Below are 55,141 nucleotides of genomic sequence, written 5' to 3' on the forward strand. Positions count from 1 at the left end.
GTGGGTCGACCCCGAGCAGCGGCCCCGCCGCCACGAACGCCACCTCGCCCAGCGCCTCACCCGACCCGCGTGAGGCTGTGGCACGTCACGTCGACGACCCGCCACGGCCGGTTCCCGTGCCAGGTCCGGCCCCGGCGCGTCGACCGATCCGCAGTGCGACGAGCAGCAGGGGCGCGGCGAGGAGCCCGTACGCGACCCCACCGGCGACCGTCCCCTCCCACGGCAGGTGCAGGGCGCAGGCGGCGGTGCCGCGCCACTGCACCGTGCAGTCGCCGGTGCGGGCCAGGCCGTAGCCCAGGCCGCTCGCCCCGACCAGTGCGGCGACGACCGGGTGCCGGAGCGCGAGCTCCCGGCCGCGCCAGCGCGCGCACGGAGGTCGCAGCGCGCTGGTGCCTCTGCGACCGGCCACGCGGGCCCATCGGCCGTACGGGCAGCCGGCTGAGCCCAGGGAGCAGCGGCGCCGCCGTCAGTCCCCGTCGCCGAGCCCAGCGAGCCGGTGCTGCGGCGCACCGGGGCTCGGCAGGGTGCCCTCGGCGAGCAGCTGCGCGTGGACCTGCTCGAGCGCCGTGCGCAGCGGCGCGAGGAGCGCGGGGTCGAGCCCGTCGAAGAACAGGGTCCTGACCAGGCGCGCGTGGTCGGGGGTCGCGGCGAGCAGCGCCGACCTCCCGGCGTCGGTGAGGGTGGCGTCCGTGGCCCGGCGGTCCGAGCCGGACGCGGTGCGCGCCACGAGGCCCCGCCCGCTCATCCGCTGCAGGTGGTGGGAGAGCCGGCTGCGCTCCCAGCCGATGCGCGCGGCCAGCGCACCGACCTGCAGCCGCTCGCCCGGGGAGTCCGCGAGGGCGTTGAGCACGTGGTAGTCCGGGAGCGACAGCGGGCTGTCCGCCTGGAGCTGCCGGTTCATCTCGTACGTCATCCGCAGCGCGACCCGCATCCACGCGAACCAGACCTCCTGCTGCTCCGCCGTGAGCGCGTCCCGAGGGGGCTGGTCCATGGGTGACATGTCATGTAGTTTGCGCTCGTCCTCCCGCGGACGTGGGGACGACCCGCCGACGACCACCCGGAGGTGCCCCCATGAGCGAGCCCGTCGAGCCCGTGCTCGAGGCCCCGGCGCAGGCGTTCGCCGACGCGAACAGCACGCCGCCGTTCCTCTTCCAGCTGCCGCCCGAGGAGGGGCGGCGGATCGCCGTCGCCGTGCAGACCGACCCGCCGCCGCCCCTGCTCGACGCCGACGTCACGGACCTGACGGTGCAGGGCGGGCCGACCGGCTCCGTGCGGGTGCGGATCGTCCGGCCGTCGGGCGCGACGGGCGTGCTGCCGGTCGTGCTCTACGTGCACGGCCTGGGATGGGTCTTCGGCGGCCCCGACACCCACGACCGGCTGGTCCGCGAGATCGCCGTCGGGACGGGCGCCGCCGTCGTCTTCCCCGACTACGACCTCGCGCCCGAGGCGAAGTACCCGACGCAGGTCGAGCAGGTCTACGCCGTCCTGGACTGGATCCGGGACCAGGGCGCGGACGAGGGGCTCGACGCCGCGCGGATCGCCGTGGCCGGCGACTCCGTGGGCGGCAACATGGCCACCGTCGCGACGATCCTGGCCAAGCAGCGCGGCGGCCCGGCCCTCGCGGGGCAGCTCCTCTACTACCCCGTCACGGACGCGCGCTTCGACACCGGCTCGTACGAGCAGTTCGCCGAGGGCTACTTCCTCGCCCGCGAGGGCATGCGCTGGTTCTGGGACCAGTACACGACGGACCCGGCGGCACGCGCGGGGATCACCGCGTCCCCGCTGCGGGCGACGACGGAGGACCTCGCCGGGCTGCCCGAGGCGCTCGTCGTCGTCGCCGAGGCGGACGTGCTGCGGGACGAGGGCGAGGCGTACGCGGCCAAGCTGCGCGCCGCCGGCGTCCCCGTGACGGCGGTCCGCTACGGCGGGATCATCCACGACTTCGTCGGCCTGAACCCGCTGCGGCGCACGTACGCCGCCGAGGCGGCCATCGCCCAGGGCGTCGCCTTCCTGTCCCGCGTCCTCGGCACGGACGAGGCAGCCGGGGCCGGGCGTGGCTGACACCGCCGAGCTCCTGCGGGCCAACCTGCTCGACGTCTTCGGCGAGCGGGACCCCGAGCGGCGCCGGGCGGCCATCGAGCGGACGTACGCCCCCGACGTCACCTTCTCCGACCCCGACGAGACCGTCACCGGGCACGACGCGCTGGGCGCCAAGGCGCAGCGGATCCTCGACGAGGCCCCTGGCTTCGTCTTCGCCCCCGCGGGGCCGGTCCTCGTCAACCACGACCTGGGCTACCTCGCCTGGGGCTTCGGGCCCGCCGGGCAACCGCCGGTCGTGCGCGGCGCGGACGTCGCGCTGGTCGCCGACGGCGCCATCAGCAGGATCTGGACCTTCCTCCTGGACTGAGCCGGCGGCCCCGGCCGGGACCGTCCCTGACGGCGGCGCGGGCGTCACGCCCGCGCCGCCTCCAGCAGGACGTGCAGCCGCTCTCGGGAGTGCAGGTCGTCCAGCACCTCGGCAGCCCGCTGCGCGCTCGGAGCCCCACCCGCCGCGAGCCACTGCTCGACCGCGTCCTCGAGCAGGTGGCCCAGCTGGGCGACGAGCATGCCGAACTGCCCGAGCCGGCGCAGCCGCGCGGGCCCGCCGGCGGCCTCGTACGCGGCGACGAGCCCGCGCGCCCGCGACGGGTCGTCCCGCGCGAACTCGAACAGGACGTAGCCCAGCTCCTGCGCCGGGTCCGCGGGGCCGCTCTCGTCCCAGTCGAGGACGCAGAGGCCCCCGCCCCGGGTGCCGCGGAGGTTGTCCGCCCACAGGTCGCGGTGGCAGGTCAGCAGGTCCTCGGGCGGCGACACGAGGGCGTCGAGCGCGACCAGCTCGGCCCGGGCGGCCGCGAGGGACGCGCCGAAGGGGGCGCCGGCGGCGAGCGAGCGGGCCGCGAGGCGGTCCCAGGCGGCGGCGCCGACGGGCGCGCCGTACCAGGGCCCGACCGGGCCCCGCGCGGGCCCGCCCGCCCGGTGCGCCGCGGCCAGGACCCGCCCCACGGCCGCGGGGTCCAGCCGGTCGTCCGGGGGGTCGACGTCCACCCACCCCTGCACCCGGACCGCCCGGCCGTGCAGCACCGCGACCGCGGCCCCCTCCCGCGTACGGCGCACCGCGGGCGCCGGCACCCCGCCCCGTCGCGCCGCCTCCTGCAGCCGCGCCGCAGCCTCCGCCGCGCGGGTCGTCCCGGCCACGGCGGACGCGTCGCCGACGGGCGCGTCCGCGACCTTCACCGCCCAGGTGCCCGTCGTGGTCACCAGGCGCCGCACGGCACCCCGCAGCCCCCGCGCCGCGGGTGCCGCGGGCACGACCACCACGTCCCCGAGCCCGAAGCGGTGCGCGACCTCCGCGGCGTCCACCGAGCCCCGGCCCCCCGGTCCCGGCCCTCAGCCCTCGAGGACCTCGCGCAGCCGCTTCCCGAAGGCCTCGGGCTCGCCGGTCTGGCCGTACTCGCCGCCGAGGAAGCCGCCGTGGTCGCCGGGGAACACCGTCAGCTCGACCCCCAGCCGGCGGGCCATCCCCTCGGCGCCGCGGCGGGCCATCTGGGCGCCGGACGCCTCGCCGGCGGCCACGACGACCCGCGTCGGCGCCACGCGCAGCGCGGCCAGGTCGTGCTCGTGCCCCGTGCTCGCGAGCATGTTCCGGCCGAGCAGGGGGTCGTCGCGGGTGCCGTCGTCGTCCGCGGGCATCCCGAAGGCGGCGGGGTCCGGCGGGTCGGCGAGGAAGCCGTCCGGGAACGGGCCCTCGTGCGCCACGACCGCGATGAAGGCGGCCATGCCCGCGCCGTGGCCCCGCTCCTGGTAGACCTCCGCCACCCGGCGGCACGCGGCCAGCGCCTGCTCCCGGTCCGGCAGCACCGGCGCGGACGCGGGCTCGTGCGCGACGAGGGTCCGCACGTCCCGGGGGTGCCTGACCACGAGCTCGAGGGCGTTGACCGCGCCGCCGCTGCTGCCGAACACGTCCACCGGACCGCCGCCCACCGCCCCGACGACGGCGTGCAGGTCCTCGGCGTGCTCCGCCACCTCGGTCCGCACCCGCCCCGACGTGACCCGGCTGCGCTCCACGCCCCGCGGGTCGTACGTCACCACGGTGCGGTGCGGGAAGTGCCCCGCCAGCGTGGCGAAGCCGGCGGCGCCCATGGGCGACCCGACGAGCAGCAGCGGCGGCTCGTCGCCGGTGCCCTCGCGGACGTCGTACGCCAGGACGGCGCCCGGCACCTCCAGCGTGCGCGTGGTGGGCTCGGTCATCGCGGTCTCCTCGGGCTCGTCCGCCGCCATCATCCGGTACGACCGTCGCCCGGGGCCGGGCTCATCGGCGCGGGGAGCGTCCGCCCCGCGCGGGCCCCCGGTGCGCCCGCGAGGGGGCGCTCAGCAGCAGGACAGGGTGAGCGTGCGGCCCACCGCGCTCACCGAGTCCGGGACGAGCCGGTAGAACACGTTGGCGCCGCGGCGCTCCTTCTCGACCAGGCCGGCCTGGAGCAGCTGCTTGAGGTGGTGGCTCACCGTCGGCTCGCTCAGCCCCACGGCCGGCGCGAGGTCGCACGTGCAGGCCTCGAGCGCGGGCCGGGCCAGCAGGTAGCTGACGAGCTGCACCCGCACCGGGTCCGCGAGCGCCTTCAGCCGCACGGCGAGGGCGACCGCGGTCTCGTACGGCAGCGCCCCGGGGGCGGCGTCGAGCGGTCCGCACCGCAGCGGGGCGGTGTCCTCCAGCACGGGCAGCGTCTTGGGCACGAGGGCGATGGTGCCACGCTCCTTGACGTACGTCGAAGGGCTCCGGCACAGTGACCGCGTTCGACGAACGTCGAAGGACCGCCACGGGAGGGCCACCGGCCATGAGCAGCAGCACCGCGGACCTGCCCGTCGTGGTCGTCGGCGCCGGGCCCGCCGGGCTCGCGGCGGCGGCGCACCTCACGGGGTACGGCGTCCCGCACGTCGTGCTCGAGGCCGGCGACCGCGCCGGGGCGGCGGTGCTCGGCTGGGGCCACGTGCGCACCTTCACCCCCTGGCGCTGGCTCCTGGACCGCCAGGCGGCGGGGGTCCTCGCCCCGACCGGCTGGGTCCGACCGGAGGGCGAGGTGCCGCCGACCGGCCGGGAGCTCGTCGAGCGCTACCTCGAGCCCCTCGCGGCGGCGCTGGGCACCGTGCGCACGGGCGCCCGGGTGGTGGCCGTGGCCCGCGAGGGCATGGACAAGGCCCGCACGACCGGTCCGGACGCCCGCCCCCTCGTCGTGCGCGTGCGCCGCCGCGACGGCTCGCTCGAGGAGCTGCGCGCCCGCGCGGTGCTCGACGCCTCGGGCACCGGGGAGCGGTGCCCGCTCGGGGCGAACGGCCTGCCGGCGCTCGGCGAGGCCGAGGCGCGCGCGGCGGGCCTGGTCGTCGGGGGCCTGCCGGACGTGCTCGGCGCCGACCGGTCCCGCTTCGCGGGCCGCCGCACGCTCGTCGTCGGGATGGGCCACTCCGCGGCCGGCACGCTCCTCGCCCTGGCCCGTCTCGCCGAGGAGGAGCCGGGCACGGAGCTGCTGTGGGCGATCCGCTCGCGCACCCCGCGCCGGCTGTACGGCGGGGGAGCGGCCGACCAGCTCCCGGCGCGGGGCGCGATCGGCAGCCTGCTGCGCGCGCTCGTCGCGTCCGGGCGCGTGGAGCTGGTGCCCGGCTTCCGCACCGCGCGGCTCGACCTCGTGCCCACCGCGGACGGTCCGGCCGTCGACGTCACGGGCAGCGACGGGTGGAGCGAGCGGACGCTGACCGGGGTGGCGACCGTGGTCGCGGCCACCGGCTCCCGCCCCGACCTCGACGTCCTCTCCGAGGTGCGCCTCGACCTCGACCCCGGCCTGGAGGCGCCCCGGGCGCTCGCCCCGCTCATCGACCCCGAGCACCACTCCTGCGGCACCGTCCCGCCGCACGGCCACCACGAGCTCGCCCAGCCCGAGCCCGGGCTGTGGGTCGTGGGGTCCAAGTCGTACGGCCGGGCGCCCACCTTCCTCGTCGCGACCGGCAACGAGCAGGTGCGCTCCGTCGTCGCCGCCCTGGCCGGCGACACCGCCGCGGCCGACGAGGTGCGCCTCGACCTGCCCGCCACCGGCGTCTGCTCGACCGACCTGCGCCCGGACCCCGAGCCCGCCGCCTGCTGCGGCTGACCGGCCCACCACCCCCACCGAGAGGCAGCACGTGAGCGACGTCGTCGCCGAGACCCCGCGCCGCGGCGAGGACGCCCCCGTCCTGGCCCGGCTCTCCACGCTCGACCGGTTCCTGCCGCTCTGGATCGTCGCTGCGATGGCCGCCGGGCTCCTGCTCGGGCGCGCCGTCGACGGCCTGGACGACGCGCTCGACGCGGTCCGGGTCGGCGACGTGAGCCTGCCCATCGCCCTCGGCCTGCTGCTCATGATGTACCCGGTCCTGGCCAAGGTCCGGTACGGCGAGCTGGGCGCGGTCACCGGCGACCGGCGGCTGCTCGGCGCCTCGCTGGTGCTCAACTGGGTCGTCGGGCCCGCGGTGATGTTCGCCCTCGCCTGGGCCTTCCTCGCCGACCACCCCGAGTACCGCACCGGCCTCGTCATCGTCGGGCTGGCCCGCTGCATCGCCATGGTCCTCATCTGGAACGACCTGTCCTGCGGCGACCGCGAGGCCGGCGCCGTCCTCGTCGCGATCAACGCGGTGTTCCAGGTCGTGGCCTTCGGCGCGCTGGGCTGGTTCTACCTGGACCTGCTCCCCGGCTGGCTGGGGCTGGACCAGACCTCGCTGGACGTGTCGGTCTGGGACATCACGCGCTCGGTGCTGGTGTTCCTCGGCATCCCGCTCGTCGCCGGCTACCTCACCCGCACCCTCGGCGAGCGGCGCCTCGGGCGGGAGGCGTACGAGTCCCGGGTCCTGCCGCGGATCGGCCCGTTCGCGCTGTACGGGCTCCTCTTCACCATCGTGGTCCTCTTCGCGCTGCAGGGGGGCACGATCACCAGCCGCCCCGGCGACGTCGCCCTCATCGCGGTGCCGCTGCTGGCGTACTTCGCCCTGCTGTGGGCCGGGTCGATGGTGCTCGGCCGCGCCCTCGGCCTCGGGTACGCCCGCTCCGCCACCCTGGCGTTCACCGCCGCCGGCAACAACTTCGAGCTGGCCATCGCCGTGGCGATCGGGGTCTTCGGCGTCACCTCCGGACAGGCCCTCGCCGGGGTCGTCGGCCCGCTCATCGAGGTGCCCGTCCTCGTCGGCCTGGTGTACGTGAGCCTCTGGGCCCGCCGCTTCTTCCCCGGCACAGGCACCGGGGCGCCCCCTGCCGCCACCCCCCTCGGAGGGCACCGGTGACAGGGCACGACGCGCCGCCCGCCCCCTGACGGACCACGACCCCACCACGGAGGCCCCGATGCCCGACAAGCCCAGCGTCCTCTTCGTCTGCGTCCACAACGCCGGCCGGTCCCAGATGGCCGCCGGCTGGCTCAGCCACCTCGCCGGCGACGCGGTCGAGGTGCGCTCCGCCGGCTCCGAGCCCGAGGACCGGGTCAACCCCTCCGCGGTGCGGGCCATGGCCGAGGTCGGGATCGACATCGCCGGGCAGCAGCCGAAGGTCCTCACCCCCGAGGCCGTGCAGGCCTCGGACGTCGTCATCACCATGGGCTGCGGCGACGCCTGCCCGGTCTTCCCGGGCAAGCGCTACCTCGACTGGAAGCTCGACGACCCCGCCGGCAAGGACGTCGACGCCGTACGGCCCATCCGTGACGAGATCCGCCGCCGCGTCGAGGTCCTCCTGCGCGAGCTCGTCCCGGCCGGCGGCGCCTAGGCTGCCGCCCGTGGTCGACGGCGCGGGGGTGGGGGTGCGGCTCGTCGAGCCGGCGGACGCGGGGACGCTGTCCCGGCTGCTCGTCGCCAGCCGCGAGCACCTCGCCCCCTGGGAGCCCGAGCGCGGGCCCGAGCACCTCACGCCCGCCGGGCAGGAGGCGGAGGTGGACAGCGCCCTGCGGCGGCACGCCGACGGGACCTCCGTACCGCTCGTCATCACGCTCGACGGCGACGTCGTCGGGCGCATCACCGTCGCCGACGTCGTCCGGGGGGCGTTCCAGTCCGCGCACCTCGGCTACTGGGTGGCGCAGCACGTGACGGGTCGGGGGGTGGCGACGGCGGCGGTCGGGCTCGCCGTGCGCCTGGCGTTCGAGGAGCTCGGCCTGCACCGGCTGCAGGCGGACACGCTCGTGCACAACGTCGCGAGCCGCCGCGTCCTGGCCCGCAACGGCTTCGAGCGGATCGGGCTGGCCCCGCGCTACCTGCGCATCGCGGGCACCTGGCAGGACCACGTCCTGCACCAGCGGCTCCACGAGCCCGACCCCGCGTAGCCGCGCTGCAGGGGCTGGACAGGCCGACCGGGACGCTGTTGCCTGCTCCCGAGCCCCCGGGAGGAGACGCCATGGCCCGCGACGTCCAGGTGACCTTCGACTGCGCCGACCCCGCGGCCCTGGCCGCGTTCTGGGCCGAGGCGCTCGGCGCCGCCGTGCAGGCCCCGCCGCCGGGGTACGCCTCGTGGGACGAGGCCCTGGAGGCGTTCGGGGTGCCGCCGGAGCGGCGCAACGACGCCTCGGCCGTCGTGGACCCCGACGGCAGGGCGCCGCGGCTGTTCTTCCAGCGGGTGCCCGAGGGCAAGCAGGTCAAGAACCGGGTCCACCTCGACGTGCGGGCCGCGCCGGGGCTGTCCGGCGAGGAGCGGATGGCCGCGCTCGAGGCCGAGGCCGAGCGGCTCGTGGCGCTGGGCGCGCGCCGGCTGGAGCGGCACGAGCCGTCGCCCCCGCTCGACGCGGGGCACGTCGTCATGGCCGACCCCGAGGGCAACGAGTTCTGCCTCGACTGACCCGCGCCGAGCGGGCCCGCTCAGACCGCGCCGCGGGCCGCCGGCGCGGCCGCGCCGGCGGGCCCCTCCCCGTCGCCCGGTGCCGGCCAGGGGTGCCGCGCGGTGAAGGCGTACGCGGTGGGGCCGTGCTCGCGCAGGTGGCGCAGCCGCTCCGCGGCGTCGGGCATCCGGGGCCGGCGCCCCACGGGGACCCACCAGAGCGCGCTCGTTGGCTCCGGGTGCCGGGCGAACCACTCCCGGCGCCGGCGCAGCGCCTCGCGGTGCAGGCCGTCGTGCACGAAGCGGTCCAGCGCCTCGAGGGACTCCCAGACCGACAGGTTGACCACGAGGCCGGCGCTGTCGCCGAGGTCCCAGGAGAACGGGTGCGTACGGCGTCCCGCCGGCACCGTCACGTGGGTGCGCCAGACGAACCCGGGCGCGGCGGCCCCCTCGGCCTCGACGGGCCCGGAGGCGGTGACGAAGCCCGCCGAGCCCGGCGACGGCAGCGGCGCGAGCAGCCGCGACACGTTGACCTGCGCGAGGTGCACGGGCGTCCTCCCGACCCGGTGGCGCCGACCCGGTGGCGCCGGGCGGCGGCCCGGCGCGGCGGCGTACGGCCCATCGAACCGCACGCCGCCGCGCCGCGGGTCAGCTCCGGCGGACCGCCCGGACGACGGCGTCGTGCAGGCGCCGCTGCCGGCCGTCGGGGGCGGTGACGTCGCGCTCGTGCTCCTCGGCGGTCACGACGTCCCACGCCGCGGGGTCGAGCCGTGCCACCACGTCGGCGACGCCCACCGTCGCCCCCTCCGGGTGCCCGTGCCCTGCGCCGTGCCCCGCGCCGTGCCCTGCGCCGTGCCCCGCGCCGTGCCCCGCGCCGCGCAGGTGCCCGACGACGAGCAGCGTCCCGCCCGGCGCGACCCACCCGGCCAGCCGGCCGTAGAACGCGAGCTGCGGCATCGCCGGGTGGGCGTAGTGCGTCGTCACCAGGTCGAAGCGCCGCCCGGGGTCCCAGGTCGTGAGGTCCGCCCGCACCCACGCGACGGAGCCGGCGCCCGGACGGCCCGCGGCGCGGGCGAGCGCCTCGGCGGAGACGTCCGCGCCGACGACCCGCCAGCCGCGGCCCGCGAGCCACAGCGCGTCCCCGCCCTCGCCGCAGCCGGCGTCGAGGGCGTCGCCGGGCGCGAGGCCCTCGACCTCGCGGACCAGGTGCGGGTTCGGAACCGCCCGGTGTTCGCCCGGGCGGCCCTGAGCCCGCTGCCAGTGCTGCTGCCAGTACGGCGCGTCGAACCCGTGCTCCTGCGGGGCCCGCGCCCCCTCCTGCTCGGCCATCGCCGTCCTCCCCGTGCCTCGTGCGGCCGGCCGGACGCGTCCCGGCCCGTCCCGGCACCGGCCCGTCCCGACCAGCGGCAGGGTGCCCGAGGCCGTGCCGGGAGCGCGAGCCCGCGTGCCGGGACGGCAACGGACTCAGCGCCGGCGCGCGGCCGCGGTGAGCGCGGGCGAGGTGGACATCGCGTCGGCCGGGTCCAGCGTCGTACCGGGCGGCACGACCGCGTCGATGCGGTCGAGGAGGTCCTCCGGCAGCTCGACGTCGGCGGCGGTGAGCTGGGACTCGAGGTGCTCGAGCGTGCGCGGCCCGATGATCGCGGTGCTCACCGCCGGGTGGCGCAGCACGAAGGCGATGGCCATCTCGACGAGCGTCAGGCCCGCCTCCGCGGCGAGGTCCGCGAGCGCGTCGGCGGCCTCGAGCTTGCGTCGGCCGGTCGGGGACGAGAGGTCGTACCGCGCCGGGAACCGCCCGGCCCGCCGCGACGCGGGCGCATCCTGCCCCGTGCGGTAGCGGCCGGTGAGCCAGCCCCCCGCCAGCGGGCTGTAGGTCAGCACGCCCATCCCGTGGCGCAGGCAGGTGGGCAGCACGTCGGTCTCGACGCCGCGGACGAGCAGCGAGTACGGCGGCTGCTCGGTGCGGAACCGCTCGCGCCCGCGCCGCTCGGCGGTCCACTGCGCTTCGACGATCTCCGACGCCGGCACCGTGGAGGCGCCGACCGCCCGCACCTTGCCCTGGGCGACGAGGTCCGACAGCGCGCCCAGCGTCTCGTCGACGTCGGTCGCGGGGTCGAGGCGGTGCACCTGGTAGAGGTCGATCCAGTCGGTGCGCAGCCGCCGCAGCGAGGCCTCGACCGACTGCACGACCCAGCGCCGGGACCCGCCGCGGTGGTTGGGGTCGGCGTCGAACGGCAGCCCCACCTTGGTGGCGAGGACGACGCCGTCGCGCCGCCCGCCGGCCAGGGCCCGGCCGACGATCTCCTCGGACTCCCCGCCGGAGTAGACGTCGGCGGTGTCGATGGTGGTGATCCCCGCGTCCAGGGCGCGGTGCACGAGGCGCACCGCCTCGTCGTGGTCGGGGTTGCCGGCGCCGCCGAGCATCATCGCGCCGAGGGTGAGCTCGCTGACGGCGATGCCGGTGCGCCCGAGCGGTCGGTGGTCCACGGGTCCTCCGGGTGGGTGGGGGGTACGCTCCCGGCATGACCGGAGAGCCTGTCCAGATCGACGGTAGTGGACAGGCTGTCCGCTTGCAACCACCGGCCCGCCGCGCGGACGCCCGGCGCAACCGCGACAAGGTGCTCGCGGCCGCCCGTGCGGCCTTCGCCGAGGGCGGTGAGACCTCGATGGCGGCCGTCGCCCGCCGGGCGGGGGTCGGCATGGCCACGCTCTACCGCAACTTCCCGGGGCGCCGGGAGCTGCTCGAGGCGGTGTACGCCGACGAGGTCGCCACCGCGCTGGAGGCGGCGCGGGCCGCCGCGGCGGCCGACGACCCGGGAGCGGCCCTCGCGGGCTGGGCGCGCTCGTTCTTCGCCTTCGCCCGGGCCAAGCGCGACGTCGTCGCCGAGCTGCTGGCGCAGCCCGGGCACGACGCGGCCGGGATCGGGGAGGGGCGGGAGGCGCTGGTCGCGGCCGTGCGGCCGCTGCTCGCCCGCGCGCAGGCGGCCGGGCGGGCGCGCGCCGACCTCACCATCGAGCAGGTCGTGGACCTCGTGCTCGCCGTCGCCGCCGTGCGCGGGCCCGCCGAGCACGTCGAGCCGCTCCTCGAGACGGTCCTGGACGGGCTGGTGCGCCCCGGGTGAGGACGGGCGGGCTCAGCCCCGCCCCTGCCACGTGCACAGGCAGACCCGGTTGCCCTCGGCGTCGGCGAGCACCCAGGAGCGGGGGGCGTGCGCGTCGCTGACCAGCGTCCCGCCCGCCGCGACCGCGGCGTCGATCCGCGGCTGCACCTGCGCCGGGTCCAGCCAGAGGTCGGGGTGCCACCGCTGGCGCGGCTCCTCGGTGCCGGAGCGCTGGAACCGGACCGGGGGCAGGGCGCCGTACGGGTCGCGGAGCTCGTCGTCGACCCCCGGCGCGGTCCGCCCGTCCATGCCGAGCACCGCCCGCCAGAAGGGCTGCACGGCGGCGCGGTCGGGGGTGTCGAGGGCGAGCTCCAGCCGCGACACCGTGCTGCGGTCGAGCCCGACGCCGAGCCCCTCGGCGATGCTGGTGACCGTCCTGGCTAGGCGGACGTCGCGCCCGGTCACGCCCCAGGCGTCGTGGCTCGTGAGGCGCAGGTCGACGTGCGCGTAGCGCAGGTCCACGTCGGGGTGGTGGTCCGCCTCCTCGGCGGCCGCGCCGACCGCGGCCACGAGGGCCAGCCCGGTCGCGAAGTCCCCCGTGCGGGCACGGGTCTGCAGCCCGCCGAGGAGCAGCGCCCACCCCTCGAGGCCCGCCGCCGCCACCTGCTCCCCGGTCAGCCGGGTGCGCCCGCCCACGGGCACCACTCTGGCCCTGCGCGCGGCGGTGCGGAAGGGGGTGGCGGTCAGGCCGGGGGCGGCGCCCCGCCGAGGTCGCCCCGCGCCATCGCCGCCAGCTGGTCCATCCCGACCCGGTGCACCAGGGCGTCGGCGTGGCGGTGCACGAGCTCCCAGCCGGCGCCGGCCCGGCGCAGGACGAGCGTGACGCGCAGCGACCAGTCCTGCTCGGGGAACGGGCCCACCAGGCCGCGCTGGCGCTCGACGGCCACCAGGACGACCACGTCGCGCGACGTGTGCGCCGCGTGGACCTCCAGGTCCGCCTCGCCGCCCCGGAAGTACTCCGCCGTCGCCCGCACGTGCTCGTCGGAGAGGTCGAACCCCCGGACCGCGCCGCCCCCGTCCGGCGGGAACAGCGAGGAGCCCTCCGCGTGGGGCAGGAGCCGCGCGTACTCCCGCAGGTCGCCCCCCAGGTACGCGACCGCGGCGCGCCGGGCGCGGTCCACCAGCCCCGCCACCTCGTCGTGCGCCGGTCCCTGCTCCATGCCGCCCCCCTCGCCGTCGGGCCCCGTCCCCTGAGGGAGGGGCCGGGAGGTCCCCCTGATGCACCGCGCGGGCGGCCCGCCGCCCCCTAGCCTCCCGGCATGACCAACGGATGGGACGCCTCCCGCCGCGCGTACGCCGACGCCGCGGCCTGGCTCGTGCGCGCCGCCGCCCTCGTCGGCGACCGCTGGGAGCGGCCGGGGCTCGGCGCGTGGGACGTGCGCGCCCTCGTCGGCCACGCGAGCCGCTCGTTCCTCACCGTCGAGGAGTACCTCGCGCGGCCGGCCGCGGCCGTGGAGGTCGCCAGCGCCCCCGACTACTACCGCGCGGTCCGCGCCCTGGCGTCCGGGCCCGGGGTGGTGCAGCGGGGCCGCGACGCCGGTGCCGCGCTGGGCGAGGACCCCGCCGCGGCGGTGGCCGCGCTCGCGGCCCGGGTCGTCCGGCTCGTCGAGGGCTGCGACGGGACCGAGCTCCTCACCACGCTGGCCGGCGGGATGCGGCTCGACGCCTACCTGCCGACGCGCACCGTCGAGCTCGCCGTGCACGGCGCGGACCTCGCCGCCGCCCTCGGCCTGCCCCCGGACGTCCCGGCGACGGCGGCCCGCGAGGCGCTCGCCGTCGTCGTCGACCTCGCGGTCGCGGACGGCACGAGCGGGCCGTTGCTGCTCACCGCCACCGGGCGGCGCACGGGGCTGCCGCCGGGGGCGTCGGTGCTCTGAGGGTGCCCCTCAGTCGGCGCCCAGCCCCGCCTCGCGCGCCCGGACGATCGCCGCGGACCGGTCGGGCAGGGCGAGCTTGGCGAGGACGTTCGCCACGTGGTTGCGCACCGTCTTGGTCGACAGCACGAGCCGGCGGGAGATGGTCGTGTTGTCGTAGCCGCGGGCGACGAGGTCGAGGACCTCGCGCTCGCGGTCGGTCAGCTCCGGGAACGGCACGGCGGACACGGACCGCGCGCCGGAGAGCGCCGCCAGCGCCCGCGCGGCCACCTGCGGGCCGAGGATCACCTCGCCGTTGGTCACCGCGCGCACCGCCCGCTCGACCTCCGCGGGGGAGGCCCCCTTGAGCAGGTAGCCCTGGGCGCCCGCCCGCAGCGAGGCCACGACGGACTCCTCGTCCTCGAGCATCGTCACCACGAGCACGCGCAGGTGCGGGTGCGCGCGGAGCAGGTCGCGGGTCGCCTCGATGCCCGACTCGTCCCCCAGGTGCAGGTCCATGAGCACCACGTCGACGCCGTCGCCGACGACCTCCAGCGCCTCCGCGCGCGAGGCCGCCTGCGCCGCCACCTCGATGCCGTCGAGCGTGCCGAGCAGCGCCGCCATGCCCAGCCGGAAGACGGGGTGGTCGTCGACCACCGCGACGCGCACGCTCACCGCAGCCCCACCGGCAGCTCGGCCCGCACGCGGGTGCCGCGCTGCAGGGGCAGCACGGCGAGGCTGCCGCCCTGCTCCTGCGCCCGCTCGCGCATCGAGCTCGTGCCGACGCCGGGGACCGCGTCGGCGGGCACCCCCGTCCCGTCGTCGTCGACGACCACGAGCACGGCGTCCTCCACGACGACCTCGACGGTGCACCGGGTCGCGCCGCTGTGGCGGGCGACGTTGGTCACCGCCTCGACCACGATCCCGTACGTCGCCGCGGCCAGCCGCGGCTCCAGCCCGTCGGCGCCGTCGCAGCGCACCTCGACCTCCAGCCCGGCCTCGCGGTGCCGGGCCGCCAGCTCGGACAGCGCCGGCCCCAGCCCGAGGGTCTCCAGCGCCGGCGGCAGCAGGCTGCGCGAGAGGGCCCGTACGTCGTCGACCCGCGCGTCGAGCTCGGCCTGCAGCGCCGCCAGCAGCTCCCCGGCCGCGGCCGGGTCGGTGGCGACGAGGTTGCGCGCGCCCTGCAGCGCCAGGCGGATGCCGGCCAGCGACGGGCCGAGCCCGTCGTGCAGCTCGCGCCGGACGACCCGCCGCTCCTCGAGCCGTACGGAGGTGAGCCGGTCGCGCGCCGCCTCCAGGTCGCGCGAGGTGCGGGCCAGGGCCACGCCCGCGGACACCACCGAGGCGAGCTCGTCGAGCGCCCGCCGCTCGCGCGCGCCCAGCGCCTCGCCCGGCGGTGCGGTCACCCGCAGCACCGCCACCTCCTCGGTGCCGTGCACGAGGCGCACGTCGACCGGGGTGCTCGTCGGGGCGCCCCAGGCCGCGGCCGTCGCGCCCTCGACGACGAGCTCGGCCGACTCCAGCCGCAGCGCCGCGCCCACCGTCTCGACGAGGCCGGCGAGCAGCTCGTCCGCGGTCTGGGCGCGGCCCAGGTGACGGCCCAGCCGGCGCACCGTGCGCGTCGGCTCCACCGCGTCGCCGTGCACCAGGCGCGTGACCCGCCGCTGCAGCCAGGTGCGCGCCGGCTGCACCGCCACGGCGACGGCGGCCGCGGCCAGCACCTGGTCCCCACCGGGCAGCAGCCGGGCCGCGACGGTGGCGACGGCGACGTAGAGCACGACGAGCCCGGTCGTCAGCAGCCCGCCGAGCACGGCCCGGCTCACCGGCAGGTCCAGGCCCCACATGCGCTGGCGCAGCACCGCGACGAGCACCGCGCCCGGGAACACCGCCTGCGCCGCGAGGTGCAGCGAGGGCAGGAACCACAGCGGCAGGACCGTCCAGAGCGACGGGACCGCGAGCGGCAGGAAGGACAGGGCCATGACGAGCGTGCCGACGGCCAGCCAGCCCAGCCCGACCCGCTCCGCCACCGGCCCGCGGGCGCGCCGCAGCGCGGCGTCGGCCGCGGCGAGCAGCCCGACGGCGATCGCGGCGAGGTAGAGCGGCGGCTCGTCCCCGTCGCGGTGCAGGACGTTCACCGCCGTGACCGCCACGGTCAGCGCGGAGCCGGCGGCCAGGCCCCAGCGGGCCCGGCCCAGCGGGTGGTCCCGCACGAGCCACGGCACGACGAGGAAGAGCGCGAGCGTGCCGGGGACCCAGGCGATGCCCTGCAGGTCGACGAGCCACGGCAGCGGCGGCACCGCCGGCCGGGCCCGGGACAGCTCGCCCCAGGCGTACCCGAGCGCGGCGAGGCCCCCGCCGACCGCGGCGAGGGCCAGGAGCCACGGCACCACGTGCCGGCGGCGGGACAGCACGACCGCGGCGACGGTGCCGTACACGGCGGCGACCGTCACGTCGACCGCGTAGAACCACAGCCCCTCGGTCGCCGGCGGGCGCGCCGCGGCGAGGAGCACCGCCGAGGCGAGGCCGAGCCCCCACGCCAGCAGGCCGACGGCCGCCGCGGTGCGCGGCAGGCCGCCGGCCGTGGTCGGTCCCCCCGGGGCCGGGCCCCGCCGCACCCCCGTCGCGGCGGGACGGGCGGTCCCTGCGGGAGCGCTCCTCAGATCGGTCACGGCGGGACTGTAGGTCGTCACCGTCGGACTCCTCAGCGCTTCCGGGGGACCGGTGCCCGGGGGACCCGGGGCCTCAGGCCCGGCGGTCGCCGGCCAGGAAGGCCAGCGAGGCCACGAGGACCCACACCGGGCCGAGCATCCCGGCCAGGTACTGCAGCGGCGAGACGCCGAGCAGCACCGTCAGGCCGCCGAGCACGGCGCTGGTCCAGCCGAGCCAGCGCGGCGCGGCCCCGTGGCGCAGCGCCGCGACCGCGACGCACAGGGCGGCGACCCCCGCGCCGACCCAGAGCCACGGCACCGTGCCGGTCCAGTGCCCGAACCACACGGCCACCTCGGGCACGATCACGTCGTCGTCCGAGGCGAGGGCGAACGCCATCTCCGTCGTCAGCGCGGTGCCCATGAGGCCCGCGACGGAGACGAGCAGGAGGCCGTACGAGGCCACCTGCGGCAGCAGCCCGTCGGCCGGCGCCTGCGCCGCCAGCCGGCGCCGCAGGCCCGCCGCGAAGACGAGCAGCAGCAGGGCCGAGACCATCGTCGCCACGTGGAAGACGAGGATCGCGGGGACCTGCTCCCCCAGCCGCTCGGCGATCGCGGCGGCGTCGCCCTGGATCTCCGGGTCGTAGACCGCGTCGACCCCCATGCTGGCGGCGATGCCGGCGCCCCCCAGCGCCCCCGCCGCCAGCCCCGCGACCGCCCAGCCGCGGCCCGTACGGGCCCCCCGGCCCGTCCGGTCCCCCCGTGCCGCCGCGCCCCGCGCCGCCGGCACCGTCGTCGTCGTGCTCACTGCGTCCCCCTGGTCCGGCCCGGTGCTCCCGGGCCCTCGCGTCGGGGCCGCCCCCCGCGGCCCCGTCCCCCTCAGCGGGGGCACCGCAGACTCTGCGGCGCCCGGCGTCCCGGGTCCCAGGGGCGCGCGTCCCGACCTGGCGGGCGGTCGCGCGGGGGACGGGGCTAGTCCCCGACCCACCAGGTGTCGTGGCGGGCGTAGAACTCGGCCATCTCCTCGTCCGACGGGCGCTCCCCGCCGAGCGAGAGGTGCGCCAGGCCCTCGAAGTAGCGCTCCCGCGGGGCGCCCGGGGAGAAGAGGATGAGCATCGAGGCCGGCTCCCCGGACTCGTTGCGGAAGCCGTGGACGCCGCCCTCGGGGACGTGGACGAAGTCGCCGGGGCGCGCGTCCGCCCACCCGGTGCCGTCGTGCAGGCGCACGACGCCGGAGAGCACGAAGAAGGCCTCGGAGATGGTCCGGTGCACGTGCGGGGAGGGCCCGCTCGGCTCCGGGCCCATGTCCCAGCGGTAGAGGCCGTAGTCGCCGCGCGTCGTCGCCCCCGTGGCGAGGTGGTCGCAGGAGCCGGTGCGCGACACCACGTCCGGCGGGCCGCCCGCCCGGCGCCAGCGGGCCGACGCGGCCGGCGGGCCCTCGTGGCGGGCCGGCGGGTAGGGGTGCGGCGGCAGGAAGAACGACACGGGGCCTCCCGGGGGCTGGCGGTCGGCCCAGCCTGGCGCACTCAGCCCCGGACGAGCAGGACCTTGCCGACGTGGGTGCCCGACTCCAGGTGCGCGTGCGCGGCCGCGGCGTCCGCGAGGGGGAAGCGGCGGTCCACGACCGGGCGCAGCGCGCCGGCGGCCACGAGCGGCCAGACGTGCTCGCGCACCGAGGCCACGACGGCGGCCTTCTCGGCCACGGGGCGCGAGCGCAGGCTCGTCGCCAGCAGCGCCGCCCGCTTGGCCATGAGCGCGGACAGGTCGAGCTCGGCGCGCCGCCCGCCCTGCAGCCCGATGACGACGAGGCGCCCGTTGACGGCGAGCGCCTCGACGTTGCGCTGCAGGTACGCCGCGCCGACGACGTCGAGCACGACGTCCGCGCCGCGGCCCCCGGTCGCGCCGCGCACCGCCTCGACGAAGTCCTCGTGCCGGTAGGACACCGCCACGTCCGCGCCGAGCCCGCGGCACCGCGCGAGCTTCTCCGGCGTGCCCGCCGTGACGACCACCTGCGCGCCGAGCGCCTTCGCGAGCTGGATGGCGGTCGTGCCGATCCCCGAGGCGCCGCCGTGCACGAGCAGCGTCTCGCCGGGCTGCAGCGCCGCGAGCACGAAGACGTTGGACCAGACCGTGCAGACGGTCTCGGGCAGCGCCGCGGACTCCTCGAGGGACAGCCCCCCGGGCCGGGGCAGCAGCTGGCCCGCCGGCACGGCGACCCGCTCGGCGTACCCGCCGCCGGCGAGCAGCGCGCACGCCTCGTCGCCCAGGGCCCAGCCGTCCACGCCCTCGCCGAGCGCCGCGACGCGGCCCGACGCCTCCAGCCCGGGGTACGCCGGCGCGCCCGGCGGCGGGGGGTAGTGCCCCTGCCGCTGCAGCAGGTCGGCCCGGTTGACCGCGCTCGCGGCGACGTCGAGCACGACCTCGCCCGGGCCGGCCACCGGGTCGGGGACCTCCGCCCAGGTGAGGACCTCGGGACCGCCGGGCTGGGGGATCGTCACGGCTCGCACGGCCCGGACGCTACCCGCCGGGGCGGGCGCCGCTCACCGCGCCAGGTCGTCCTGCGACGTGGCGTGCGGGCCCCGGGTGTCGAGCACGACGAGGCGGTCGTCCTGGCGCAGCTGCTCGCAGGCCGGGTCGTCGTAGAGCCGGACCTTCCCGTTGCGCACCACGGCCAGCACGATGTCCGGCAGGTCCTTCACCGAGCGCCCCACCTCGCCGGTGCGCAGGACGCGCTCGGTGAGCTGCAGGCCCGAGCCCGGCACCAGCAGGTCCTCGAGCACCTCGCCGAGGCTCGGGTTGGTGCTGGCCACGCCGAGCAGGCGGCCGGCGGCGTCGGAGGAGGTGATGACGGTGCTGGCGCCGCTCTGCTGCAGCAGCGGGGCGTTCTCCGACTCGCGCACCGAGGACACGATGACCGCGTGCGGGTTGAGCGCCCGGGCGGTGAGGGTGACGAGGACGGCGGTGTCGTCGCGCTGGGCGGCGACGATGATCCGGCGGGCGCGCCCCACCTCCGCGCGCGCGAGCACCTCGCTGCGCGTCGCGTCGCCGACCACGCCGGCGATGCCCTCGCGGTTGGCGTCCGCGACGGCCTCGGGCGAGGGGTCGACGACGACGATCGACGTGGGGGGCGCGTCCTGGCCCAGCAGGGTGCGCACCGCGCTGCGGCCCTTGGTGCCGAACCCGACGACCACGGTGTGGTCCTTCAACGCGCTCCTCCAGCGGTCGACGCGCCACTGCTCGCGGCTGCGCTCGGTGAGGGCCTCGAGGGTGGTGCCGACGAGGATGATGAGGAACAGGACCCGCAGCGGGGTCACGACGAGGACGTTGACGAGCCGCGCCTGGTCGGTGACCGGGGTGATGTCGCCGTACCCGGTCGTGGACAGGGTGACGGTCGCGTAGTACGCCGCGTCGAGCAGCGTCAGGCTGCCCACCTCGTCGCCGTCGCGGTAGCCGTCGCGGTCGGCGTACACGATCCCGACCGTCGCGGCCAGGACGGCGGCGGCGACGACCATCCGCTTGAGCACCTGGGCGAGCGGCCCGGTCTCCGGCCGCGGCAGGGACACCGGCCCGGGGCCGGCGGCGGGCCGCCGGCGCCGCGGGAGCAGGGACCGCGGGATGCGCTGCGGCAGGTGGGGGTCCGCGCTCACGCGGGAGACCGTACGGCAGGCCCGGGGGCTCAGGTCGACACGGCCCCGGCCGATGGCGTGGCGTGCCTCGTCGTGATCATGCGCGCTGCGCCGCGTCGCAGGGCGAGCCCGCGCTGTGGGCCGGGCACCTGCGCGCCGGCGCCGCGCTCGCCGCCGGCACCGCCCTGCTGGTGGCGGCGTACGTCGTGCTCGGCGACCGGCCCGCCGCGGCGCTGCTCGTGCCGACGGCCCTCGCCGTCGCGGCCCTCAGCCCGCTCCTCGTGCGGCTCCCGCGCTCGCGGGCCGGCCAGGTCGCGCTGTACGGGTGGTGCAGCGCGCTGTGCGTCGTCCTCGGCGTCGCGGCCGCGCTCGACGGCGGCTCCGCGAGCCCGCTGCTGGCGGTGCTGCCGCTCGTGCTCGCCTTCTCCTCGCTGACCTGCCCGCCGCTCGGGCTCGTCGTGCTCAGCGCCGTCGTCCCGCTCACCGGGCTCGCCGTCCTCGTCGTCGCCGGGCCCGTCACGCCCGCGGCGACGCTGCTCGTCGTGCTGCTCCTCGCGCAGTCGGCCGTCGGGCTGGCCTGCCGCGAGTCCCAGTGGTCCAGCCTGCACCGCCAGCTCGAGCTCACCCGCCGGCTCGAGGGCATGGCCCGCGAGGACCAGCTCACCGGGCTCCTCAACCGCCGCGAGGTCGACGAGCGCCTCGCCGCCGCCCTCGCCGCGGACGCGCCCGCCGGGCGCTGCACCGGGGTCGTCGTCCTCGACCTCGACGGCTTCAAGGACGTCAACGACTCGCTGGGGCACGCCGCGGGCGACGCCGTGCTGCAGGAGGTCGCCGCGCGGCTGCGCGCGGTCGTGCGCGAGGGCGACGTCGTGGCGCGCCTCGGCGGCGACGAGTTCCTCGTCGGCCTGCCCGGGCTGGCCTCGCCCGCCGACGCCGAGCGCGTCGCCGCGGCGCTGCGCGGGGCGCTCGGGGCCCCGTACGCCACGAGCGCGGGCGCCGTCGTCCTCGGCGGCAGCGTCGGCGTGGCCGTCGCCCCGCAGGACGGGTGCGACGAGGTCGACCTGCTCAAGCGGGCGGACCTCGCGATGTACCGCGCCAAGCGCGGGCACGCCGGCTGGGCGCGCTACGACGTCGCGGCCGACGCGGACCCCCGGGGCCGCCTCGAGCTGCTCGCCGACCTGCGCGCGGCGATCGACGGGGGCGGGCTCCGGCTCGCGTACCAGCCCGTGGTGCTGCTCGGCACCGGCGAGGTGTCGAGCGTGGAGGCGCTGCTGCGCTGGGACCACCCCCGCCTCGGGCCGCAGAGCCCGGCCGACTTCGTCGCGCTCGCCGAGTCCGCCGGCCTCGTCGGCGCGCTCACCGACGCCGTCGTGACGATGGCCGCCGCGCAGGCGGCGGCCTGGGACCGCGCCGGACGCGCGCTGCCCGTCGCGGTCAACGTGAGCAGCAGCGACCTCGCCCGCCCCGGCTTCGCCGCCCACCTGCTCGGGCTCGCTACGGCGCAGGGCTGCGACCCGCGGCTCCTGCGCGTAGAGGTCACCGAGACCTCGCTCGTCGAGGAGCGCGCGGTCGCGGTGCTGCGCGAGCTCGCGGCGGCGGGGCTGCGCGTCGGGGTGGACGACTTCGGCACCGGCTACTCCTCGCTGGGGCGGCTCAAGCAGCTGCCGGTGCAGGCGCTGAAGATCGACCGGTCGTTCGTCACCGGGCTGCACGAGGACCGCCGCGACGTGGCGATCGTCCGCGCCGTCGTCGCGCTCGCGGACGAGCTCGGGCTCAACGTCATCGCCGAGGGCGTCGAGACCGCCGACGTCGCCCGGACCCTGCACCGGCTCGGCGTGCCGAAGGCGCAGGGCTACCTCTTCAGCCGCCCGCTGCCCGCGCACGAGCTCGAGGCCGCGCTGGACGCCGGACGGGTCGGCGCCCCCGCGGAGCCGAGCGGGGCCGCGGAGCCGGACGGGGCCGCGGCCCGCGCCGGGGCCGCGGCGGGCTGACGCGCGTCAGCGGGGGAGGTCGAGGACCTCGTACGGCCCCTCGGACGCCCCCTCGCCCGGCGGGACGACCGCGACGCCGTCGGCCGCGGCGAGGCCGCGGAGCATCCCGGGGCCGGTGTGCGCGCAGGGCGCGCCGTCGCGGACCGGGACGAGCCGGGTGGCGCGCCCCGCGGGGAGCGGCGCGGCGAGCGCGCAGCGGCGGCCGGCCCCGGCGCCGAGCAGCGGGGCGACGAGGGTCAGCACCCCGGCCGCGGCCGCGAGCGGGTTGCCCGGCAGGCCGACGACGGGGGTGCCGTCCGGCAGGCGCGCGAGCAGCATCGGGTGCCCCGGGCGCACGTCGACGGACGGTACGAGGAGCCGGGCGCCGAGCCGGCGCAGGACGGGGCGCAGGTGGTCCGCCGGGCCCGCGGCGGTCGCGCCCGTGGTCACGACGACGTCCGCGGGCCGGGCGAGGGCCGCGGCGAGCGCGTCGGGGTCGTCCGGCACGCGCTCGGTGCGCGGCGCGGCGCCGAGGGCGCGGAACCAGGCCGGCAGCGCGGGGCCGAGCGCGTCGCGCACCTTGCCGTCGCGGGGCGGGCCGGCGGCGAGCAGCTCGTCGCCGACCACGAGCAGGGCGAGGCGGGGGACGGCGCGCACGGCGAGGTCGTCGTGCCCGGCGGCCGCGGCCAGCGCGACCACGGCCGGCGTCGCGCGGGCGCCGGCCGGCACCAGCGGGGTGCCGCGCAGCACCTCCTCGCCCCGCGGGCGCACGTCGCGCCCGGCGGCCGGGGCCCCGGGGGCGGCGGCGCGCAGGGTGCCGCCCTCGACGCCGCCGTGCTCGCGGCGCAGCACCGCCTCGGCGCCCGGGGGCAGCCAGGTGCCGGTGGCGACCACCACGGCCGTACCGGGGGGCAGCGGCGCCGGGCGCTGGCCGGCGAGCACCGCCCCGGTGACCTGCCAGGGGCCGGGCCCGGCCACCGCCCAGCCGTCCATGGCGCTCGTCGGGGCCGGGGGCAGGTCCGCGTCGGCCACGAGGTCGGCGGCGAGCGCGCGCCCCGCCGCCGCCGCGAGCGGCACCCGCTCCACGGGCAGCCCCGCGCGCAGCCGCGCGCCCTCCGCCCCGGCGGCGTCGCGCGCCGCGGACCAGGGGAGGGCGTCGGGCACGCCGCGACGCTAGCCGCCGGGGCCCCACCACGCGGGACCCGCCCCTGTCACGCAGGCGCGCCGGCGCGTCCGGGGGACACGGGGTCAAGCCGCGGGGCCGGCGTGCCGAGGGAGGACCGGGGCCGCCGCCGCGGCCGCGGGCGACCAGCGCCCGCCCACCCACCACCGACCCCTCCAGGAGATGCGTCAGATGCCGCGACCGGTGCTCGGGATCAGGGCCACCCTCCTCGCGCTCGTCGCCGTGCCCGTCGCCCTGCTGCTCGTCGTCGCCGGGCTGCTCGTGGCCGACGGCGCGACCCGCGGCGGGGCCGCGGACCGGGTGCAGGAGCTGACCGCGGCCGCCGGGTCCGCCGGCGCGGCGGGCGACGCCGTCGTCCGCGAGCGCGGCGCGACCGTGCGGGCGCTGCACGGGGGCCCCGCCGCGCTCGGCGCCCTCGCCGACGCGCGCGGGCTCACCGACGCCGCCCTCGCCCGCGCCGCCGTCGACGCGGCCCGCCAGGACGACGGGGCCGCCGCCGAGGTCGCCCGCACCGGGCGCGACGTGGCCGCGGCGCGCGCCGCCCTCGACGCCGACCCGCTCGCCCGTCCCGCCACCGTCGACGCGCTCACCGCCGCGGGCGACGCCCTCGACGCGACCGAGTCCTCGCTCCTCGCCGCCCTGGACGCCCAGGCCCGCGAGGACGCGGCCTCCGCGGCGGGGCAGGCCCGTACCGCGGCAGCGCTCGGCGCGCTCGGCCTGGTGGCCGGCGCCGCCCTCGTGCTCGGCGCCGCGCGCCGCCTCGCCGGCCGGCTCGTGCGGCTCGCCGCCGCCGCGGACGCGCTCGGCGCGGCCCTGCCCGCGGTCGTCGCCGGTGGGCCGGACGCCGCCCTGCCCGAGCCGCTCGTCCCCGTCGAGGGCGACGACGAGGTCGCCCGCGTCGCCGCCGCGCTCGGCGCGGTCGGCGCCACGACCGTCGAGCTCGCCCGCGAGCAGGCGGCGCTGCGCGAGGGGCTCGCCGCGACGTACGTGCACGTCGCCCGCCGCAACCAGGGCCTGCTCGGCCGCCAGCTCGCCGTCGTGGACCGGCTCGAGCGCAGCGAGGAGGACCCCGACCGGCTCGAGGAGCTCTACCGCCTCGACCACCTCGCGGCGCGCATGCGCCGCGGCGCCGAGAGCCTGCTCGTGCTCGCCGGCGTCGACGCCAACCGCCGCCTGCGCCGTCCCATGCCGCTCGTCGACGTCGTGCGCACCGCCGCCTCCGAGATCGAGCAGTACGACCGCGTCGACGCCCCCGACGAGCACGGCGACCTGCTCGTCGACGGCCGCGCCGCGCTGCCCGCCGCGCACCTGCTCGCCGAGCTGCTGGAGAACGCCGCCCGCTCGTCCGACCCGGGCACCCGCGTCACCGTCACGGCCGAGCCCGCCGGCGACGGCGTGCGCCTCGTCGTCGCCGACCGCGGCATCGGCATGGCGGACGGGGAGTACGAGGCCGCCACCGCCCGCGTGGCCTCCCCGCCGCCCGTCGGCACCGCCGTCAGGCAGCGCCTCGGCCTGCTCGTCGTCGGCCGCCTCGCCGCGCGCCTCGGCGCCACCGTCGTGCTGCGCGCCCGGGACGGCGGCGGCACCGTCGCCGAGGTGCTCCTGCCCGCCCCCGTCCTCGCGCGGGGCCGGGCGGGGACCGCGGCGCGCGGCGCCGCGCCCGCCGCCGCTCCCGCGCCGTCCACCGCTGCGGCGACCGGGGACGCTGCGGCGGTCCCCGTCGCCGCGCCCGCCGCCGCCGCCGAGGACGAGCCGGCGCTGCTGCCCGGCCTGGACGCGGTGCGCGACGCCGCCGAGTACGTCGAGCCGCGCCGCTCCCTCCTCGGCCGGCTGCGCCGCGGCCCCGCCGCGGGTCCCGCTGCTGCCGCCGCCCCTGCCCCTGCCCCTGCCTCTGTCTCTGCCGCCGGCCCCGATGCGGCGGGCGGGGAGCCCGCGGGCGCCGCGCCGGTGGCGCCCGCCGGGCCGGCGCCGGTGTACGCCGCCGCCGTCGACGTCCTCCCCGTCCGCGGCCGCGGCCGCCGGGGCCGCGGCGCCGCGCCCGCCGTGCCCGCCGTGCCCGCCGTCCCCGCTCTGCCTGCCGTCCCCGCCGCCGGTGCGGGCGGCGCCGTCGCGCCGTCGCCCTCGGCGCCGTCGCGCCCCGCTGCCGGCCCCGCTGCCGGCCCCGCTGCCGGCCCCGCTGCCGGCCCCGCTGCCGGCACCGCCGGCGGCCCCGCTGCCGGCCCCGCCGGCGCCGGGTCGGCGGCCTCGGCCGGGGCGCCGGCCGGTCCCGGGCCGTCGTCGGTGCCCGCCCCGGCGGGCCTGCCGCCGCGGTCGTCCGCCGCCGGCCGCGCCGCTGGCGCCGCACCGGCGCCGCAGGTCGCGCCGCACGCCGCACCGCACGCCGCACCGCAGGCCGCGCCGCAGGTCGCGCCGCTCGTCCGGCGCGCGGCCCCCGCCGGCCCCCCCGCCGGTGCCCCCGCGAGCGCCCCCGTGGTCCCGGGCCTCGCGCCCGGCCTCGCCCCCGGCGTCGCGCCCGCCCCGGCACGGACCGCCGCTGCCCCCGCCCCCGCGGCCGGCGCCACCCCCGTGGCCGGCGCCGCGCCCGCTCCTGCGCGCACTCCTGCGCCCGTGCCCGTGCCCGCCCCGACGGGCGCCTCGGCCGACCCGTGGGCCGCGCCGGGCAGCGCCCCGCTGCCCCCGGGCACCGTCCCGGGTGCACCCGCCGGCGCATCGCCCGGCGCGTCCCCCGGTGCACCCGTCGGTGCACCTGCCGGTGCGCCCCCGGCCCCCGCCGCCACCGGCAGCCCCGCCGTGCGCGGGGGCGCGGGCACCCCGACCGTCCCCTTCGCCCCCGACGCCCCCGCTCCGGCGGGCACCCCGTCCGCGGCGACCGGTGCCCCCGGTGCCCCGGGTGCCCCCGGTGCTCCCGGTACCGCCCTGCCGCAGCGCGGTGCAGCGCCGCAGCGCCCCGCACCCGCTGCGCAGGCCCCCGTGGCCGGGCTCGACGGGCGCGTCGAGGACTTCGCCGCGGCGGCCCGGGCGGCCGTGGCCGCGTCCCTGCCGGACTACCGGCCGGTCGCCGAGCCGGGGCGCCCCGCGCCCGCACCGGTCGTCCCGGCCGGGGGCTGGGACGCGCCGGAGGCCGCGGAGACGGTCTCCGGCGGGGCGCAGCTGGCCTCGGCCGCCCTGGCCGAGCTGACCCGGCTCTCCCAGGGCTACGCGCCGGAGCAGACCCGGGTGGAGGGTCCCGCTGGGCTCGCCCGCCGCGCTCCGCGCACCGGGACCGCCGCCGGCGCGACCGCCGCCTCCGCGGGCGCGCCGGGCGGGGCCGCCGCCGCGGGCTCCCCGGCCGCATCGCCCGCACCGGCCGCACCGCCCGCGCAGCCCGCACCGCGGTCCCGCGACGCCGAGCAGGTCCGCTCGCGCCTGAGCGGCTTCCGCCAGGGCGTCGAGCGCGGCCGCTCGGCCGCCGCCCGCGGGGCCGGGGGGGAGGCGCCGGTCCGCCCCGCCGCCCCCGCCGCCACGCCCGGCAGCACCGGCACCGCCTGACCCGGCCCGTCCCCCGTACCCCTCCGGAAGGACCCCTCGCATGAGCACCACCGCGCCCGACGCGGCCGGGTTCACCTGGCTGCTGCGCTCCTTCGTGCAGTCCGTCCCCGACGTGCGCCACGTCCTCGTCGTGTCGGCCGACGGCCTGCTCATGGCGATGTCGGACGGCCTGGACCGCACGTCCGGCGACCAGGTCGCCGCCATCGTGTCCGGCCTGTCGAGCCTGACCCGCGGCGCCGCGCGCCACCTCGGCGGCGGACGCGTCCTGCAGTGCGTCGTCGAGACCGACGGGCTGTTCCTCTTCACCACGAGCGTGGGCGACGGCTCCGTCGTCGCGGTGGTGGCCGACGCGCAGTGCGACGTGGGGCTCGTCGGCTACGAGATGACGCTGCTCGTCGAGCGGGCCGAGGCCGTGCTCACCCCGCAGCTCGTCGCCGCCGCGCGGGCGCGCCTGCCCCTCGACGCGCCGGTCGGGGCGTGAGCGTGGCGACCGTCCCGCCGGCCGAGGACGACGCGCCCACCGTCCGGCCGTACACCCTCACCGGGGGGCGCACCCGCACCCGCGCGGGGGAGCCGCCGCTCGCGCTCGAGGCCCTCGTCCGCGCGGTCCCGCCCGCGCCGGTCCCGCCCGCGGGTCCGGCGGCCGCGACCGGCACCACGACCCCGGAGGGCCGGGCGATCCTGCGCCGCTGCGCCGAGCGGTACCTCTCCGTCGCGGAGCTGTCCGCGCACCTCGCGCTGCCGCTCGGCGTCGTCCGGGTGCTCGTCGGCGACCTGCGCGACGCCGGCCGCGTCAGCGTGCAGGAGCCGGGTGCCGGGGCTGCCGGCGCCGGCGACCCGACCGACCCGCAGTTCCTCAGGAGCGTGCTCGATGGCCTCTCCACCCTCTGAGCACCGCCCGCCGGTCACCGCCAAGATCGTCGTCGCGGGGGGCTTCGCGGTCGGCAAGACGACGTTCATCGGCTCCATCTCCGACATCGAGCCGCTGCGCACCGAGGCGGCGATGACCGAGCACTCGCTCGGCGTGGACGACGCGGGCGGCGTCACCGACCGCAAGACGAGCACCACCGTCGCGATGGACTTCGGCCGCATCGCCCTGCCCGGGCACCTCTGGCTGTACCTCTTCGGCACCCCGGGCCAGGACCGCTTCGTCTTCATGTGGGACGACCTCGTCCGCGGCGCCATCGGCGCGGTCGTCCTCGTGGACACGACCCGGCTCGAGCAGTGCTTCGCGGCGGTGGACTACTTCGAGGAGCGCGGGCTGCCGTTCGTGGTCGCCGTGAACTGCTTCGACGGGATCGCCCGGCACGCTCTCGACGACGTGCGCGCGGCGCTGGGCGTCGGGGACGGCACGCCGGTGTTCTACGTCGACGCCCGCGACCGGCAGGCGACGAAGCAGGCGCTGCTCAGCGTCGTCTCCCACGCCATGGCGCGCCTGCGCGCCGCCTGAGGCCGGTGCGGCACCACGGGGAGGAGCGCCCCGCGAGGGCCTGCGTGACGATGGCCCGGTGAACGCGCCGGCGCCCCTCGTCCTCACCCTCGCCCTCGACGACGAGGACCAGGAGCGCTTCGACGCGCTGCGGCGCGCCCACTTCCCGCCCGAGCGCAACCACCTCGCCGCGCACGTCACGCTCTTCCACGCCCTGCCCGGGGAGCGGCTGGAGCAGGTGCGGGAGGAGGTCGCGGAGGCGGCCCGGCGCGCGCCGTTCGCCGTGCGCGTGGTCCGGGTGCGCTCGCTCGGGCGCGGGGTCGCGTACGACCTCGACGCGCCCGAGCTCACCGCGCTGCGCCGCGGCCTCGCGGACGCGTGGGCACCGTGGCTCACCCGCCAGGACGCGTCGTGGTCGCGCGCCCACGTCACCGTGCAGAACAAGGTGGAGCCCGAGCGGGCGCGGGCGCTGCTCGAGGAGCTGTCCGCGGGGTTCGGCCCGTGGACGGTACGGGCCGCCGGGCTCGCCCTGTGGCACTACCGCGGCGGGCCGTGGGAGGCGGCGGGGCGCTACCCGTTCGGGTGAGCCCGGCCCTGCTGCCCGGCCCTGCTGCCCCCGCCGGGCGTCAGCAGCCCTCGGGGCCGCAGGCCTCGCCGGCGCCCGGGGCGCCGACGGCGTCGAGCACGGTGATGCGGTGACCCTCGGCCCACGCCTGGCGCAGCGCCTGCAGGAGCAGGTCGGCCGGCTGGGCCCCGGAGACGCCGTACCGCCGATCGACGACGAAGAAGGGCACGCCGGTGATGCCGAGCGCGGCGGCCTCGGCCTCGTCCGCCCGTACGGCCTCGGCGTGGTCCTGGCGCTCGAGCGCGCCGCGCACCTCGTCGGCGTCGAGACCGGCCTCGGCGGCGAGCCGCACCAGCACCTCGCGGTCGCCGACCGCCTCGCCCTCGGTGAAGTACCCGCGCAGCAGCCGCTCCTTCACCGCGTCCTGCAGGCCGCGGTCCGCGGCGAGGTGCAGCACCTGGTGGGCGTCGAACGTGCCGGCGCGCACGGCGCGGTCGAAGCGCAGGTCGAGGCCCTCGGCGGCGGCCTGGTCGACCATCGTCGCGATCATCTGCCCGGCGCGCTCCCGGGTGCCGCCGTACTTGCGGGCCAGCCGGTCGGCGTAGTCGTGGGGCCCGGGCTCGTGGCCGGCCGGGTCGGACACCGCGCCGGGGTCGAGCTCGAACGAGCGCCACACGACCTCGACCTCGTCGCGGTGCTCGAAGCGCGCCAGCGCCGCCTCGAACCGGCGCTTGCCGACGTAGCACCAGGGGCAGACGACGTCGGACCAGACCTCGACCTTCACGGCACGGCTCCTCGCTCGGGGGTACGCGCCGTGCAACGCCCCCGGCGCCCCGGATCGTCCGGGACGCCCGTCACAGCCGCTGGCGCACCTGCTCGACCTGGTCCCAGGTGTCGCAGTCGAGGCTCGCGCCGTTGTCGTCGGTCACCTTGACGAGGTCGAGACCGGTGACGGCCCGGCGCAGCGACGCGCTCGCCGGCAGCGGCGCCACGTTCGCGGCGAGGCGGTCGTGGTCGTACACCGCGAGGAGGAACTGCTCGTGCCGGCCGTCGCAGAGCACCGCGCCGTCGTGGCCCTCGGCGGCGGCGACGAGCCGCTCCACCGTCCCGCGGTCCACGAGCGGCACGTCCGCGGCGAGCACGACGACGCGGTCCGCGGTCGCGTACGCCAGGCCGTGGCGCAGCGCCGCGACGGGGCCGGCCCCCGGCGGGTTCTCCCGGACCCAGGTGACGCAGCGGTCCGTCGTGCGCGCGGGCCCGACGACGACGGTGTGCTCGGCCCCCTCGACCGCGTCGAGCACGCGGTCCAGCGCCGTGCGTCCGCCGAAGTCCAGGCCGGGCTTGTCCGCGCCGCCGAGGCGCTTGGCCGCGCCCCCGGCGAGGACGACGGCGTCGTACTCGACCATCTCGAGCTCCTCCTCGTCGTGCACCATCGAGCGTAGCTCCGCGGAGGGCTCAGCGGACGAGCGTCGCGAGGATCCGCTGCAGCTCGGCGGCAGGGTCGTGCGTCACACCCGTGTGCACCGGCGAGGGCTGCACCACGGCGCTGCGCGGCGCGGTCAGCCAGCGGAAGCGCTCGCCCATCGGCCGCCGGCCGTTGTCGCCGGCCGCGTCCGCGCCGGCGCACAGCGCCACGGCGGCATCGAGGTGCCGCCGGGCCAGCGCCAGGTCGAGCTGTGGGCCGAGCGCCGCGGCCCGCCCCTCGTCGAGGTGGGTCGCCGCGGCGAGGTAGTCGAGCGAGCGGCAGTAGACGACGGCCCCGGCGTTGACGAACTCCCCGCGCTCCACGCGCGGGACGAGCCGCAGCAGCGCCCACTCGTACATGTGGCGGGCGCTCCCCTCACCGGCGGGCGGCACGGGCGGCCTCCATCGCGGGGAGCCACGCCGCCGGCGCCGCGGCCCGGGCGCCGAGGACCTCGAGGTACGCCGCGCGCACGTCGTCCGGGCCGTCGAACCCCGGCTCGTCGGCCAGCCAGCCGTCCGGGACCTCGGAGAGCACGGCTGGCAGCACCTCGGGGACGCGCGGCGCGAGCGCGTCGTGCGCCTCCTGCAGCGGTCCGGCGCGGCCGAGGAGGACGTGCTCGGCGGCGGCGGGGTACGGGCGCCCCGCCGCCCGCTCGCGGGAGCGCCAGTCGTGGTGGAAGTAGAGGGACGCGCCGTGGTCGATGAGCCACAGGTCGCCGTGCCAGCGCAGGAGGTTGGGGTTGCGCCACGAGCGGTCGACGTTCTGCACGAGCCCGTCGAACCAGGCGACGCGGGCCGCCTCGTCGGCCGGCACCCGGTCGGCGACGGGGTCGAAGCCGAACGAGCCCGGCAGGTAGTCCATGCCGAGGTTGTGGCCGGGGCTCGCCCGCAGGAGGTCCTGCACCTCCTCGTCGGGCTCGCCGGGCGCGAAGGCCGGGTCGAGGTCGACGACGACGAGCTCGGGCACCCGCAGGCCGAGGGCGCGGGCGAGCTCGCCCGCGACGACCTCGGCCACGAGCGCCTTGCGGCCCTGCCCGGCGCCGCGGAACTTCACGACGTACGTCCCCAGGTCGTCGGCCTCGACGAGGCCGGGCAGCGAGCCGCCCTCGCGCAGCGGGGCGAGGTATCGGGTGGCGACGACGGTCCTCACGGGCGGCCGCCGGGCCGGTCGGGCGCGGCGAGGGGCGGGAAGTCCGGCGCGCGGCGCTCGCGGAGGGCGGCGAGGCCCTCCTGCAGGTCAGGCCAGGTGAGGGAGGTGCGCATGAGGGCGGCGGCGTCGCGCTGGGCGTCCTCGCGGCTGCGGGCGAGGTCGCCCCACACCTGGCGCTTCACGGCCTCCATGGAGCGCGGGGAGCTGCTGCGGGCGAGCCCCTGCGCGTACCCGACCGCCGTCGCGCGCGCGTCGTCGGCGAGCCGCTCGACGAGGCCGATGCGCTCGGCCTCCTCCGCGCCGACGGTGCGGGCGGACAGCAGCAGGTCGAGCGCCCGGGACGGGCCGACGAGGCGCGGCAGGAGCCAGCTCGTGCCGTACTCGGCGACGAGGCCCAGCCGGGCGAACGAGCTGGTGAAGGTCGCCGCCGGGCCGGCCACGCGCACGTCCGCGCCGAGGGCGATGACGAGGCCGAGGCCCGCGCAGGGGCCGTTCACCGCGGCGACGACGGGCTTGCGCAGCCGCGGCGGGAACACCGCGCCGTCCGGCGGGAAGTCGGCGTCGGACGTGCCGTCGGCGATGGCGGCGAGCAGCTGCAGGTCCGCACCGGCGCAGAACCCGCGGCCCGCTCCGGTGACCACGACGGCGCGGACCGCGGGGTCGGCGTCCGCGTCGCGCATGACCGCGAGGTAGGCCTCGCCCATCTCCTGCGTGACCGCGTTGAGCCGGTCCGGCCGGTTCAGCGTCACGACGGCGACGCCGGCGTCGACCTCGCTGAGGACCTGCGCGGTGCCGGGCACGCGCCGGAGGCTACCGGGCGGCTCCGCCGACGGCCCTCCCGCGGCGGCCCGCGCCCCTACGATGTGGCCCTGCTCGTCGCTGCCGTCCCGCACCCGAAGGGGCTCCCCGTGAGGCTCACCGTCGACTCGAACGACCCGCTCGCCGACGTCCTCGCCGTCGTCGGGGCGATGTACGGCGTCCGCCTCCAGGTCGCCGTCGACGACGCGGCCGACGGGACCGGCGCCGCTCCCGGCGGCGACGCCGGTGCGGGCGCCGGTGGCGTCGCGGGTGCCGAGGGCGGCGACGCCACGGCCGCGGTCGCCGAGCCCGCCGACGGTGACGGGGTCGTGGACGCGGGCCTCGACAGCGGCGCCGTCGCCGGTGACGGTGCTGCTGCCGGTGCTGCTGCCGGTGCTGCTGCCGGTGCGGAGGTGGAGGCCGCCGCTGCGACGGCCGGCGTCGAGCCGCTCGAGGAGGCGCCGTCGCGCCGCCGTCGGAGTGCCGGTGGCGGGCGTCGCCGCGCCGCCGCCGCGGACGCCCCGCGACGGGGTGGGCGCTCCACCACGCGGACCCGCCGCGCCCCCGCCCCCGTCGACACCCGCGTCGTCCGGGCCTGGGCGCGCGAGAACGGCCACGAGGTCAGCGCCAGGGGCCGCCTGTCGGCCGGCGTCATCGAGGCGTACCGGGCCGCGCAGGCCTGACGGCCGCGATGCCCGCGGGCTGAGTCGGCAACCGGTTTCCTGCCAGCCCTCGCCCGGCGAGCCTGCCTCGCCGCTCGGAACGGCGGCTCGTCGTCGAGGCCGGGCCACGAGCCGTGGGAGCGCTGGGGGCGGGTGGTGCCCAGCTCATCCTGCTCGCCGTCAGTCCTGCCGTGATCATGCTCCGATGGCGCGGGTGTGCCGCTGCCCTCGTCCTCGCCATCCCTGCATGATCGCGGCGGGGACGGGGGGCGGGCTGCTGCTGCTCGTGCTCCCGTGCCACCGTCCGGCCGGGTCCTGCTCGTTCGTCGCCTCGTCCACGGGCGGCCGGCGCCCCTCCCTCGACGCGATCGGCCAGCCGGCCCTGCGCCGGTCTACCGGCCGCTGCCTCGCTCGGCGTCCCGTTCCTCGTCGGTCAGCCCGCCGGCCCGTCAGCCCGCCGGCCCGCCGGCCCGCCGGCCTGTCAGCGCGCCAGCCCCGCCCGGCCCGGCCGGCCCGGCCAGCCCGGCCGGCCAGCCCGCCCCGCCCGGCCCGTCAGCCGGCGAGCACCGGCGGGCGCAGGGTGCGCCGGAGGCGGCCGAAGGTCCGGGGGAGGCCGACGGCGAGGGCGGCGACGGGGGCGCCGTCGGCGCGCCAGACGGCGGCGAAGGGGCGCTCGGCCAGGGAGCCCTCGACGACCTCGGGGGCGGCGCCGGGCGGGACGCGGCCGGCGAGCTGGAGGCGGGTGCCGTACTGGTCGCTCCACACGTACGGCGGGGCGGTGACGGCGGCGGGGGCGTCGCGTCCCAGGAGCGTGGCGGCGGCGACCTGCGCCTGCTCGACGGCGCTGGTCCAGTGCTCGAGGCGCAGGTGCGTGCCGGTCCAGCCGTGCACGGCGCGGGCGACGTCGCCGACCGCGAGCACCCCGGGGACGGCGGTGCGGCAGCGGGCGTCGCAGACGACGCCGTCGCGCAGCTCGACCCCGGAGCCGTGCAGCCAGTCCGTCGCCGGCACCACGCCGACGCCGACGACCACCACGTCCGCCGGCAGCTCCCTCCCGTCGGCGAGGACGACCGCGCAGACCCGCCCGCCGTCCGCCCGCAGGCCGGCCACGCCGTCGCCCGTGAGCAGCCGCGTGCCGTGGTCCTCGTGCAGGCGCGCGACGGCCGCGCCGACCTGCGGCCCCAGGCTGCCGGCGAGCGGCACCGCGAGCGCCTCGACGACCGTGACGTCCAGCCCGAGGCCCCGCGCGGTCGACGCGACCTCCGAGCCGATGAAGCCGGCGCCGACGACGACCACCCGGGGCGAGCCGGCGACGAGGTCGGCGCGCAGCGCCCGGGCGTCGTCGAGGGTGCGCAGCAGGTGCACGCCCGCCAGGCCCTCGCCGGCGGCGAGCCTGCGCGCGTGCGCACCGGTGGCGACGACGACCGCGTCGGACACGACCCGCTCGCCCGTCCCGAGGACCACCGCGCGGTCCGCGGGGTCCAGCCGCACCGCGCGCACGCCCCGCCGGACGTCGAGCGCGAGGTCCTCGCCGTCCTCGAGGAGGGCGAGGTCGTCCTCCTGCGCCTCCCCGGCGAGCAGCGCCTTGGACAGCGGCGGGCGGTCGTACGGGGCGTGGTCCTCCTCGCCGACGAGGAGGAGGCGCCCGTCGTACCCGCCCGCGCGCAGGGCCCGCGCGGTGGACAGGCCGGCGAGGCTGGACCCGACGACGGTGACGCTGCTCAGCACCCGGTCAGGGTGCCACCGGGTCCGCGCCGCGGCGCCGGGCCCCGTCCTCGGCCGCGGTGAGGTCGAGGGTGCGGGCGGCGGGGCGGCCGGGCCCGTCCGGGGGCTCGGGCCGGTGCCGGCGGCGCAGCTCCAGCACGAGCGAGACGCAGGTGCCGACCATGACGAGCATGAAGGGGAAGGCGGCGACGATGCACATGGTCTGCACGGCGCCGAGCCCTCCGGCGAGCAGCAGCACCCCCGCCACGAGCCCGGTGAGCACGCCCCAGAGGGCGACCACGGGGCGGGCCGGCTCGACGGAGCCGCGGCTGGACATCATGGCCAGCACGACCGCCGCCGCGTCGGCGCCGCTGACGAAGAACAGCGCGACGAGCACGACGACGAGCACCGAGGTGGCGGTGAACCAGGGCAGCTGCTGCAGGGTGGCGAAGAGGCCGGCCTCGGGGCTCTCGCCGACCGCGTCGCCGATGGCGGTGACGCCGTCGAGGGACAGGTCCAGGGCGGTGCCGCCGAGGACCGAGAACCAGACGAAGCTCACCAGGCTCGGCGCGAGGATCACGCCCAGCACGAACTCCCGCACCGTGCGGCCGCGGGAGATGCGCGCGATGAAGGCGCCCACGAAGGGCGTCCACGAGATCCACCACGCCCAGTAGAAGATCGTCCAGGAGCCCAGCCAGGCCGGGTCCGCGTTGGCGCCGGTCGTGGTGGCCATGCCGGGCAGCGCGGTGAGGTAGCCGCCGACGGACGAGGTGAACGTGTCGAGGATCGCGACGGTCGGGCCGACGGCGAGGACGAAGACCACGAGCAGCAGCGCGAGCACCATGTTGGTGCTGCTCAGCCACTGGATGCCCCGGTGCACGCCGGACAGCGCGGAGGCGAGGAAGGCGAGCGTCAGCACGCCGATGACCGCGACGGCGAGCGCGTCGGACGGGTCGACGCCCCACACGTAGTCGAGGCCGCTCGTGATCTGCAGGGCCCCCAGGCCGAGGGACGTGGCGCTGCCGAAGAGCGTCGCCACGATCGCGAGGACCTCGATCGCCCGCCCGGCGGTGCCGTCCACGCGGTCGCCGATCAGGGGGCGGAAGGTCTCGCTGATGAGCGGCTTGCCGCCGCGCCGGTAGCCGAAGTAGGCGAGGGCGAGGCCGACCACGGCGTACATCGCCCAGGGGTGGGCGGCCCAGTGGAAGTAGGACCACTCCATCGCGTCGAGGGCGGTCTCGCGGGTGCCGGGCTCGCCGCCGCCCGGCGGCGGCGCGAGGAGGTGCGAGACCGGCTCGCTGACCCCCCAGAACATGAGGCCGATGCCCATGCCGGCGCTGAACATCATGGCGATCCAGCTCGCGGTGCGGAACTCGGGCCGGGCGTCGGGCCCGCCGAGGCGCACGTGGCCGTACCGGGACGCGGCGAGCCAGACGGCCAGGACGAGGAAGCCCCCGCTGGCCAGGACGAAGGCCCAGTCGAGCGCGCCGGTGACGCGGGCCAGGGCGTCGCCCGACAGCTCCGAGAGGCTCTCCGGGGAGAGCACCCCCCAGAGCACGAAGAGCGTGACCACCCCCGCTGACACGAGGAGCACGGGGCGGTCCACGGAGGGTGCGTGTCGCTCACGCTGGGTGGACATGCGCAGCACATGACCCGTGCCGCGTGGTCCAAACGGACCGGTACGGCGCCGGCGCACGGCACGATGGGCCGCCGGACGACGAGGGGACGCGCATGACCAGCCGCACGGACGACGGGCTCGAGGGGTTCGGGTACCGCCAGCAGCTCGACCGGAGCATCGGCGGGTTCGCCAGCTTCGCCGCCGGGATCAGCTACATCTCGATCCTCACCGGCACCTTCCAGCTCTTCTACTTCGGCTGGGGCAGCGGCGGCCCCGCGTACGTCTGGTCGTGGCCGCTGGTCTTCCTCGGCCAGCTCATGGTCGCGCTCTGCTTCGCCGAGCTCGCCGGGCGCTACCCGGTGGCCGGGTCGGTCTACAACTGGGCCAAGCGGCTGGGCAGCGCGACGGTCTCGTGGATGGCCGGCTGGACGATGCTCACGGCCTCGGTCGTGACGATCGCGGCGGTGGCGCTGGCGTACCAGATCACGCTGCCGCAGATCTGGAGCGGCTTCCAGGTCTACGGCGACGGCACGGGGACGTACGACTCCGCGGCGAACGCCGTCGTCCTCGGCGGCGTCCTCATCCTCTTCACCACCGTCGTCAACGCCTTCGGCGTGCGCCTCATGACCCGCATCAACTCCGCCGGCGTGGTCATCGAGCTGGTCGCCGCGGTGCTGCTCGTGGTGCTGCTCGCGGTGAACCTCACGAACCCGCCGGACCTGCTGCTCGACACGCAGGGCACGGGGCAGGGCGTCCCGGGCGGCTACCTCGGCGCGTTCCTCGTGGCGGCGCTGGCGTCGGGCTACGTGATGTACGGCTTCGACACGGCCAGCTCCCTCGGGGAGGAGACGCGCGACCCGCGCCGCACGGCCCCGCGCGCGATCCTGCGGGCCATCACCGCCTCGTTCGTCCTCGGCGGCGGCATCCTCGTCCTCGGCATCCTCGCCGCGCCGGACCCGTCCGACCCGGCCCTGGGCAGCGGCACGGGCGGCCTGCAGGCGATCGTCCTGCAGTCGCTGGGCAGCGGGGTCGGCAAGGCCTTCCTCGTGTCGATCGTCGTCGCGATCACCGTCTGCTGCCTCGCGGTGCACACCGCCGCGATCCGCGTCGCCTTCGCCATGGCGCGCGACAACAACCTGCCCGCGAGCCGGGCGCTGGCCCGGGTGCACCCGCGCTTCCGCGCCCCGGTCGTGCCGGCCGTCGTCATCGGCGTCCTCGCGCTCGCGATCCTGCTCGTCAACGTGCGCCAGCCGCAGATCTTCACCGTCGTCACGAGCATCGCGGTGGCGATGATCTACATCGCGTACCTGCTCGTCACGGTGCCGATGCTGCGCGCCCGGCTGCGCGGGGACTGGCCCCCGCCGGGCGCCGGCTGGTTCTCCCTGGGGCGGTGGGGACTGCCGGTCAACGTCGTGGCGGTGCTGTGGGGCGCGGCGATGGCGACGAACCTGCTGTGGCCGCGGGCCGCGGTCTACAACGCGACGGCGCCGTACCACTGGTACCTGCGCTGGGGCGGGGTCATCGCGGTGGCGGCGATCCTCGGCGGCGGGCTGCTGCTCTACCGCGGCTACCAGCGCAAGCGCACCGGGGTCCTCGAGGCGCACCGCCTCGCCCCCGAGCCGGACGGGCTGGCGGGGGCCTAGCGGGGCAGCGCGCTCACAGGTCGCGCTGCACCTCGACGCTGCGGTGGGTGGGGACGTACCCGAGGCCCGCGTTGACCCGGCGCATCGCCTCGTTGGCGTCGGCGGTGTCGGCGAGGAGGCCGGCGAGCCCCGGGTGCTGCTCGCGCGCCGCGAGGGCGGCAGCGGCCTTCATCCACCGCGCCAGCCCGCGCCCGCGGTGCGCCGGCAGGACGGCGGTGCCGTAGTGCAGCGCGTCGCCGCGCCCGCCCGGCGGCGCGACGAGCTCGGTGAAGCCCACGACGTCGCCGCTCGCCTCCTCGACCGCGGCGACGGTGTGCAGGTGCTCGCCGCGGTCGGCGACGGCCTGCGCCACGGCGCGCACCCGGTCGACGTCCCACACCAGCCGGCCGAGGTCCGCGCCGTCGGTGGGCATGTCGTCCATGGCGCGCCGGGAGGCCGCGTACGTCCCCGCCAGGCCGTCGGGGACGGTGCCGCGCCAGTCGACGAGGCGGTAGCCGGGGTGCGCCCGTCCCGCCTCGGCGCGCAGGGCGCCCAGGTCGGCGGCGGCGAGGTCCAGGCGGACGTACGTCAGCGCGAGGACCTGCCGGAAGCCGTGCGCGGCGGCGAAGGCCTCGCCGCCGCTGCCGCCGACGACCTGCGCGAGCACCGAGCGCCGGCCGGCCCCGCGCGCGGTGCCGAGGGCGGCGTCGAGCAGGCGGGTGCCCGCGCCGCAGCGCCGCTCCGCGGGGTGCACGTGCAGGTCCAGCTCGGCCAGGTGCCCCTGCCCCGGCCCGTCCGGCAGCCGCAGCCGGGCGACGCCGACGGGCCGCCCGTCGGGGGCGGTGGCGAGCCAGACGGCGCGCCGCCCGCCCGCGGCCGCGGGGTCCAGGAGCTCGGTCAGCCGGAGGTCCATGCCGCGGACGCTAGACGCAAACGGGTGGCCGCGCGTGCGCCCCGCAGGTGAACGTGGACCGGTGACGGACGGTGCGACGGTCCTCGTGGACTTCTTCTACGCCCAGCCGGTGGGGCACGCGGTGGAGGCGCTGCACCACGCCCTGGCGGTGCAGCGGGCCGACCCGTCGCGGCGGGTGTCGGTGCTGCTCAACGCCGCCACGCCGGTCGAGCTGGCCTCCTGCTGCCCGTGGCTCGACCGGGCGTACGCGGTCCGCTCGCCGTTCCTCGAGCCGGCGCCGGACGCGCTCGCGGCGCTGGCCCACGTGCCGCGCGACTGGGACTGGGTGCTCGACGACCCGCGCCGGCACCAGCCCGTGCAACGGGAGTCGTTCGCCGGGATGGTCGACCACTACGCCGCCTCCGACGCGTGGCTCCGCCCGCGCGAGGGCCGCCGCCCCCTCGGCTACCCGCCGCCCAGCCGCTCCCGCCACGAGCCGCTGCGCCTCGAGCTGCCCGCGGCGGCGCGCGCCGCCGCGGCGGGCCGGCTGCCCGGGCGCGGGGGACCCCTGGTCGCGCTGCTGCCCGCCGGCTCGGGGCCGGCGGCGCAGTACCCGTCGGCGCGGTCCTGGGGCCTCGTCCTCGACGCGCTGCGCGAGGCCCTGCCCGGGCTGGGCGTCGTCCTCGTGGGACGGCGGGTCCGCGACGAGCGCACGTCGACCGGGATGCCCGCGGCGGACCTCGCGCGGCTGGCGGCGCACCCCGCCGTCGTCGCCGACGTCCTCGACGTGCCGCTGCTCGAGCAGCTCGCCGCCGTGCAGCGCTGCGGGCTGCTGCTCTCGCCGCACTCGGGGTTCGGCATGGCCGCCATGGCCGTCGGGACGCCCTGGCTGACCCTGTCCGGCGGGCGCTGGTTCGAGTGGTGGTTCGACCACGTGCCCTTCCGCAGCGTCGTGCCGGACGTGCGGCGGTTCCCCGCGTACTCGCAGTTCGGCGCCGAGGCTACGGTGCCGGACGGCGACGGGGGCGAGCGGGTGCCGAGCATGGTGCGCGAGCGCGTGCAGGCCGACCTGCACCGGGTCGTCGCCGCCGCCGACGAGCTGCTGCGGGGCGCGGTGCCGTACGAGCGCTGCCTCGACGACTACGTCCGCGACCTCGTCGCCGCGCACGGCGGCGACGCGTCGGCGCTGTGGAGCTTCGACGACGTGCACCGCGAGCACCTGCCGGGCAGGCTCGGCGGGTGACCCCGACCCGCACCGGCGCCCCGACGGCCGAGCAGCTCGCCGGCCTGCTGCGGGCCCGGGTGCGCGGGGCGGTCGACACCTCGGCGCGCCGGCGGGCCGAGTACTCCTCCGACGCCTCGAACTACCGCGTGGTCCCCGAGGTCGTCGTCCTCCCGGAGCACGTCGACGAGGTCCTGGAGGTCCTCGACGTCTGCCGCGCCACCGGGGTGCCGCTGACCGCCCGCGGCGGCGGCACCTCCGTCGCGGGCAACGCCGTCGGGCCGGGCGTCGTCGTCGACCTCGGGCGCCACCTGACCCGCGTCCTCGCCGTCGACCCCGCGGCCCGTACGGCCGTCGTGGAGCCGGGGGCCGTCCTCGACGACCTGCAGCGGGCCGCCGCCCCGTACGGGCTGCGCTTCGGGCCCGACCCGTCGACGCACGCGCGCTGCACCCTCGGCGGGATGCTCGGCAACGACGCCTGCGGCCCGCACGGGCTCACGAGCGGGCGCACCTCGGACAACGTCGAGGCGCTCGACGTCGTCACCGGCGCCGGGCAGCGGCTGCGGGCCGGGCGCGGGGGGCCGCTGCCGGTCGCGGGGCTCGAGGGGCTCGTCGGGCGCCACCGGGCGACGCTGCGCACCGAGCTCGGGCGGTTCGGCCGGCAGGTGTCGGGCTACCCGCTGCACCGGCTGCTGCCGGAGAACGGCCGCGACCTCGCGAAGGCGCTCGTCGGGACCGAGGGGACCTGCGCGCTCGTGCTCGCGGCGACGGTCCGGCTGGTGCCGCTGGCCCCGGCGACGGCGCTGGTCGTCCTGGGCTACGAGGACCTCGCGGCGGCGGCGGAGGGCGTGCCCGCGGTGCTGCCGCACGCCCCCCTCGCGGTGGAGGGGATCGACGCGCGGCTCGTCGACGTCGTGCGCGCCCGCGGGCAGCGGGGCGCGGTGCCCGACCTGCCGCCGGGCGGGGCGTGGAGCTTCGTCGAGGTCGGTGGCGCGACGGCGCGGGAGGCGCGGGCCGCCGCCGGGCGGGTGGCGCCGTCCGCGGGCGCGCTCGGCGCCCTCGTCGTCCACGAGCCCGCGCAGGCCAGGGCGCTGTGGCGGGTCCGCGAGGACGGGGTCGGGCTCGCCGGCCGGACCCCGGCGGGGCGCCCGGCCTGGCCGGGCCTGGAGGACGCGGCCGTGCCGCCGGAGGTCCTCGGGCCGTACCTGCGCGACGCGGAGCGCCTGCTGCGCTCCCACGGCCTCGACGGGCTCGCGTACGGGCACCTCGGCGAGGGCTGCGTCCACGTGCGGGTCGACTTCCCGCTCGCCGAGGACCCCGGCCGCTTCCGGGCCTACCTCGAGGACGCGGCGCGGCTCGTGGCGTCGTACGGCGGCTCGGTGTCCGGCGAGCACGGCGACGGCCGGGCGCGCGGCGAGCTGCTGCGGCACCTGTACTCGCCGGACGCGCTCGCCGCCTTCGAGGGGTTCAAGGGGCTGCTCGACCCGGACGACGTGCTGAACCCGGGAGTGCTCGTGCGCCCCCGCCCGCTCGACGCGGACCTGCGCCTGCCGGCGGCGCGCCCGCTCGACCGGGGGCTGGCCTTCGCGCTGGCCGAGGACGGGGGCGACCTCACGACCGCGGTGCACCGCTGCACCGGCGTCGGGAAGTGCCGCGCGGACCTCACCCCGGCGGGCGGGGCGATGTGCCCGTCGTACCTCGCCACCCGCGACGAGCGGGACTCGACGCGGGGGCGGGCCCGGGTGCTGCAGGAGATGGCCAACGGCTCGCTCGTGCAGGGCGGGTGGCGCTCCCCCGAGGTGCACGACGTCCTCGACCTGTGCCTGCAGTGCAAGGCGTGCGCGTCGGACTGCCCCGCGGGGGTGGACATGGCGACCTACAAGGCGGAGGTGCTGCACCAGGCGTACCGGGGGCGACCGCGCCCGCGCTCGCACTACGCCCTGGGGCGGCTGCCGGTGTGGCTCCGGCTCGCCGGGCGGGCGCCGCGGGCGGCGGACCGGGTGCTGCGCAGCGCGCCCGTCGCGGCGCTGGCGAAGCGGGCCGCGGGCATGGACCCGCGCCGCCCGCTCCCGGCGCTCGCGCCGGAGACGTTCCGCGCGTGGTGGTCCCGCCGGCCGGTCACGCGGCAGGGGGACCCCGTCGTGCTCTGGGTCGACACCTTCACCGACGCGCTGGCGCCGGAGGTGGGCCGCGCCGCGGTCGCGGTGCTGGAGGCGGCCGGGCTGCGCGCCGTGGTGCCGGACGAGCCCGCGTGCTGCGGGCTGACGTACGTGACGACCGGGCAGCTCGACGGGGCCCGCCGGCGGATGCGGGCCACCCTCGACGCGCTGGCGCCGCACGTCGCCGCGGGCCTGCCGGTGGTCGGGCTCGAGCCCTCCTGCACCGCCACCCTGCGCTCGGACCTCGTCGGGCTGCTGCCGGGCGACCCGCGCGCCGAGGCGGTGCGCGACGCCACGACGACCCTCGCCGAGCTGCTCGCCCGGCACCGGCCGGGCTGGGAGCCGCCGTCGCTCGCCGGGACGCGCGTCGTCGCCCAGCCGCACTGCCACCACCGCGCGGTGATGGGCTGGGACGCGGACCGCGCGCTGCTCGAGCGCGCCGGCGCCGAGGTCGAGCAGGTCGGCGGGTGCTGCGGGCTGGCCGGGAGCTTCGGCGTCGAGCGGGGCCACTACGAGGTGTCCGTGGCGGTCGCGGAGCACGCGCTGCTGCCCGCCGTGCGCGCGGAGCCGTCGGCGGTCGTCCTCGCGGACGGCTACTCCTGCCGGCTGCAGCTCGACGACCTGGCCCAGCGGCGCGGCGTGCACCTCGCGCAGCTGCTCGCCGACCGGCTGCCGTAGCGCGGCTGCCGTGGCGCGGCCCGGCCGGCGGACCTACCCTGCCGCCGTGCCGCGCGAGGGCCCCCGCCACGACGGCGACGCGCACCTGCTGCTCGCCGCGCACGTCCACGCGCTCGCCCAGCTGCCGTACGGCGCCCTGCTCGCCCGGTCAGGCAGCGCCGTCCGCGAGCTGGTCGACGGGCTCGACGGGACGGCGTACGTGCGGTGCACCCGCGTCGTGCGCGAGCGGCGCGGCGGTGAGGAGCAGGTCCGGCTCGTCGTGGACGTGGCGCCGCCCGGCGGGGCGGCCGTCGCGGAGGAGGTGCTCGTCGCGACCCCGGACGGGCGGGTGCGCAGCGCCTGGTCCCGGCCCGGCGCGGCCTCCCGGCGGTCCCCCGACGCGGCGCCGGTGGGCCTGCTCGCCGCGGGAGCCGTGCTCGCGGTCCTGCTGGCCGTCACGCTCCTCGTGGCGCTGGGGTAGGGCCGCCGGAGACCTCGCGGGCGAGGGCGACGAGCTCGTCGAGGACCCGCCGCACGACGAGCCGCTCGGCGCGGTCGGGCCGCAGCAGGGCCTCGACCCGCCGCCCGGCCGCGACGTCGGCGAGGGGGACGAGCCGCACGCCCGGGTGCGGGCCGGCGCTGAAGCGGGGCAGCAGCGACACCCCGTGGCCGGCGGCGACGAGCGCCGCGACGACGTGGAAGTCGTTGATCCGCTGCACGATCCGCGGCGGGCGCCCGGCGCGGGCGGCGACCGCGTCGAGCACGCCGGCGACCGGGAAGCCCTCGCGGACGGTGATCCAGTCCTCCCCGGCCAGGTCGCCGGGCCGCACCCGCTCCTCGGCGGCGAGCGGGTGGTCGAGCGGCACGGCGACGTCGAGCGGCTCGCGCAGCAGCGGCACGACCCGCAGCGGCACCCCGCTCCACGGGCCCGCCCCGTCGGGGCGGTGCGCGACGACGACGTCGATGCGGTCGGTGAGGGCGGCGAAGTCGCCCTGGGCCACGTCCTCGTCGGAGCACTCCAGCGCGATCCCGCCGAGGGCCCCCACCCGGGCCAGCAGCCCCGGGAGCAGCAGCTGGGCCCCGCTCTGGAACGCCGACACGCTCACCGTCCCCTCGGGCCGGTCGAGGAACGCCGCGCACGCCGCGCGGGCCCGCTCGACGGCGACCGCCACGTCGACGGCGGCGTCGGCGAGCGCCTCCCCGGCGGGGGTCAGGCGCAGCCCGCGCCCCACCCGCCGGGTGAGGGGCACCCCCGCGTCGCGCTGGAGCGCGGCGAGCTGCTGCGACACCGCGGACGGGGTGAGGTGCAGGACCGCCGCCGCGGCGGTGACCCCGCCGTGCGCCCGTACGGCCCGCAGGGCCTCCAGCTGGTGCACCTCCATGCAGCCAGGCTAAAGGGACCGTGCAGCGGTCTTCGCTGGTGCTGCACGGTCGGTGCCCGGCAGCATCGGGGCGTGCCCGTCCGCGACCGCCTCCTTGCCCTGACCGTCGCCGTGGTCTGGGGCCTGAACTTCCCGGCGATCCACCTGTCGCTGGAGCAGTTCCCGCCGTTCTTCCTCGTGGCGCTGCGCTTCGCGCTCGTCGCCGTGCCCACGCTGCTGCTCGTCCCGCGCCCGGCGGTGCCCGTGCGGTGGCTCGTCGGGTACGGCCTCGGCTTCGGGGTGCTGCAGTTCCTCTTCCTCTACCTGGCGATGGACACCGGGATGCCGACCGGCCTCGCCTCGCTCGTGCTGCAGTCGTCGGCGCCGTTCACGGTGCTGCTCGCCGGGCTGCTGCTGCGCGAGCGGCTCACCGCGCGGCAGGTCGCCGGGGTGGCGCTCGCCGTCGGGGGCCTGGGCGGCATCGCGGTGCACCGCGCGGGCCTGGACGGCGGCGCCACGCTGGTGCCCGTGCTGCTGACGCTGTGCGCCGGGCTGGGCTGGGCGCTCGGCAACCTCAGCAACCGGCAGGCCCGCGCCGCCGAGCCGTTCCGCCTCATGCTCTGGATGACCGTCGTGCCGCCGGTGCCGATGCTCGCCGTGTCGCTGGCGCTGGAGGGGCCCGCGGCGGTGGGCGCGTCGTTCGGCGGGCTGGGGGAGCGGCAGGGGCTGCTCGCCCTCGCCGGCCTCGCCTTCACCGTGCTCGTCGCGACCCTGCTCGGCTCCGGCATCTGGACCGCGCTCATGGCGCGGCACCCGTCGAGCACGGTGGCGCCGTTCTCGATGCTCGTCCCTGTCGTCGGGATCGGCGCGTCGTGGCTGCTGCTGGACGACCCGACCACCCTGCCGGAGGTCGCGCTCGGCGGGGTCGTCGTCGCGGGGGTGCTGCTGGGCAGCGGCGGTCAGAGCCCGGCGAGGCGGTCGCAGGCGGCGAGCAGCGCGTCCTGCAGCGCGGCGTCGGCGAGGTGGCCCGGCACGGCGGTCTCGCCCCGCCCCTTGCGGTAGGTCCCGCTCCGCACCGACGGGTCCTGCGCGCAGCGCGCGAGCGCCTCGGCGGAGTCCTCGACCCGGCCGGGCGCGCCGGCGGACGCGAGCTTGGTCGGGACCCAGCCGGGGTCCAGCGCCAGGCTGGCCACCCCGTCCGGCTCCAGCCGGCGGGCCCAGCCCAGCGCGAGGGCGACGTCGGCGGCCTTGCTGTCGGCGTACGCCCGCCCGGCGTCCCGCGCCGGCTCCTGCAGCCGGTCGGGGTCGACCCGCCCGGAGCGCGCCATGCCGGAGCCGAGCCAGACCACCCGCCCGCCGGCGGCGGCGAGGCGCGGGCGCAGCAGCGCCGTGAGCAGGTGGTGGGCGAGCACGTTGACCGCGAACGTCGCGGGCAGCCCGTCCGCGCTGCGGTCGGGGGCGTCGCCGCGCAGCCACACGCCGGCGTTGAGCAGCAGCGCGTCCAGCGGGCCGGCGCCCGCGACCTGCGCGGCGAGGCCGCGGACCTGCCCCAGGTCCGCGAGGTCGCCGGTGACGACCCGCACCTCCCCGGGGCCCTCGCCGGCCAGCTCGTCGCGCACGGGGGCGCCCCGCTCCGCGGTGCGCGCGTGCAGCAGGAGCACGTCGCCCGGCTGCGCCCGCCGCGCGAGCAGCCGCGCCGTCGCCCGGCCGATCCCGTCGGTGGCCCCGGTGAGGCAGGTCGTCGTCACGCGCCCCAGCCTGCCCCCGCTGGTGCCGGCCCGCAGCCGGTGGTGGCATGGGGCGGTGAGCGTCCCCAGCGCCGGCCCCTTCCCGCCGGGCTTCTTCGACCGGGCCGACCCCGGGCCGGACACCTCGTTCTACGCGGTGCCGCGGCTCGTCACGCACATCGACGAGGGCGCGGTCGCCGCGGTGGGTGCCCTGTACGAGGAGCTCGCCCTCGGTCCGAGGGTCCTCGACGTCTGCTCGTCGTGGGTGTCGCACTTCCGCCGCCCGCCGGAGCACCTCACCGTCCTCGGGCTCAACGCGGCCGAGCTCGACGCGAACGCCGCCGCCGAGCACCGGGTCGTCGCCGACCTCAACGAGGACCCGCGCCTGCCGTTCGCCGACGCGGCGTTCGACGACGCGGTGTGCTGCGTGTCGGTCGACTACCTCGTGCGGCCCGTCGAGGTCTTCGCCGAGGTGGCCCGGGTGCTGCGCCCCGGCGGCCGGTTCGTCTGCACCTGGAGCGACCGCTGCTTCCCGACGAAGGCGGTGCGGGGGTGGCTCGAGGCCGACGACCGGGGGCGCCTGGCGACGGTGGCGGCGTACCTGCGCCTCGGCGGGTTCGCCGACGTCCAGCGGGCGGTGCGGGTGCCGCCGGGCGGTCCCGGCGACCCGCTGTGGGCGTGCTGGGGGACGGTGCCGCCCGCGGGCGGGTGAGCGGGGTGCGACGTACCGTGGAGGGCGTGGGAGCCGCGGAGCGCGCGCCTGGGCGCGCGGAGCGCCTGCGCACGGTCGTGGAGCGCGACGGCGGGCGGTGCGTCTGGTGCGGGCGACCCCTCGGCGGCCTCGTGCCGGCGACGACGGAGCACGTCGTCCCGCGGGTCAAGGGCGGACCGTCGTGGCTGGAGAACGAGGTCGCCGCCTGCCGCCGCTGCAACGGCGAGCGCGGGCACCGCACCGTCGTCGAGTGGCTCGAGGAGTGCGAGCGCCGCGGCTGGGAGCCGTCCCGCGAGGTCCTCGTCCGGGTCCTCGAGCAGCTGCAGGGCGCCATCGCCGAGCGGGGCGGGCAGCGGCGGGCGCGGCCGTACCTCGACGGGCAGCTGCGCCGGCTGCGCAAGCGCGCCGCGTGACGGGCGCCCCGCGCGTGCGGTCGCGCCTCCGGCGCGGGGGTGCCCCTCAGGCGAACCTGGACGGGTCGCCGGCGCCCTCGCGCACGACCTCCGGGTAGCCCTCGGACCAGTCGACCACCGTCGTCGGCACGGTGCCGACCTCGCCGGCGTCCACGACCGCGTCGACGACGTGGTCGAGCTCCTCCTTGACCGCCCACCCGTCGGTGGGCGGGTCCTCGTGCCCGGGCAGCAGCAGCGTCGAGGACAGCATCGGCTCGCCGAGCTCGCGCAGCAGGGCCCGCACCACGGGGTGGTCGGGGATGCGCACCCCGACGGTGCGCCTCTTCTGGTGCGCCAGCCGGCGCGGCACGTCCTTCGTCGCGGTGAGGATGAAGGTGTACGGGCCCGGCGTCGCGGCCTTGATGGCGCGGAACGCCGCGTTGTCGAGGTGGACGTACTGCCCGAGCTGCGCGAACTCCGCGCACACGAGCGTGAAGTGGTGCCGGTCGCCGAGGTGCCGGATCCGGCGGATGCGCTCCGCCCCGGTCGGGCTGTCCAGCCGCGCGCCGAGCGCGTAGCAGGAGTCCGTCGGGTACGCGACGAGCGCGTCGTCGCGCAGCAGCTGGACCACCTGCCCGATGGTCCGGGGCTGCGGGTCGCGGGGGTGCACGTCGAAGTACCGGGCCACCGGCCCAGCCTAGGCGCGGCCCGTCAGGGCGCCCCCGCCTCGTCGACCCAGGCGAGCTGCACGACCTCGGGCGGGCGCTGCCGGGCGACGTGCTGCGCCCGGCCCGGCGGCAGGTCGCGCAGCCGGGCGCCGTGCAGGACCTGCCCCTCCTCGCGCGACCCCGACAGCAGCAGCCCCGGGGTCCCGAGCTCGCGCAGGCGGCGCAGCACCGGCTGCATCGCCGCGGCGGCGAACCCGCCGGAGGAGCGCGCGACGACGACGTGCAGGCCCACGTCACGGCCGAGCGGCAGCAGCTCCAGCAGGGCGGCGAGCGGGTCGCCGCTGGGCGCCGCGACGAGGTCGTGGTCGTCGACGACGACGAGGGCGTGCGGCCCGCTCCACCAGTCGCGGGCGCGCAGCTGCGCGGGGGTGACGTCGGGCCCGGGCAGCCGTGCGGCGAGCTTGGTCGCGAGCGCCTGCAGGGTGCCCGCGGCGGCCGGGGCCGACGCGCAGTACTGCGACAGGTGCGCCTCGTCGACGGCCTCGAGCAGGGTGCGCCGGTAGTCGACGACCACCACGAGCAGCTCGTCGGGGGAGTGGCGACGGGTGGCGCCGTCGAGCAGCGTGCGCAGCGCCGCGGTCTTGCCCGAGCCGGCGTCGCCGACGACGAGCAGGTGCGGGTCGCGCCCGCCGACGAGGTCGAGCGCGAGCGGGCGCAGGTCGCGCTCGCGCAGCCCCACGGGGACGCCGGGCTCGTCGGCGGCGGGCAGGTCGCGGGCGCGCAGCAGCGTCGGGAGCAGGACCACCGGCGGCGCGACGGGGCCGGTCCAGGCCGCGCGCAGCCGGGCCGCGGTCTCCTCCGGTGCCTCCGCCAGCGGTGCGCCGGAGGCGTCGCGCGGCCCGTCCGGCGGGGCCAGGCGGGGCAGCGCGACCTGGACGAGCCGTGCGCCGGGGGCGAGGGCCCGCCCGGGCACGTCGGCCGGGAGGGTGCGGGCGGTCCGGCGCTCGTACGTCGAGTCGGCCGGGTCGCCGAGGCGCAGCTCGAGCCGGGTGCCGAGCGCGTCGCGCAGCGGCGGGCGCAGGTCGAGCCAGCGCGCCGCGGCGACGACCACGTGGATGCCGTGCGCGAGCCCGCGCTGGGCGAGGGTCGTGACGGGCTGCTCGAGGTCCTCCAGGTCGGCCCGCAGGGCGGCCCAGCCGTCGACGACGAGCAGCACCTCGCCGTACGCGTCGCCCTGCCCGGCCCGCCGCACGGCCGGCGGGGCGGCCCCCTGCTCGGCGCTGCGCCGCTCGCGCTCCTCGAGCAGGGCGGTGAGCTGGGCGACGGTGCGCCGGGCCAGGGCCGGCTCGTGCCGGCCGGCCACGCCGCCCACGTGCGGGAGCCCCGCCAGCCCGGCGAGCGCCCCGCCGCCGAGGTCGAGGACGTAGGCCTGGACCTCCGCCGGCGTGCGGGTGACGGCGAGCGAGGTGACGAGCGTGGCGAGGGCCGTGCTCTTGCCGGTGCGCGGCGCCCCGACGACGCCGACGTTGCCGCCGGCGCCCGCGAGGTCGAGGGCGAGCACGTCGCGGCGCTGCTCCTCGGGCAGGTCGACGACGCCGACCGGCACGCGCAGGCCGGGCTCCCCGCCGGTGCCCAGCCCCCGCCCGGGGTCCACGCGCAGCGGGGGCAGCAGCGCGCCGAGCGCGACCCGCGGGGGCAGCGGCGGCAGCCACACCTGGTGCACCCGCTCCGCGGCGCCGGCCAGCCGCTCGACGACGACGTCGAGCGTCGAGCGGCGCGACGGGTCGGACAGCTGCACGCCGAGCGCGGCCGGGGCGGGCGCCGGGCCGGTCCGGTCGAACGACGGGACGGGGGCGGGCCGCAGGGTGCGGTCGACCGCGGGGTGCGAGGCGGGGTCGGCGTACGGCGTGGAGACCGTCGCGACCCGCAGCCGGCGGAAGACGCTGGTGTCGACCTTGAGGTAGGCCGAGCCGGGGACCGGCGGCAGCTCGAACGCGTCGGGGCCCCCGATCACCGCGCGGCTCTCGGCGGCGCTGAAGGTGCGCAGCGCCAGGCGGTAGGACAGGTGGCTGTCCAGGCCCCGCAGCCGGCCCTCCTCGAGGCGCTGCGTCGCGAGCAGCAGGTGCACGCCGAGGCTGCGCCCGAGCCGGCCGACCGCGACGAAGAGGTCGATGAGGTCGGGCTGCTGCACGAGCAGCTCGGTGAACTCGTCGACGACGACGAGCAGGTGCGGCATCGGGGCGAGCGGGGCGCCGGCGAGGCGCCGGGCGCGGTGCTCGCGGATGCTCACGAGGTCGCCGCTGTCGCGCAGCAGCCGCTCGCGCCGGCGCAGCTCGCCGCGCAGCGCCGCGGCGAAGCGGTCGACCGTGGCGGCGTCGTCCTCGAGGTCGGTGAGCGACCCGGCGACGTGGGGCAGCGCGGCCAGCCCGGCGAACGTGGCGCCGCCCTTGTAGTCGACCAGGACGAGGGCGAGGTCGTCGGGGGAGTGCGTCGCCGCGAGGCCGGTGACGAGGGTGCGCAGCAGCTCGGACTTCCCGGAGCCGGTGGCGCCCACGGCGAGCCCGTGCGGCCCCATGCCGCCGAGCGCCGACTCCTTGAGGTCGAGCTCGACGGGGCGCCCGTCGGCGTCGACGCCCAGGGGCACGCGCAGCAGGTCGCGCTCGCCGCGCGGCGCCCACGCGGCGGCCGGGTCGAGCGCGCGGACGTCGCCGAGCCCGAGCAGCTCGGGCAGCCCGCTCACGTCGGACAGGGCCGCCTCGCCGGCGGTGCGGGAGAGCTGCAGCGGGGCGAGCCGACGGGCCAGGGCGTCCGCCTCCGGCGCGGTGAGCGCGTCGGGGCGCACCGGTCCCGCCCCGGTGAGGACGGACCGCGCCGGGTCGGGCGTGCGGACCACGGGCTCGAGGGTGCCGGCACCGAGCCGCAGGGTGAGGTCGACGTGCAGCGGCTGCTCGTCCTCCGAGCGCACCAGGCGCAGCTGCGCGACCCCTAGCTCCTCGGCGCCGAGCAGCGGGTCGGGGGTCGAGGCGGGTCCGTCCACGACGAGCAGCAGGGCGGGCCCCCCGGGGCGGCCGGTGGCCGAGCGGCGCCGGTCGAGCTCGGCGCCGACGAGGCGGGCCAGCGCGCGGTCGTCCGTCGCCAGCAGGGGCTCGCCCGTGGCTGGGTGGTGGGCGTGGGGCAGCCACTTGACCCAGTCCCAGGCCTGGTGGGCACCGTCGGCCGAGGCGCAGACGGCCACGCGCACGTCGTCGGGCGCGTGCAGCGCGGCCACCTGGGCCACCAGCGCCCGGGCCAGCGCGCGCGAGGGGCCGGCGGCGCCGACCAGTGCGGTGGTGCCGCCGCCCAGGGGGACGGCGACCGGGACGTCCTCGACCCGGGCGTGGGTCGCGACGAGCCGCCGGGCCGCGTCGTCCGCCGCGGGGTCGAGCTGGCGGGCGGGGTCGGGCTCGCCGAGGTCGGGGACCGCGACCGCGGGCACCGCGCCCGTGCCGATGCGCACGTGCAGGAAGTCGGGGTCGGACGGTCGGCGCTCCCACAGCCGGGGCGAGCCCACGACGCCAGGCAGCGCCGACGGCTCGGGGTGCGCGGCGCGGGCGACCTCGCGCTGGGCGTCGGCGGCCGCCCGCAGCCGCCGGCGGGCCTCGGCGAGGTGGGCGAAGTAGCGGCTGCGCTCGTCGGCGCGCGCCGAGCGGGTGCGGCCCTGCAGCGACGCGTACATCGCCACGCCCATGCCGATCGAGCCGAGGACGAAGACGCCCCCGGCGATGAGGTAGAGCGGGTTGCCGTTGACCAGCGCGATGACGAGGAGCCCGGCGCTGCCGAGGACCGGGAACAGCGCGTAGGTCCAGCTCGCCCCGGACGCGGCGTCCGGCAGGCCGGGCGGCGGGGCCACCGCCACCCGCGGCGGCGGGCCGGGAGGCAGTGGGCGGCGCGCGGACCGGTGCATCAGGATGTCCGTCATGTCGGCGACCTCGAACCTCGCTTCCCCGGGTGGGCGGGACGACCTGCGGGAGTCTGGCACGGCGGTCCGGCAGGGCCCGGACGAGCCGCAGGCCGAGGGGCCGGGCGACGGCGCGTGGCGCAGGGTGCGGGTCGTGGGCCCGACCGGCGCGCTCGACGTCAGCCTCCCGACGGGGCGCCCCGTCGCCGAGCTCGTCGACGAGCTGCGCACCGCCCTGCTGCCGGGCGCCCCGTTGGGCGACGCGGACCGCCCGTGGCACCTGCACCGGGTCGGCGGCGCGCCCCTGCCGCCGGGCGCGCCCCTCGTCGACGCGCGGCTGCGCGACGGCGACGTGCTGCACCTGACGCCGGGCGCCGCGCCGGCGCCGGCCCACCGGGTCGACGACGCCCTGGAGGTGCTCGCGCAGGGCGCGTCCGCCGCGGGCCGCTGGACGCTCGCCGGGCTGCGCGCGGCGGCCGCCGTCGCCGCGGTCGTGCTGGGGGCGGGCGCCGCCGTCCTCGCGCTCGGCCTGCCTGGGGGCGGCCCCGCCGCCCCGCTGGTGGTGGCCGCGCTGCTGCTCCTCGCCGCGACCCGGCTGCGCGCCACCCGCGACGGCGACCTGGGCAGCGACGTCGCGGCCCTCGCGGCCCTGCCCGCCTGGGCGGCCGCCGGGTGGTCGGTGGGCGGCACCGCGGGAGGGGGCTGGGCGCGCGCCGCGCTGGTCGGTCTCGGCGTGGCCGCCGGGGCGCTCGCGGCCGCCGCCTGCACGCCCCGCCGCCGCGCGTGGTGGTCGCTCGGCGCGCTCGGCGGAGCGGCGGTCGCCGTCGGCGCCGGGCTCGTCGCCCGCGACGTCCTGGCGCCCGCCGAGGCCGCGGGGGCGGTCGGCGCGGTGGCGCTGGCCGGGCTCGCGGCGCTGCCGTGGCTGGTGACCCGTACGGCCCTGTGGTCCGAGCCCGCCCCCGCCGGCCGCGACGAGGCGTCCCTGCTCCGCGCCGCGGCGGGCACCCGGGCGCTGCTCACCGGCGCCACGGCGGCCTGCGCCGGGGCGGTCGGCGCGTGCGCGACGGCGCTGGCGCTCGGCGAGGGGTCGTACGAGCGGTGGCTCGGCGCCGCCCTCGCCGTCGTGCTGCTCCTGCGGGCACGGCGCAGCCGGGTCGTCGCCGACTCCGCGGCGGCGCTGGTGTCGGCCGCGGTGCCCCTCGCCGTGGCGCTGGCCCGGCTCGCGCTCGACGGGGGCACGACGGCGCGCGCCGTCGTCCTCGGGGTGCTCGCCGTCCTCACCGCGGCCTCGCTGCTGCTGCACGCGCTCGGCGCGGTCGCCGCCACCGGGCGGCGCACCGCGCTGGAGCGCATGGCCCGTCCCCGGGTCCGCCGGAGCCTCGACGTGCTCGAGGGCCTCGCCGCGGTCACCGTGCTGCCGCTGCTGGCGGGGGTGCTCGGGGTGTACGGCGCCGCGGCGGACGCGGGCTCGCAGCTCTAGCCGGCGCTCAGGGCTCCCAGGGCGTCGAGCATCGGCTGCAGCCGAGGGTCCTCCCCGCGCCGACCGTCCTCGACGGCGAGGTCGATGCCGCGGACGTACGCGTCGACCACCGGGTCGTGCTGCGGCTCCGCCACTGCTCAGCGCTCACGGCGCAGGAACGGCTCCCACGCGCCGAACGACGGGACCGGCTCGGTCTGCAGCTGGTCCACCGGCAGGTGGGAGGACAGCCGCTCGACGGGGCCGCCGGGCGGACCTCCCACGATGCTGACCCGGCCGTCCGGCTGGAAGCGGAAGGTCTGCACGGACGAGGGTCGCGCCGTCCGGTCGTCCGGGTAGGTGAGGGCCTCGCTCTGCTCGAGGAGCAGCTGGTCCTCGGGCCAGCCGGGGGTGGTCCCGGTGCCGAAGAGGTAGGTGAGCTCGGGTCGGCCCTGCCCGTCGAGGAAGTACGAGCTCAACGACCGCCCGCTCGCGCGCACGTGGAGGACGACGAGCTCCTCGTCCGGTCCTCGCTGCACGACCCACAGGTCCTCGCCCGTGGCGAAACGGCGTCGCGCCTCGACGGCGGCGTAGGGCTCGCCGCGCGGTCCGCGCAGGCCGGGGTTCCAGTCCTGGTAGGTCCACTGCTGCCCGGCAGCGGTCACAGCGCGGCGTCCTGCGGCTCGACGAGGCAGTTCTCGAGGTGGAACCCGCGCAGGACGTCCATCGCGGCGTCCGAGCAGAGCAGGCGCCCGGTGCCGTCGAGGGCGACGTCGTCGCGCCCGGCCTCGCCCACGGGCTGGAGCCAGCGGAGCGGCGGCAGCCGCTGGTGGGGGGCGAGGTCGGCGGCGACGTCGGAGGTGGTCACCTCTGCGGCGCCCCACGCCACGCCGGTCAACCCGGCCTCGTCGACGGCCCTCGCGAGGGCCTCCGTGGCCAGGAAGCACGGGTGGCTCTCGAGCAGGTCGTCACCCAGCCACTGGTCGACCTCGTAGTGCAGCGCCGTCACGCGCGGGACCGGCCCCGTCCGGTCCCAGACGGTCCGCTCGCCGAGACCACCGGCCACCTCGGGCTCCAGCACGTAGCTCAACGGCGCCACTCCTCCTCGGCGGGTACGCCCCCCACGTCCGCCGCCCGACCTCGCTGCCACGGCGAGAGCAGGCCCCCGTCCCGCAGAGCGCGGTGGGTCTCGAGGACGTCGTCGGGGGAGGCGGTCAGCGGGGAGGCGGTGCGCGACCTGCTCCGGCGAGCTGCTCCTGGCCGGCCACGCGGCCTGCAGGGACGGGCGCTCCGAGCCACCGGGCACCGGACTCGACCTCGTCAGCGCTCGCGGCGCAGGAACGGCTCCCACTCGCCGAAGGCGGGGACCCGCTCGGTCTGCAGCTGCTCGACCGGCATGGTCGTCCGCATCTCCTCGCGGTCGCCGGTCACCGGGCCGCGCGAACCGAACACGGTGCCGTCCGGGTGGAAGTAGTAGGACTCGATCGCGCTGTGGTCGGCCTCCGGACCCGGCTCGTCGTACGCGCGGAGGTGGCTCTGCTCGAGGAGCAGCACGTCGGACGGCCAGCCGGGTGCGTCCGAGGGCACCGCGAAGGTGTACGAGAGCTCAGGACGCCGGTACTCGTCCAGCCAGTACGTGGAGATGTTGCGTCCGCTGCGAGCGATCTGGACCACGAGGTCGGGCCCCTCGGGGTCGCCGGCCAGGACGTGGAGCACCTCCCCGGCGTCGAACCGGCGCCGGGCCTCCTCCTCGCCGTACTGGTCGAGGAGCTCGTTGAAGGGGAGGTTCCAGTGGCCGTACTGAAGGGTCACCCTGCTCCTAAGGCGCGATCCTGATGCGAATGCCGTACTGACGAGCGTAAGCGACGAGCTCCGGTGGGACCGGGGCGCGCTGAGCCGGCACGAGCAGCTCCATGCGACCCTCCAGCTGCCGTCCCACCAGGCCGGGCGGCGTGGTCGGGGTCGGTGCGATCTGCGTGCCCGGCGCGTACTTGTGGCGCAGTTCGTCGATGTACCTCCGCGCGGTGGCGGGTGAGACCTCTGCCAGCTGGGTGTGCTTCATCGACGTGATGGTCTGCGTCACCGGGTCGTAGGCGTCGACCCGGTTGTTCTGGCCAGTGACCGGCGCGCCCTCG

The 55,141-nt window shown here is 78.6% G+C and carries 58 protein-coding genes (1 of these 58 cut by a window edge); 24 read left to right on the forward strand and 34 right to left on the reverse strand.

The annotated features are described in order from the left end of the window. Window positions 1-85: 85 nt before the first annotated feature. Entirely contained in the window at window positions 86-409 is a 324-nt protein-coding gene (locus D5H78_RS00005) for a hypothetical protein (RefSeq protein WP_119948378.1), read from the reverse strand. A 57-nt stretch (window positions 410-466) separates the two neighbouring features. Next, window positions 467-991, reverse strand: a complete 525-nt coding sequence (locus D5H78_RS00010; protein ID WP_218566055.1) for a MarR family winged helix-turn-helix transcriptional regulator — start codon at window positions 989-991, stop codon at window positions 467-469. 80 nt (window positions 992-1,071) lie between these two features. Between D5H78_RS00010 and D5H78_RS00015 the strand changes: the two genes are divergently transcribed. Continuing rightward, complete coding sequence (locus tag D5H78_RS00015) at window positions 1,072-2,061, forward strand: alpha/beta hydrolase (RefSeq protein ID WP_119948380.1); 990 nt, start codon at window positions 1,072-1,074, stop codon at window positions 2,059-2,061. Further along, a complete protein-coding gene (locus D5H78_RS00020; RefSeq protein ID WP_119948381.1) occupies window positions 2,054-2,407 on the forward strand; it encodes a nuclear transport factor 2 family protein in 354 nt (117 codons plus the stop codon). The genes D5H78_RS00015 and D5H78_RS00020 overlap by 8 nt, the downstream gene beginning before the upstream one ends. Before the next feature lie 44 nt (window positions 2,408-2,451). Here D5H78_RS00020 and D5H78_RS00025 read toward each other — a convergent pair whose 3' ends face one another. The 3 genes from D5H78_RS00025 to D5H78_RS00035 all read right to left on the reverse strand — a co-directional run bounded on the left by D5H78_RS00025 (window position 2,452) and on the right by D5H78_RS00035 (window position 4,770). Continuing rightward, window positions 2,452-3,399 (reverse strand): phosphotransferase enzyme family protein, encoded by a 948-nt coding sequence (locus tag D5H78_RS00025; RefSeq protein WP_119948382.1) that lies wholly within the window; start codon window positions 3,397-3,399, stop codon window positions 2,452-2,454. A 27-nt stretch (window positions 3,400-3,426) separates the two neighbouring features. Then, window positions 3,427-4,287 (reverse strand): alpha/beta fold hydrolase, encoded by an 861-nt coding sequence (locus tag D5H78_RS00030; protein ID WP_119949213.1) that lies wholly within the window; start codon window positions 4,285-4,287, stop codon window positions 3,427-3,429. 120 nt (window positions 4,288-4,407) lie between these two features. After that, window positions 4,408-4,770, reverse strand: coding sequence for an ArsR/SmtB family transcription factor (locus D5H78_RS00035; RefSeq protein WP_119948383.1), 363 nt, complete (start codon window positions 4,768-4,770; stop codon window positions 4,408-4,410). Window positions 4,771-4,871: 101 nt separating this feature from the next. On the opposite strand from D5H78_RS00035, the gene D5H78_RS00040 reads away from it, so the two are divergent. The 5 genes from D5H78_RS00040 to D5H78_RS00060 all read left to right on the forward strand — a co-directional run bounded on the left by D5H78_RS00040 (window position 4,872) and on the right by D5H78_RS00060 (window position 8,866). After that, window positions 4,872-6,176, forward strand: coding sequence for an NAD(P)-binding protein (locus D5H78_RS00040; RefSeq protein ID WP_119948384.1), 1,305 nt, complete (start codon window positions 4,872-4,874; stop codon window positions 6,174-6,176). Window positions 6,177-6,207: 31 nt separating this feature from the next. Next, window positions 6,208-7,335: an ACR3 family arsenite efflux transporter gene (arsB, locus tag D5H78_RS00045; protein ID WP_119948385.1), complete on the forward strand. Its 1,128-nt coding sequence runs from the start codon at window positions 6,208-6,210 to the stop codon at window positions 7,333-7,335. A gap of 58 nt (window positions 7,336-7,393) precedes the next feature. Continuing rightward, a complete protein-coding gene (locus tag D5H78_RS00050) occupies window positions 7,394-7,807 on the forward strand; it encodes an arsenate reductase ArsC (RefSeq protein ID WP_119948386.1) in 414 nt (137 codons plus the stop codon). Between the two features lie 10 nt (window positions 7,808-7,817). Beyond that, window positions 7,818-8,357 (forward strand): GNAT family N-acetyltransferase, encoded by a 540-nt coding sequence (locus D5H78_RS00055; RefSeq protein ID WP_218566056.1) that lies wholly within the window; start codon window positions 7,818-7,820, stop codon window positions 8,355-8,357. A 71-nt stretch (window positions 8,358-8,428) separates the two neighbouring features. Continuing rightward, entirely contained in the window at window positions 8,429-8,866 is a 438-nt protein-coding gene (locus D5H78_RS00060) for a VOC family protein (RefSeq protein ID WP_119948387.1), read from the forward strand. 20 nt (window positions 8,867-8,886) lie between these two features. On the opposite strand, the gene D5H78_RS00065 is transcribed toward D5H78_RS00060, so the two are convergent. The 3 genes from D5H78_RS00065 to D5H78_RS00075 form a co-directional block, all read right to left on the reverse strand. Further along, on the reverse strand, window positions 8,887-9,393 hold the full coding sequence (locus D5H78_RS00065; RefSeq protein WP_119948388.1) for a DUF3291 domain-containing protein: 507 nt from the start codon (window positions 9,391-9,393) through the stop codon (window positions 8,887-8,889). Between the two features lie 100 nt (window positions 9,394-9,493). Next, complete coding sequence (locus D5H78_RS00070) at window positions 9,494-10,174, reverse strand: class I SAM-dependent methyltransferase (RefSeq protein ID WP_119948389.1); 681 nt, start codon at window positions 10,172-10,174, stop codon at window positions 9,494-9,496. A gap of 135 nt (window positions 10,175-10,309) precedes the next feature. Continuing rightward, on the reverse strand, window positions 10,310-11,332 hold the full coding sequence (locus tag D5H78_RS00075; protein ID WP_119948390.1) for an aldo/keto reductase: 1,023 nt from the start codon (window positions 11,330-11,332) through the stop codon (window positions 10,310-10,312). 35 nt (window positions 11,333-11,367) lie between these two features. On the opposite strand from D5H78_RS00075, the gene D5H78_RS00080 reads away from it, so the two are divergent. Beyond that, window positions 11,368-11,967: a TetR/AcrR family transcriptional regulator gene (locus D5H78_RS00080; RefSeq protein ID WP_119948391.1), complete on the forward strand. Its 600-nt coding sequence runs from the start codon at window positions 11,368-11,370 to the stop codon at window positions 11,965-11,967. A 12-nt stretch (window positions 11,968-11,979) separates the two neighbouring features. Here D5H78_RS00080 and D5H78_RS00085 read toward each other — a convergent pair whose 3' ends face one another. Both D5H78_RS00085 and D5H78_RS00090 read right to left on the reverse strand, forming a co-directional pair. Continuing rightward, window positions 11,980-12,642, reverse strand: a complete 663-nt coding sequence (locus D5H78_RS00085) for a 4a-hydroxytetrahydrobiopterin dehydratase (RefSeq protein ID WP_218566057.1) — start codon at window positions 12,640-12,642, stop codon at window positions 11,980-11,982. Window positions 12,643-12,689: 47 nt separating this feature from the next. After that, a complete protein-coding gene (locus D5H78_RS00090) occupies window positions 12,690-13,166 on the reverse strand; it encodes a nuclear transport factor 2 family protein (RefSeq protein WP_119948392.1) in 477 nt (158 codons plus the stop codon). Between the two features lie 99 nt (window positions 13,167-13,265). On the opposite strand from D5H78_RS00090, the gene D5H78_RS00095 reads away from it, so the two are divergent. Then, window positions 13,266-13,883: a maleylpyruvate isomerase N-terminal domain-containing protein gene (locus D5H78_RS00095; RefSeq protein WP_119948393.1), complete on the forward strand. Its 618-nt coding sequence runs from the start codon at window positions 13,266-13,268 to the stop codon at window positions 13,881-13,883. Between the two features lie 9 nt (window positions 13,884-13,892). Here the strand turns inward: D5H78_RS00095 and D5H78_RS00100 are convergent, their stop codons facing one another. The 6 genes from D5H78_RS00100 to D5H78_RS00125 all read right to left on the reverse strand — a co-directional run bounded on the left by D5H78_RS00100 (window position 13,893) and on the right by D5H78_RS00125 (window position 20,016). Further along, on the reverse strand, window positions 13,893-14,534 hold the full coding sequence (locus tag D5H78_RS00100) for a response regulator (RefSeq protein WP_218566058.1): 642 nt from the start codon (window positions 14,532-14,534) through the stop codon (window positions 13,893-13,895). Then, on the reverse strand, window positions 14,531-16,474 hold the full coding sequence (locus tag D5H78_RS00105) for a sensor histidine kinase (protein WP_119948394.1): 1,944 nt from the start codon (window positions 16,472-16,474) through the stop codon (window positions 14,531-14,533). Before D5H78_RS00105 ends, D5H78_RS00100 begins: the two co-directional genes overlap by 4 nt. Before the next feature lie 127 nt (window positions 16,475-16,601). Further along, window positions 16,602-17,312: a hypothetical protein gene (locus D5H78_RS00110; protein WP_218566060.1), complete on the reverse strand. Its 711-nt coding sequence runs from the start codon at window positions 17,310-17,312 to the stop codon at window positions 16,602-16,604. Window positions 17,313-17,476: 164 nt separating this feature from the next. Continuing rightward, a complete protein-coding gene (locus D5H78_RS00115) occupies window positions 17,477-17,989 on the reverse strand; it encodes a cupin domain-containing protein (protein WP_119948395.1) in 513 nt (170 codons plus the stop codon). A 41-nt stretch (window positions 17,990-18,030) separates the two neighbouring features. Beyond that, the gene (locus D5H78_RS00120; protein ID WP_119948396.1) at window positions 18,031-19,011 is read right to left on the reverse strand and encodes an NAD(P)H-quinone oxidoreductase; all 981 of its coding nucleotides are present in this window, start codon (window positions 19,009-19,011) and stop codon (window positions 18,031-18,033) included. Window positions 19,012-19,044: 33 nt separating this feature from the next. After that, window positions 19,045-20,016 carry a potassium channel family protein gene (locus D5H78_RS00125; RefSeq protein ID WP_119949218.1) on the reverse strand — a complete coding sequence of 324 codons (972 nt, stop codon included), beginning with the start codon at window positions 20,014-20,016 and terminating at the stop codon, window positions 19,045-19,047. A 197-nt stretch (window positions 20,017-20,213) separates the two neighbouring features. Here D5H78_RS00125 and D5H78_RS00130 point away from each other — a divergent pair, with 197 nt between their 5' ends. Continuing rightward, window positions 20,214-22,121, forward strand: coding sequence for a putative bifunctional diguanylate cyclase/phosphodiesterase (locus D5H78_RS00130; protein ID WP_119948397.1), 1,908 nt, complete (start codon window positions 20,214-20,216; stop codon window positions 22,119-22,121). 6 nt (window positions 22,122-22,127) lie between these two features. On the opposite strand, the gene D5H78_RS00135 is transcribed toward D5H78_RS00130, so the two are convergent. After that, complete coding sequence (locus D5H78_RS00135) at window positions 22,128-23,264, reverse strand: molybdopterin-binding protein (RefSeq protein ID WP_119948398.1); 1,137 nt, start codon at window positions 23,262-23,264, stop codon at window positions 22,128-22,130. 190 nt (window positions 23,265-23,454) lie between these two features. On the opposite strand from D5H78_RS00135, the gene D5H78_RS00140 reads away from it, so the two are divergent. Genes D5H78_RS00140 through D5H78_RS00160 form a run of 5 tightly spaced genes read left to right on the forward strand, consistent with a single transcriptional unit; the run spans window position 23,455 to window position 28,826 of the window. Further along, window positions 23,455-26,811 carry a sensor histidine kinase gene (locus tag D5H78_RS00140; protein ID WP_119948399.1) on the forward strand — a complete coding sequence of 1,119 codons (3,357 nt, stop codon included), beginning with the start codon at window positions 23,455-23,457 and terminating at the stop codon, window positions 26,809-26,811. A 40-nt stretch (window positions 26,812-26,851) separates the two neighbouring features. Continuing rightward, window positions 26,852-27,292 (forward strand): roadblock/LC7 domain-containing protein, encoded by a 441-nt coding sequence (locus D5H78_RS00145; protein WP_119948400.1) that lies wholly within the window; start codon window positions 26,852-26,854, stop codon window positions 27,290-27,292. Beyond that, window positions 27,289-27,702, forward strand: coding sequence for a DUF742 domain-containing protein (locus tag D5H78_RS00150; protein ID WP_165865531.1), 414 nt, complete (start codon window positions 27,289-27,291; stop codon window positions 27,700-27,702). Before D5H78_RS00145 ends, D5H78_RS00150 begins: the two co-directional genes overlap by 4 nt. Beyond that, entirely contained in the window at window positions 27,683-28,261 is a 579-nt protein-coding gene (locus D5H78_RS00155) for a GTP-binding protein (protein ID WP_119948401.1), read from the forward strand. Before D5H78_RS00150 ends, D5H78_RS00155 begins: the two co-directional genes overlap by 20 nt. A 58-nt stretch (window positions 28,262-28,319) precedes the next feature. Next, window positions 28,320-28,826: a 2'-5' RNA ligase family protein gene (locus D5H78_RS00160; RefSeq protein WP_119948402.1), complete on the forward strand. Its 507-nt coding sequence runs from the start codon at window positions 28,320-28,322 to the stop codon at window positions 28,824-28,826. 40 nt (window positions 28,827-28,866) lie between these two features. On the opposite strand, the gene D5H78_RS00165 is transcribed toward D5H78_RS00160, so the two are convergent. The 5 genes from D5H78_RS00165 to D5H78_RS00185 all read right to left on the reverse strand — a co-directional run bounded on the left by D5H78_RS00165 (window position 28,867) and on the right by D5H78_RS00185 (window position 32,219). After that, window positions 28,867-29,589 carry a DsbA family oxidoreductase gene (locus D5H78_RS00165; protein WP_119948403.1) on the reverse strand — a complete coding sequence of 241 codons (723 nt, stop codon included), beginning with the start codon at window positions 29,587-29,589 and terminating at the stop codon, window positions 28,867-28,869. Between the two features lie 70 nt (window positions 29,590-29,659). Beyond that, window positions 29,660-30,238 (reverse strand): molybdenum cofactor guanylyltransferase, encoded by a 579-nt coding sequence (mobA, locus tag D5H78_RS00170; protein WP_218566062.1) that lies wholly within the window; start codon window positions 30,236-30,238, stop codon window positions 29,660-29,662. 22 nt (window positions 30,239-30,260) lie between these two features. Next, window positions 30,261-30,629, reverse strand: a complete 369-nt coding sequence (locus D5H78_RS00175) for a DUF3037 domain-containing protein (protein WP_119949221.1) — start codon at window positions 30,627-30,629, stop codon at window positions 30,261-30,263. Between the two features lie 16 nt (window positions 30,630-30,645). Then, complete coding sequence (locus D5H78_RS00180; RefSeq protein WP_119948404.1) at window positions 30,646-31,419, reverse strand: HipA family kinase; 774 nt, start codon at window positions 31,417-31,419, stop codon at window positions 30,646-30,648. Beyond that, the gene (locus D5H78_RS00185) at window positions 31,416-32,219 is read right to left on the reverse strand and encodes an enoyl-CoA hydratase-related protein (RefSeq protein ID WP_119948405.1); all 804 of its coding nucleotides are present in this window, start codon (window positions 32,217-32,219) and stop codon (window positions 31,416-31,418) included. Before D5H78_RS00185 ends, D5H78_RS00180 begins: the two co-directional genes overlap by 4 nt. Before the next feature lie 108 nt (window positions 32,220-32,327). On the opposite strand from D5H78_RS00185, the gene D5H78_RS00190 reads away from it, so the two are divergent. Next, window positions 32,328-32,900, forward strand: a complete 573-nt coding sequence (locus D5H78_RS00190) for an Lsr2 family DNA-binding protein (RefSeq protein ID WP_133411966.1) — start codon at window positions 32,328-32,330, stop codon at window positions 32,898-32,900. A gap of 531 nt (window positions 32,901-33,431) precedes the next feature. Here the strand turns inward: D5H78_RS00190 and D5H78_RS00195 are convergent. Both D5H78_RS00195 and D5H78_RS00200 read right to left on the reverse strand, forming a co-directional pair. Continuing rightward, the gene (locus tag D5H78_RS00195) at window positions 33,432-34,607 is read right to left on the reverse strand and encodes an NAD(P)/FAD-dependent oxidoreductase (protein ID WP_218566064.1); all 1,176 of its coding nucleotides are present in this window, start codon (window positions 34,605-34,607) and stop codon (window positions 33,432-33,434) included. Window positions 34,608-34,611: 4 nt separating this feature from the next. Further along, on the reverse strand, window positions 34,612-36,222 hold the full coding sequence (locus tag D5H78_RS00200; protein WP_119949223.1) for a BCCT family transporter: 1,611 nt from the start codon (window positions 36,220-36,222) through the stop codon (window positions 34,612-34,614). A 92-nt stretch (window positions 36,223-36,314) separates the two neighbouring features. Between D5H78_RS00200 and D5H78_RS00205 the strand changes: the two genes are divergently transcribed. After that, entirely contained in the window at window positions 36,315-37,844 is a 1,530-nt protein-coding gene (locus tag D5H78_RS00205) for an APC family permease (protein ID WP_119948407.1), read from the forward strand. 13 nt (window positions 37,845-37,857) lie between these two features. Here the strand turns inward: D5H78_RS00205 and D5H78_RS00210 are convergent, their stop codons facing one another. Continuing rightward, on the reverse strand, window positions 37,858-38,736 hold the full coding sequence (locus D5H78_RS00210) for a GNAT family N-acetyltransferase (protein ID WP_119948408.1): 879 nt from the start codon (window positions 38,734-38,736) through the stop codon (window positions 37,858-37,860). A gap of 61 nt (window positions 38,737-38,797) precedes the next feature. Between D5H78_RS00210 and D5H78_RS00215 the strand changes: the two genes are divergently transcribed. Genes D5H78_RS00215 through D5H78_RS00225 form a run of 3 tightly spaced genes read left to right on the forward strand, consistent with a single transcriptional unit; the run spans window position 38,798 to window position 43,234 of the window. Then, window positions 38,798-39,958 (forward strand): hypothetical protein, encoded by a 1,161-nt coding sequence (locus D5H78_RS00215; RefSeq protein ID WP_119948409.1) that lies wholly within the window; start codon window positions 38,798-38,800, stop codon window positions 39,956-39,958. Continuing rightward, window positions 39,955-42,774 carry an FAD-binding and (Fe-S)-binding domain-containing protein gene (locus D5H78_RS00220; RefSeq protein ID WP_218566066.1) on the forward strand — a complete coding sequence of 940 codons (2,820 nt, stop codon included), beginning with the start codon at window positions 39,955-39,957 and terminating at the stop codon, window positions 42,772-42,774. Before D5H78_RS00215 ends, D5H78_RS00220 begins: the two co-directional genes overlap by 4 nt. 46 nt (window positions 42,775-42,820) lie before the next feature. Beyond that, window positions 42,821-43,234 carry a hypothetical protein gene (locus D5H78_RS00225; RefSeq protein WP_133411967.1) on the forward strand — a complete coding sequence of 138 codons (414 nt, stop codon included), beginning with the start codon at window positions 42,821-42,823 and terminating at the stop codon, window positions 43,232-43,234. Here the strand turns inward: D5H78_RS00225 and D5H78_RS00230 are convergent. Beyond that, entirely contained in the window at window positions 43,209-44,135 is a 927-nt protein-coding gene (locus D5H78_RS00230) for a LysR family transcriptional regulator (protein WP_119948412.1), read from the reverse strand. The genes D5H78_RS00225 and D5H78_RS00230 overlap by 26 nt on opposite strands. 72 nt (window positions 44,136-44,207) lie before the next feature. On the opposite strand from D5H78_RS00230, the gene D5H78_RS00235 reads away from it, so the two are divergent. After that, window positions 44,208-45,176: an EamA family transporter gene (locus D5H78_RS00235; RefSeq protein ID WP_119948413.1), complete on the forward strand. Its 969-nt coding sequence runs from the start codon at window positions 44,208-44,210 to the stop codon at window positions 45,174-45,176. On the opposite strand, the gene D5H78_RS00240 is transcribed toward D5H78_RS00235, so the two are convergent. Then, window positions 45,074-45,862, reverse strand: coding sequence for an SDR family NAD(P)-dependent oxidoreductase (locus D5H78_RS00240; RefSeq protein ID WP_165865532.1), 789 nt, complete (start codon window positions 45,860-45,862; stop codon window positions 45,074-45,076). The two genes, D5H78_RS00235 and D5H78_RS00240, sit on opposite strands and share 103 nt — an antisense overlap. Before the next feature lie 55 nt (window positions 45,863-45,917). Here D5H78_RS00240 and D5H78_RS00245 point away from each other — a divergent pair, with 55 nt between their 5' ends. Next, entirely contained in the window at window positions 45,918-46,553 is a 636-nt protein-coding gene (locus tag D5H78_RS00245) for a class I SAM-dependent methyltransferase (protein ID WP_119948415.1), read from the forward strand. A gap of 26 nt (window positions 46,554-46,579) precedes the next feature. Further along, the gene (locus tag D5H78_RS00250) at window positions 46,580-46,966 is read left to right on the forward strand and encodes an HNH endonuclease (RefSeq protein ID WP_177891072.1); all 387 of its coding nucleotides are present in this window, start codon (window positions 46,580-46,582) and stop codon (window positions 46,964-46,966) included. 46 nt (window positions 46,967-47,012) lie between these two features. Here the strand turns inward: D5H78_RS00250 and D5H78_RS00255 are convergent, their stop codons facing one another. Continuing rightward, a complete protein-coding gene (locus D5H78_RS00255; RefSeq protein ID WP_119948416.1) occupies window positions 47,013-47,633 on the reverse strand; it encodes an L-threonylcarbamoyladenylate synthase in 621 nt (206 codons plus the stop codon). Between the two features lie 23 nt (window positions 47,634-47,656). Beyond that, window positions 47,657-51,571: a type VII secretion protein EccCa gene (eccCa, locus tag D5H78_RS00260; protein WP_119948417.1), complete on the reverse strand. Its 3,915-nt coding sequence runs from the start codon at window positions 51,569-51,571 to the stop codon at window positions 47,657-47,659. Here eccCa and D5H78_RS00265 point away from each other — a divergent pair. Further along, window positions 51,570-53,030, forward strand: coding sequence for an EsaB/YukD family protein (locus D5H78_RS00265; RefSeq protein WP_165865533.1), 1,461 nt, complete (start codon window positions 51,570-51,572; stop codon window positions 53,028-53,030). The two genes, eccCa and D5H78_RS00265, sit on opposite strands and share 2 nt — an antisense overlap. Here the strand turns inward: D5H78_RS00265 and D5H78_RS19120 are convergent. The 5 genes from D5H78_RS19120 to D5H78_RS00285 all read right to left on the reverse strand — a co-directional run. After that, window positions 53,027-53,164, reverse strand: coding sequence for a hypothetical protein (locus D5H78_RS19120; RefSeq protein WP_165865534.1), 138 nt, complete (start codon window positions 53,162-53,164; stop codon window positions 53,027-53,029). The genes D5H78_RS00265 and D5H78_RS19120 overlap by 4 nt on opposite strands. 3 nt (window positions 53,165-53,167) lie before the next feature. Then, window positions 53,168-53,671, reverse strand: a complete 504-nt coding sequence (locus tag D5H78_RS00270) for a hypothetical protein (RefSeq protein ID WP_119948419.1) — start codon at window positions 53,669-53,671, stop codon at window positions 53,168-53,170. Further along, entirely contained in the window at window positions 53,668-54,096 is a 429-nt protein-coding gene (locus tag D5H78_RS00275) for a hypothetical protein (protein ID WP_119948420.1), read from the reverse strand. Before D5H78_RS00275 ends, D5H78_RS00270 begins: the two co-directional genes overlap by 4 nt. Before the next feature lie 230 nt (window positions 54,097-54,326). Continuing rightward, the gene (locus D5H78_RS00280; protein WP_119948421.1) at window positions 54,327-54,818 is read right to left on the reverse strand and encodes a hypothetical protein; all 492 of its coding nucleotides are present in this window, start codon (window positions 54,816-54,818) and stop codon (window positions 54,327-54,329) included. Between the two features lie 7 nt (window positions 54,819-54,825). Further along, on the reverse strand, window positions 54,826-55,141 hold the 3' portion of the coding sequence (locus D5H78_RS00285) for a hypothetical protein (RefSeq protein ID WP_119948422.1). 965 nt of this gene lie beyond the right edge of the window; 316 of the gene's 1,281 nt are visible here — the last part of the coding sequence; its start codon lies off the right edge, out of view — the gene reads right to left on this strand; it ends in the stop codon at window positions 54,826-54,828.

This window comes from Vallicoccus soli, from assembly GCF_003594885.1.
In the GTDB taxonomy this organism is placed as follows: Bacteria; Actinomycetota; Actinomycetes; order Motilibacterales; family Motilibacteraceae; genus Vallicoccus; species Vallicoccus soli.

Excerpts from the sequence above, each read along its gene's own strand:
- D5H78_RS00010 (WP_218566055.1), bottom strand. The coding sequence starts at position 991 with ATGGACCAGCCCCCTCGGGACGCGCTCACGGCGGAGCAGCAGGAGGTC.
- D5H78_RS00015 (WP_119948380.1), top strand. The coding sequence starts at position 1,072 with ATGAGCGAGCCCGTCGAGCCCGTGCTCGAGGCCCCGGCGCAGGCGTTC.
- D5H78_RS00030 (WP_119949213.1), bottom strand. The coding sequence starts at position 4,287 with ATGACCGAGCCCACCACGCGCACGCTGGAGGTGCCGGGCGCCGTCCTG.
- D5H78_RS00040 (WP_119948384.1), top strand. The coding sequence starts at position 4,872 with ATGAGCAGCAGCACCGCGGACCTGCCCGTCGTGGTCGTCGGCGCCGGG.
- D5H78_RS00050 (WP_119948386.1), top strand. The coding sequence starts at position 7,394 with ATGCCCGACAAGCCCAGCGTCCTCTTCGTCTGCGTCCACAACGCCGGC.
- D5H78_RS00060 (WP_119948387.1), top strand. The coding sequence starts at position 8,429 with ATGGCCCGCGACGTCCAGGTGACCTTCGACTGCGCCGACCCCGCGGCC.
- D5H78_RS00070 (WP_119948389.1), bottom strand. The coding sequence starts at position 10,174 with ATGGCCGAGCAGGAGGGGGCGCGGGCCCCGCAGGAGCACGGGTTCGAC.
- D5H78_RS00080 (WP_119948391.1), top strand. The coding sequence starts at position 11,368 with ATGACCGGAGAGCCTGTCCAGATCGACGGTAGTGGACAGGCTGTCCGC.
- D5H78_RS00090 (WP_119948392.1), bottom strand. The coding sequence starts at position 13,166 with ATGGAGCAGGGACCGGCGCACGACGAGGTGGCGGGGCTGGTGGACCGC.
- D5H78_RS00095 (WP_119948393.1), top strand. The coding sequence starts at position 13,266 with ATGACCAACGGATGGGACGCCTCCCGCCGCGCGTACGCCGACGCCGCG.
- D5H78_RS00125 (WP_119949218.1), bottom strand. The coding sequence starts at position 20,016 with ATGGTCGTCGCCGCCGCCGTCCTGGCCGCGACGGTCGGGATCGTGTAC.
- D5H78_RS00140 (WP_119948399.1), top strand. The coding sequence starts at position 23,455 with ATGCCGCGACCGGTGCTCGGGATCAGGGCCACCCTCCTCGCGCTCGTC.
- D5H78_RS00145 (WP_119948400.1), top strand. The coding sequence starts at position 26,852 with ATGAGCACCACCGCGCCCGACGCGGCCGGGTTCACCTGGCTGCTGCGC.
- D5H78_RS00155 (WP_119948401.1), top strand. The coding sequence starts at position 27,683 with ATGGCCTCTCCACCCTCTGAGCACCGCCCGCCGGTCACCGCCAAGATC.
- mobA (WP_218566062.1), bottom strand. The coding sequence starts at position 30,238 with ATGGTGCACGACGAGGAGGAGCTCGAGATGGTCGAGTACGACGCCGTC.
- D5H78_RS00175 (WP_119949221.1), bottom strand. The coding sequence starts at position 30,629 with ATGTACGAGTGGGCGCTGCTGCGGCTCGTCCCGCGCGTGGAGCGCGGG.
- D5H78_RS00200 (WP_119949223.1), bottom strand. The coding sequence starts at position 36,222 with ATGTCCACCCAGCGTGAGCGACACGCACCCTCCGTGGACCGCCCCGTG.
- D5H78_RS00205 (WP_119948407.1), top strand. The coding sequence starts at position 36,315 with ATGACCAGCCGCACGGACGACGGGCTCGAGGGGTTCGGGTACCGCCAG.
- D5H78_RS00210 (WP_119948408.1), bottom strand. The coding sequence starts at position 38,736 with ATGGACCTCCGGCTGACCGAGCTCCTGGACCCCGCGGCCGCGGGCGGG.
- D5H78_RS00230 (WP_119948412.1), bottom strand. The coding sequence starts at position 44,135 with ATGGAGGTGCACCAGCTGGAGGCCCTGCGGGCCGTACGGGCGCACGGC.
- D5H78_RS00265 (WP_165865533.1), top strand. The coding sequence starts at position 51,570 with ATGTCGGCGACCTCGAACCTCGCTTCCCCGGGTGGGCGGGACGACCTG.
- eccCa (WP_119948417.1), bottom strand. The coding sequence starts at position 51,571 with ATGACGGACATCCTGATGCACCGGTCCGCGCGCCGCCCACTGCCTCCC.